Below are 50,384 nucleotides of genomic sequence, written 5' to 3' on the forward strand. Positions count from 1 at the left end.
TTACCCATGTGAGAGTAAGTCATCGCCAGCTCATTATTCGAAACACCCCCGGTCTAAAGGCCGGGGGTGTTTTTTTATGGGGGGAATTTAGTCGAAAGCTTAGACACTTTTTAGATGTATAAAAGGTACTGGAGCGGCTAGAGCTTCCTGAAAGGAATAATCTAAGGGAGAGAGCGTGTTTCAAAACCCGATAACATGGCTTTGGGCACATGATTACGGGGCTGGTCCTAAGTTGAAATGATCTGGCTTATAAGAGCCTACCAAGCCTGCAAAGTATAGATGCCGCTGTTGAAATGCAGGAAATAAAAAAACCAGCGATTCGCTGGTTTTTTACTGCTGGCTATTTTAGCCAAATACACGCATAACGGCTGCAATCAACACCCAGAGAATTGCAATGGCTACGATTGGTTCAACAATCTTTGCCCATGTTGGGGTTTCTACAAGAATAACATCTTCGACATCTTGATGCTGCTGATTCTGGCTTACCATTTGATTAAACTCCTTCATTGATGCTTCCAATGATAGCTCTTCTTGTACAATTGGTTTAGAGCCTTTTAGTTCTATTAGCTTATTTGTTGTCCAAATCCAGTCATCTGCTTGACCGGATAAATGTTCAATTTGTCCTTTAAGAAGTTCTTGAATACTATTCAGATTATGATTGCCGGTATCATTTAACTGTTTCAGCTCATTGAGCTGGAAATGAAAGATTTCTGAGGTGACCTGCTCAAGTTGCGGTCGTGGCAAGGCTGACTTGTTTTCAACTTGGGTCGTCAGGTGGCGGGCAATTTCCAGTATATATAATTCATCTGGATGCTTGATTTCATTATAAATTTTTTGCGGATTGTGACGCCACTCAGTAATAAGTTTACCTAAAGTTAAAGCATTGATTTCGCAGATATATTTTCGCCTTTCTTCTTTTGTATACTCTTTTAGAAGCTCAGGCTTTTGAGTTTCTATCTGTTCAACAAAATATTGTACTAAATCAAAAGCCATTCACTTACTCCATTATTTTTAATCTAATAGTCTTAAAGTTGTTTTTTTCTTTGGTGGTTCAGCTGGTTCTTCAGTGCTTGATTTTAAAGCATCTTCATCATTTTGTGTATGCTCATATTCACTTGGATCAAAGAATAAACCTTGTCCATTTTCACGTGCATAAATACCCAGTACTGCTTCTATAGGTACATAGATATCCCGAGATACACCGCCAAATCGGGCCGAGAAGCTAATCGCATCATTGCTTATATGCAGCGCATGGACGGCATGGGGTACGATATTCAGAACAATTTGTCCATCTTTAACAAACTGCTCCGGAACCATTGTATTTGGACGTGTAGCATCCACCAATAGATAAGGCGTCATATTGTTGTCGCAAACCCACTCATAGATTGCACGTGCCATATAGGGACGGGTAGGGCTAAGGTTGAATTCTTGTTCGGACATGAGGTTTCTCTACAGATGCTTGAGTTGCGCTGAATAACGGTTCTTTTCCTGCAATGTCATGGATTTTACAAAAGCAGGACGACTGAATATTCGCTGGCAATACAGGTGAAATGGACGGCATTGCTGCTGTGGTAATTCGATACCCATGTGTTTCAGACGGATAAAAATTGGTGCCAGCATGCAATCTAGGATACTAAATTGTTCAGACATAAAATAGGGAAAATGCTGGAATAAGGGCATTAGTGAAATCAGAATGTCCTGTAACTGTTTCTGTGCCTTAACTTTGGCTTTCTTATCCAGGGTATCAGGATGACATAGCATGATATCAGCCAGTTTCAACCAGTCATTTTCAAAGCGCCAGATATATTGGCGTTGTTCTGCACGTGGCATTGGAGCATCGGCATAGAGTTTATTCTGGCGATAACGATCATCTATATATTCAGAAATAATCGGCGTATTGAATAATTTGAGCTCATTTTCAATCAGCATCGGCAATTGATTATAAGGATTGAGACTGGCCAAATCCTCATCATCAGTATCTACCAAAATCAGGTTATATTTAATCTGTTTTTCGGCAAGTACGTAGCGAATCCAATGGGAACGAAAGTCATCGGCATGACTATAGAGAGTAATTCCTTGAAGAGGCGCGCTTTCGACTGACATAAATCCTGATAAGCTTCTAATGAATAGACTAGGATACTAAAATTCAACCCAAAAAGCACTAATCATCAAAAGTCACTCCCTTTGAGTCGGGGTAGATTATAAGAAAAACAACAGGAGGAAAATAAAATGCTGATCAAGCTTCCTATCATTTTGCTGTTTATCTGTATTGGGATTGCAAATTATTATTTGATGAAGTCATTCTGGTGCCATGAAGGGGTATGGGGTAAAGATGTGCATGAACAATAAAGAGAAAATCTTTCCATCTACTCGACTAATATACCCATAAAAAAACCCTGGAAAATCCAGGGTTTTTTGTCCGATTCGGTAAACGAATTAACGTTTAGAGAATTGAGGACGTTTACGAGCTTTACGTAAACCAAGTTTCTTACGTTCAACTTCACGAGCATCACGAGTAACGAAACCAGCTTGACGAAGAGCAGGTTTTAAAGTTTCGTCAGAAGCGATCAGTGCACGAGTAATACCGTGACGGATAGCGCCTGCTTGACCACCGATACCACCACCAGCAACAGTGATGTAAAGGTCATATTTGTTAGTCGCTTCAAGAAGCTCAAGTGGTTGGTTAACAACCATACGAGCAGTTTCACGACCGAAATACTGTTCAAGAGTGCGGTTGTTAATTACGAGTTTACCAGTACCAGCTGATAGGAAAACACGTGCAGTTGCGGTCTTACGGCGACCTGTACCATAATTAGTAGCCATGTGCTGTTATCCCTTAGATGTCCAAAACTTGTGGCTGTTGAGCAGCGTGTGGATGCTCAGTACCTGCATACACTTTCATTTTCTTGATCATTGCATAACCAAGAGGACCTTTAGGTAACATACCTTTAACAGCTTTTTCTAGAACTGCTTCTGGTTTGTGAGCGATTAACTTTTCAAAGTTAGTCTCACGGATACCACCAGGGAAACCAGTGTGGCGATAGTATTTCTTATCTTGTGACTTTTTACCAGTCACAGTGATTTCTTCAGCATTGATAACTACGATATAGTCGCCAGTGTCAACGTGAGGAGTATAAGAAGTTTTATGCTTACCGCGTAAACGACGAGCGATTTCAGTCGCAAGGCGACCTAAAGTTTTGCCAGAAGCATCAACAACGTACCAGTCGTGTTGAACTTCAGCTGGCTTAGCGCTGAGAGTTTTCATTAAACCACTACCTATTATAGTTGGTTTGGACTATGGAATCTGTCCAAACTAAAGGAGACGCGATTCTAAACGAATACGTGAAGAATCACAAATGAAAATTAAAATTTCAAGCGCTGTATTTTATCTAATCTCCTTGGTGAAAGAAAGGCCTAAGCCATTATATGCTGCAAAAACTGCAACTATATTTGTAACCATAGTTTCAATCGTATCAAAATATTGATTTATAAGTACTCTTTGCAATGATCACTACAGCGTAGGCGTGATCGGGTTATAATATTTCTCAGCTTTGCCAAATTGAGAAGATGATGCTGCCTTTATATGTCACCAGTGGGGAACCTGCTGGAATTGGTCCTGATATTTGCCTGAGTCTTGCAGAGCGTGTTGATGAGCGCCCAATTGTGGTATTAGCAGATATGGATATGCTCAAGCAACTTGCTCAGACACTTAAATTGCCGGTTGAGCTGATTCCGTATCACGGGCAGGATGCATCTTCAGGTATCGGTGAGCTTTTTGTAGAGCATGTACCTTTGCAGCAAGAGGTGGTATTGGGTGAATTGAATCCGAACAATGCTGCTTATGTACTGGAGCAACTGCGTCGATCCGCAGACTACGCCATGTCAGGAAAAAGTGTTGGCGTTGCGACTGCGCCTGTACAAAAATCTGTAATTAATGAAGCAGGTATTTCTTTTAGTGGCCATACCGAGTATTACCAGGAATTTGCTGGTGTTCCACGTGTGGTCATGATGCTGGCCACCAAAACCTTACGTGTGGCTTTGGCTACCACACATCTTCCTTTACGTGCCGTGGCAGATGCAATTACCCCTGAACGCTTGCATCAGGTAATTGATATTCTGATTCACGATCTGAAATCCAAATTCAAGATTGAACAGCCGAAGATACTGGTTTGCGGTTTAAATCCGCATGCGGGTGAGGGTGGTTACTTGGGGATGGAAGAAATTGAAGTGATCAATCCGGTACTCGAAAGTTATCGTGCTCAAGGTATCAACATGAGTTTAAGCCTACCTGCTGATACTTTGTTTACCCCGGAAAACCTAAAAGATGCTGATGCTGTTCTGGCGATGTATCACGATCAGGGTTTACCTGTGTTAAAATCACAGGGTTTTGGTGAAGCCATTAATATTACCCTCGGCTTACCGTTTATTCGAACTTCTGTTGATCATGGCACAGCACTCTCCCTTGCGGGGACGGGACTTGCGAAAAGTTCCAGCCTGCACGTTGCTGTCGATTTAGCCCTCGATCTGGCGCGCCACTGATTATTGTTCATCACTCACGTTGGAAATGTTTTTATGTATCAAATTAATGCCTTAAACCCAAAAGATGAAGGGCATCAGGCTCGAAAAAGATTTGGTCAAAACTTTTTACATGACCAGCGTGTCATTGCCAAAATTGTACGCTCAGTCAATCCGCGTCCAGGTCAGAACATTCTGGAAATTGGCCCGGGTCTGGCCGCTTTGACTTCACCTTTAATTGGTGAATGTGATGCCTTAACCGTACTTGAGCTGGATCGTGATCTGGCTGCTGGTCTGCCGGGTCGTGTACCGCATCCGGAACGTTTAACCATTATTGAAGCCGATGCCTTGAGATACGATTATTCTCAATTGTTTCAGGAAGGTCGTCCATTACGTGTCGTTGGTAACTTGCCCTATAATATTTCAACGCCACTGTTATTCCATCTCCTGGAATTTGGTGACAAAGTGCAAGACATGCATTTCATGCTGCAAAAAGAAGTCGTGGACCGCATTACCGCATCACCGAATACCAAAGAATATGGCCGTCTGTCGGTGATGATTCAATATTTCTGTAAACCGACTTTCCTGTTCGAAGTACCACCAGGCTCTTTTAATCCGCCTCCAAAAGTAACTTCAGCGGTATTCCGTTTAGAGCCTTATAAAGTTAAACCGATTGTGGCGAAGAATGAAAAAGCGCTGGCACGTCTGGTATCTCATGTCTTTACCCAGCGTCGTAAAACCTTGCGTAACAGCTTGAAGGGTATGCTGGTAGAAGATGGTTTTGAAAAAGCGGGTGTTGACCCGATGGCGCGTCCAGAAACCCTGACCCTTGAACAGTTTGTTGTACTTTCAGATCAAATGGTGGCTTAAATTACGATGAACCGTACTGCTCGATATAATTATGTGATTGGTGATGTTCAAGGCTGTTTTGAGGCTTTGAAAGCTTTGCTTAAACAAATCAAGTTTGATGCAGATCAGGATTTTATCTGGTTTGCTGGAGATTTGGTGGCACGGGGTGAAAACTCAATTGGCGCACTGCGGTTTATCAAGAAACTGGCTGAGCAGGGTGCGGCTGCAACTGTCTTGGGAAATCATGATTTAACGTTGCTGGCCTATGCCCGTGGCATCAAGCCAGTAAAAGCAAAAGACAATGTTCAGGATGTCATTGATGCGATCGACAGCGATGAACTGATTGACTGGCTACGTAAACAGCCACTTTGTTTATTTCCCAATGAGCAGACTATTCTGACCCATGCCGGGATTCCGAGTCTCTGGAGTGCAGAAAAAACTGCACAGCTGGCACAGGAAGTAGAAGCAATTATTGCTCATGATGACTTTGATGTGCTGGATAATTTTCTCAAAGAGATGTTTGGGAAAGAGCCGGCACTTTGGTCAGATCAACTGCAAGGTCAAGAACGTATTCGCTGTATCGTAAACTATCTCACCCGAATGCGTTTAACCGATGTAGAAGGACGTCTGGAATACAGTTTTAAAGATGGGCTGGATGATCCGATGCCGGAAGGCTTTAAACCCTGGTTTGATTTTGAGTCCCAGGCTGCGAAAAGTCATCAGATCCTGTTTGGTCACTGGGCAGCTTTAAATGGTAAAACCATTTCAGACAGGATTCAGAATGTCGATGGTGGCTGTGTTTGGGGCAATCAGCTGATGGCATTTCGTCTGGAAGACCAGCAGATGTTTGCAGTTAACAATCCGGTGATGTAAGTAAAGCTATTAAAAAAGCCACGTGATTACACGTGGCTTTTTTAATTTTAAATTTAGTCTGCCCGAATCCAGGTCTGGTTTCGGCCCAATACAGAAACACCAATACTGGCACGTAAAGTTAAGCGTTTCCCCGTGTTGTTCAGACGCATTTTTGCATCATAAATTTTACCTACCAAGGGATCAATAACTTTACCTTTTTCATAGTTATTGGTGCCTTCTACATGTTTTAGGCCCCTGATAATGGTCATTCCCAGAATAGGCTGATTGGTATAGGGCGCGGGGCAATTATTGCATTTTTCACGTGGCGTATAACCCGGGCGAGGAGTGATCTTTACAATTTTGCCTGAATAGGTGTTGTTGTCCTCTTTGAAAATGACAATGATGGCTTTTGCTGCACCACTTTTATCATCAATCTGTTGCCAGATCCCGGTAATATCTTTTGCCCAAAGGTTGGTCATGCATGCTGCTAGCAGTATGACAAGCAATATTTTTCTAAACATAGAGGCTTATTCCACAGAATTTTTATCAGCGCCGCTCATGTTAGAAATCTTACTAAAATAGTCAATAATTATTTGAAAAAATCTAGAATGAATGCACTAAAAAGCTGCCAATTCGGCAGCTTTTGTATACTCAGAATTTATTAGTCCTGACGGATCCAGGTCTGGCTACGGCCTAAAGCGGAAACCCCAACATAACCACGCAAGGTTAAACGTTTGCCATTCGCACTCAAGCGTACCTTGGCATCATAAATTTTACCTGATAGTGGATCAATCACTCTACCTTTCTCGTAGTTATTGGTGCCTTCCACATTTTTTAAACCAGTCAAAACGTCCATGCCTAAAATAGGTTGATTGGTATAAGGGGCCGGACATTTATTGCAGGTTTTCTGAGGCGTATAGCCTGGACGTGGAGTCACTTTGACAATTTTTCCAGCAAAAGTTCCATTGTCATTTTGACGAATTTCAATAATCGCTTTTGGTGAGCCGGTTTTGTCATCAATTTGCTGCCAGGTGCCAGTTAAATCCTGTGCATAAATCATCCCGCTCATCATTGTCACGAAGAACATTAATACTAATTTAAATTGTTTCATTATATTTATCTCTTTTTTTATGGATGAAATAAAAGATCCCCAACACCGAAGTGCTATTTTATTAATCCTGACGGATCCAAGTTTGTGTACGCCCGATAGCAGATATCCCAATATATCCACGTAAGGTCAGTCGTTTCCCATTGGCGGAAATCCGCCCCTTTAAATCATAAATTTTGCCGGTGAGTGGATCGAGTACCTGGCCATGTGCAAAGTTATTTTTGGTGGTGGGCTTCAATCCTTTAATGACATCTAAACCCAAAATCGGTTTATCTGTATAAGGTGCCGGACATTTGATGCATTTTTCCCGTGGTGTATAACCCTGGCGGGGTGTGACTTTAGTAATCGTTCCTGTATAGGAACCATCTGCTTCAGTTTTCATTTCAATCAATGCTTTAGGTGAGCCAGTTTTATCATCAATCTGTTGCCATAGGCCAGACAGTTCCTGAGCAAATGCCATAGAGCCAGTAAATAAAGAAGCTGAAATAATAGTTAAAGCTGCAATTTTATGCATGTTATATCCTTATTTTTTTAATTAACGTTCACCCAATTCCATGTGGTGAACGTTGCTGCACATTACCCGAATACATTTTCATAATCTTTATTGCATGAAAAAGTATGTGTCTAATATTCATACAACTTAATGTATAAAAATGCAAGCTTCTATCTACTAAAGCATAAATTAATCACATTTTATGTGATTAAACCTGACTTATTCATATTTGATCCAGGTCTGACTACGGCCCAGTGCTGAAACCCCTACATAGCCACGCAATGTCAGACGTTTTCCATTGGCACTCAATTTCGCTTTGGTATTATAAATATTGCCTGATAATGGGTCGAGAAGTTTACCCTGACTGAAACTGTTATTGCCTGTGTATTTCAGGCCTGTCAGTACATCCAGTCCTAGAATTGGCTTATTGGTATATGGAGCGGGACAGGAAACACAGGTTTCTTTTGCTGTATAACCAGGGCGCGGAGTGATTTTCGTAATTTTAGCTGTATAGACGCCTTCTGATGTCTCACGAATCTCCAGGAATGCTTTAGACGAGCCGGTCTTGTCATCAATGCTTCGCCATGTCCCTGAAAGGTCAGAGGCCAAAGCCAGATGGCTGAAAGAGGCTAAAAGTAAAGTTGAAAAAAATTGAACCTTTTTCATATATCTGTTCCTAGGTAAGATTAGTGTTCTTACTCTATAGTAAGAACGATTACCACATAAAACAAACAATTAATTTGATTCACTAGTCACATTTTTTGCAGATACAGTATAAAAGTTGGCAACCAGATTGCAGTAAAGACTGCATTTACCGCCATACCAAAAGCAGCATAACGACCTGCAACACTGCCGCGCTGCCAGGCCTGAGCTGTGCCGATGGCATGTGCTGCCAGTCCCAAGGCGAGTCCGGATGCACGTTCATCATTAATATGTCTCAGAATAAACGGAGAAAAAGCCGCACCAATCACACCGGAGAGAATCACAATCAGAATAACCATACTGATAGGTGCATCCAGCAGGGTGGCAATATTAATTGCAATTGGCGTAGTGACGGCACGAGTAGCAAAAGCCAAAATGTCGGCAGAAGCCATATGTAGCAGATAAGCCAGACCCATCGGTAAGGCAACCGCACTGATACTGGCAAAGACCAAAATGCCGATAATGGCTTTGAGCGGCAAATCATCATAGCGCATGGCAGCCAGAGGAATAGCCAATGCGACTGTTACATAGCCGAGTAAATGGTTGAAAAGTGGATTTACTTCATCCATGTAATTTTCATAGGGAATTCCGAGTGCAAATAAAAGTGCCAGCACAAAAAACATGCTAAACACGATGACGGGAATTTGCGGAATGATCCGGTTACAGGGTTTGGCAATCAGATAGGCGATGAGTGTGACCGCGAAGCCATACAAAATAGATAACATGCGGAACTCCTATAACCAGCGCTTGGCCATTTTGGCATACACCCATAAAGGAATTAGGGTGCTAAAAAACATGATGAACAGAAAAGCCGGAATTTTCTGGCCCATATGTACCAGCATCATTAGGGCACCTGCACTGACGGGAAGGAAAGCAAAGGCACTTTCCTTCATCAGTTTGTTATTGGTATCCACCAGGCGAGCGGGGAGTTTGCCGAAATAGCGCCAAGTAAAAAGTGCAATTAATAGGCTTAATAACCCGACCAGATTACCCAGTTCAGGATGATTCAGCTGGGTCATTAACCAGACCGAAGCTTCCCGAAAGATAACAATAAGTAACAGGGTGCCGATCCATGCTGGCCAGTCAATTTGTTTTATCCAGTTCATTACTCTGATCATTAATAAGTTTACTTATCAAGTTTTACTCGATCTTTGACTGGATTTCAAACGCTTCCAGTGGACGTTGAAACTGCTGCGCCTGTTTTCCCAAAATTTCGTCTAAAGGTAAATGCGCCTGTTTAATCAATTGTTCCAGTTTTTGTGGCGCAATTCGAATATGCAGATGCAGTTGGCCTTCATCATCATAATGTTCAGACTGAATCACATTCAAGCTATACAGCTGGTTGCGCAGCTTGCCGTAGGCAGGTTTGAGAATTAAATCGAAGGACTGCAGTTGCCCCATCAAGGATTCATGTACCGCTTTACGCAGCAGGTCGATACCTTCGCCAGTATGTGCCGAGACATAGACCCGTTCCGGTTCACCCGGGCGTCGATAAATAATTTTGGCTTCTTCACCGCTACAGTCAATTTTATTGTAAACCTGAAGGATGGGAACATCGGCCCCAATTTCTTTCAGCACTTTTTCAACGGCTTCAATCTGTTCCAGCATCTCTGGACTACTTGAATCAATCACATGCAGTAACAGTGTGGCTTCAACGGTTTCTTCCAGCGTTGCCTTAAAGGATTCCACCAGTGAATGGGAAAGATTACGGACAAAACCGACCGTATCGGCCAATACCAGATTGCCGATACCATCCCATTCCAGACGCCGTAAGGTAGGGTCCAAAGTGGCAAACAGCTGATCGGCTGCATAAACATCGCTATTGGCGAGTAAATTAAATAGGGTCGACTTACCGGCATTGGTATAGCCGACTAAAGATACTGTTGGAACAGCTGCTTTTTGACGGGCAACACGGCCTTGCATCCGGGTTTGGCGGACTTTATCAATACGTGCCTTGAGTTGCCCCATACGGATACGTAGCAAGCGCCGATCTGTTTCCAGGAGGGTTTCACCCGGACCACGCAAACCGATCCCGCCTTTCTGGCTGTCGAGATTGCCACGACTACGAATCAAGCGCGAAGATAAATGCTGTAATTGTGCCAGTTCAACTTGCAGCTTGCCTTCGTAGCTACGTGCACGCTGGGCAAAAATATCCAGAATCAGTTCGGTACGATCTACCACGCGGCATTTGATTACCTGTTCCAGATTCCGGGCTTGAGCAGGGGTTAAGGCATGATCAAAAATGACCAGATTGGCATCTAGTTCTTTTACACGTTCGGCAATTTCTTCTGCCTTGCCGGAGCCGATAAAAAATTTGGCATCAGGTTTAACCCGCTGAGCATGAATATGTTCCAGAATTTCGGCATCTGCAGACTGTGCCAGCAAACGAAACTCTTCAGCATCAAGGTCATCCAGCATTTGTACGCTGACACTCACCAGAATGACGCGCTCTTTCCCTCGATGTTGTTGTAAATATTCCACTCAGGCCGATCTCCACTTAAAAACTTAAGTGTAGTAGAAAACGGACTATACAGATACTGAATTAGTGCGGCTTAGGTTTAAAGTGCGCTAATAAATAGTTGTGCAAGTGTTACCAGTACTACGGCATAGATAAGGGTACCACCCAAAATATATTTGAGCACTTGTAGAGGCTGAAGAGTTTCTTTCGCGGGCTGTATTTGATCTGGCATGGCTGCGATCCTTTTCAATCTAATATTTCGATAGTTTTATTTTGAATGATTTTTTAATCCAATTAAAATTGGAGATATAGATGTTATTGGCCGATTTTTATTATCAATGCAAGTTGCGAATGAACAGTATAGAATGAGTTTAATTCGTAGATATTCCCTGTATCTAGCTTAGGATTTTAGTGACGTTTTTATGAACCCGACTGTACAAGATCAAACATCCGACATACGTGGCTTGACAAAATTCTTCCTCTACACAAGAAAAATTGGTGCCTTGCTGGCAGCCATTAGTAACGGATTTTATCTGGTTTTTCGTCATGGCTTATATAAAAATCCGAATAATCCCTCCAATACCCGTTATGTGCAATATTTTTGCCGCCAATTGTGTCAGGTTTTTAATATTAAAGTGCAGGTGCATGGGGAGATTCCACGGGAACCCGCTTTATGGGTAAGCAATCATATCTCTTGGCTAGACATTGCAGTGCTGGGATCAGGGGCACGCGTATTTTTCCTGGCCAAGGCCGAGATTGAAAACTGGCCCGTTTTTGGAAAATTGGCCAAAGGCGGCGGCACCTTATTTATTAAACGTGGTTCTGGAGATTCTGTCAGAATTCGTGAACAAATTACTGATTTTCTCAAGCAGGATATTCCGGTGCTGTTCTTTCCTGAAGCCACGACTTCAGATGGCCGTTTTATTAAAAAGGTTCATGGCCGGATTCTAGGGGCTGCGATTGAAGCTAATCGTCCAGTGCAAATCTGTTTGATCTGTTATGTGAATCAGCAGGGTGAACTGGATCTGGTCGCGCCGTATGTCAATGATCTGAGTTTTGCTGCCCATGTCAAAAAAGTACTGGAAATGCCAGAAGTTACTGCACATTTAATGGCTTTGCCTGCAATTTCTTCCGAGGGGCATACGGTAGACAGTCTGACTCGTGTGGTACAGGAAAAAATGCAGGAAGGCTTACATGAGTTGCAATCCCAAGTATTAAAAAAGCCTCGGTAAACGGGGTTTTTTAGAAATAAAATTTATGCGTCGGTCTTACATAAAGCCTTCAATTGGCAACCACGACAACAGTTTTAATCCGGTTTTCTGATACCATTTTATTCCTGGCTCTTTGCTAAAGGTTTTTATTTCGCCATTGGCTTTCCTGATTTTCCAGTTAATGTTCTGGTTCGCATCTAAGACCAGTTTATAGGCATATTTACTCAAATTCTGATCCATGGTTTCGTGTACGGCTTTTGCCAGAGCAGGGCTGTTTAGCAACACACCAATTTCAGTATTCAGATAAGCTGAACGCGGATCAAAGTTAAATGAACCGATGAAAACCTGTTTTTGGTCTAGTGCCATCAGTTTGGCATGCAGACTGGAGCGACTCAGGCCTTTCAGGCTAACTTTTGCTTTTTTGGCAATCTCTTCTGTATTGACGTTTAAGTTGTGTGAATCTGGGGCAGCCAGAAATTCATATAGCTGTACATCATTTTCCAGCAGGTCCTTTCGATATTTGGCATAAAAGGCATGTACTACAGAAACGTCATTGGCTTTAAATGAGTTGGTTAATACCCGAACCTTGATATTCTCATTCACCAGTTTTTTCAGACGGTCTGCACCGGTTTTTTCCGGCACGAAATAGGCAGAGACAATGTCTACACTCTGTTCAGGCTTTTCCAGATGCTGTAATAACTGGAAATTGAGATGTTCTTCAGTTTTGGCTTTGGCCTTGATTTTACTGGGTGGATCTTTGACGACTTCTGCTTCAACCCAGTCTAGCTGAATCTTCTGTTCTAACCATTGATCAAAGGCCAGAGAACGATTTGCCAGATCCAGATAATTCTTTGTGGCTGGATCCTGACTATGGGCTTCAAGCTGTTGCCTCAGGCTCGGGAAACGTAACCCGTGATGGTGCGGATTGACAATTTCTTGTACCGGATAAGCATAATCATCATTCCAGTATTCATCGAAGGAATGGATGATTTCATCCGAAGCCGCACCGACCAGCATGACATCGACATCCGAGAACTGATAGTTTTCACTGACATTATAATACTGGTTGCTCATATTACGCCCACCAATCAGTGCAATCTGGTTGTCAGCAATAAAGCTTTTATTATGCATGCGGCGATTGATTCGCTTTAAATCCAGCACCATGTCCATGGCGCGATATTTACGGAAACGATAAGGGTTGTACAGTTTCACATCGATATTCTGATGCTGGTTCAAGGCCAGATAAATCCCTTCCATTTTCTTGGCATTGTTATCATCCATCAACAGGCGTACTTTTACACCACGGTCCGCTGCCTGAATAATGGCATGCAGGGCGAGGGCGCCAATGCGGTCGTTATCCCAGATGTAATATTGCAGATCCAGACTGCGTTCTGCTTTATGGATCAGCTGCATACGTGCAGCCAGTGCTTCCAATGGATCATAAAGCACGCGATAACCGGTCAGACCGATATTCTGTTCACGTAAAGGTTCAATAATTTGAGCCAGACTGGTTTGCGAGGTATCAGTTTCAAATGCCATCTGGCTTGGCTGTTCAGTTTGCTTGGGTAAGGTGCTACATGCAGGAAGTCCCAGTACTAGACTACAGCTTAGTAAAATGCCGGCTTTATAACGATGGGTGCGGATAAAACCTGAGGATTGAAGATAGATTTGATCGCTGGAAGCATTGGCCATATAAGTCGCAGAATGAAAAATTAGAATTGAGTATAATTGCCAGCTATGAAAAGATAAATATAAAGCCAGTGATATACTGCTTGACTGAAACAAGGCGAATATATGTGGGATTCAAATTCCGTACTTTTTTATTGTTATCTCGGCATGGCCATTCTCGCCATCTGGGCTGTGTATCAGGCTTGGTCGAGTCAAACCCGCACCGAGACCATTCACCCATTTAAAGCATTCTGTCATTTACTGGCTTTTTATCTTTCCTATTTATTAATCCCATTGGTGTTCTTCAGTATTTTTGCTGGATGGACGGGTCATTATTCGCTACATGAAGCTGTTTTTGTATTTCTACTCAGTGCGGTTTTAAGTTATGCACGCTTTATTGAGCCGCATCTAATTCAAGTGAAAACGACACAATATCAGATCAATGCGGATAAACGTTTACAGAAACCGGTCAAAATCGCCCTGATTGCAGACTTGCATATCGGTCTGTTTTCAGGGCATGAACGGCAGTTACGACAAATTGTACATAAATTAAATCATATTCAGCCTGATTTGGTGGTGGTCGCCGGCGACTGGACCTACGAACCGGAAAATAAACTGGCTCAAGAGCTGGCAGTTTTAAAAGAGATTCACGCTCCGGTCTATTCAGTCAATGGTAACCATGACGAGCAATATCCTGGCCCCCCGATTCAGGAATTGTTGCATTATGCACTGCAAGTCAATCAGGTCATGGATATTGAAGGTCAAATTGTCGAATTTGATGAGTTCCGTCTCTTGGGCGTAGGCGACCTCTGGGCTGGAAAAGCTGATATGCGCAGTTTGCCTGATCTCCCTCAGGACAAGCCCTGGATCATTCTTTCGCATAACCCGGATACGGTCGATATGGTTCCAAAACTGCCAACGCGTCCTTTGATGCTGTCCGGGCATACCCATGGCGGGCAGGTGGAGCTGCCTTGGCTGACCGATTATGTGATGAAAAGAGTGTCCATTTTAGGACATAAGAAAGGCATGTACCGTCATGAACATGCAGATGTGTTCGTGACAGTTGGAACGGGGCTGGTTGGTGTACCTTTTCGCTTCCGGGTACCACCTACCATTGATATTATCGAACTGATTTAAAGTCAGTTCGCCTTCTGTGCAGGATTAACTGATCAGCCAGATCAGAATCAGCAAGATGACAGCGACTGTTGCTATTATCCAGATTTTCTTTTCGATTTTTCGGGGCGGTACATTTTCACGTAATTGTTGTGCAGTGATTTCAGCTTCTGTAGGTGCACTCAAACTAGGATGATTGGGAATTTCCAAGGGAGGCGTGACCAGGTCAATATCATCAGCATCATCACTAAAACGTGGGCCGGTACTTTCATGTTTCATGACGATGTCGTGTTCACGCACAATCTCTTCAATTACTTGCAGCGCCTGAACTTCATCTAAAGGGGTATTCCCGGTGATATAGCCAACAGCTTCTTTTTTCTTATCATCTTCCAGTAAAATAATGATATTGACCAGCTGTTCCTGTGATAAGGATTCGATGAAATCTTGCATACCCGTGCCTCATTTTTTGAATTGAGTCCATTTGATTGTTGAGCAAATTTAACGAGATAAGTAGCAGAGTTTTGTTGTGAAATCATAAAAAAGCCAGCATCGAATGCTGGCTTTTCATCCATCTAAAATCTTAGATCTGGTTATTTACATCATCATTCTTGGTTTCACGAATCATCAGAAACGCGACTAGGGACAGGATCGATGCTGCGGTCAGGTAGTAACCGACTGCAGACAAACCATAAGTAGTCGCCAGTTTGGTGGCGATTAACGGAGCAAATGATGCACCGAAGATACCTGCCAGGTTAAAAGTCAATGCAGAACCGGTATAGCGGACTGAAGTCGGGAAGATTTCAGATAATACGGTACCGATAGGCCCATAGGTTAAGCCCATGATTGACAGACCAATACACAAAAACAGGAACACCACCAGGGTACTGCCAGATTCAAGCATATCTGCAAAGAAAATACCGAAGATCGCAGAAACGACACATACCGCAATCGAAGTAGTCTTACGGCCAAATTTCTCTGCCAATACTGCTGAAAGCGGGATGAATGCAGCAAAACACAGGGTTGCAACTAACTGCAATTGCAGGAATGCTTCACGAGAATAACCAAGTTGTTTGGTTCCCCATTGCAGCGCAAATACCGTAGTCAGGTAGAACACGACAAAGGTACAGATTGCGGCAATCGTACCCAGAACCAGCATGCGGGAATGCTTTTTGAATACCTGAACAAAAGGAACATTCACTTCTTGTTGTTTATCCAGCACTTTCTGGAAAGCAGGCGTTTCATGCAGTTTTAAACGGATCCATAAACCCATAATTACCAACAAGGCACTTGAGATAAACGGAATACGCCAGCCCCACGCCATAAAGTCAGCTTCAGACATGAAAGCGCCAAGCGTCAGGAAGGAACCTGTCGCCAGAATAAAGCCGATTGGGGCACCCAGTTGCGGGAACATGCCATACCAGGCACGCTTACCTTCAGGTGCATTTTCGGTGGCAAGCAGTACTGCACCTGACCATTCACCACCCAGACCCAAGCCCTGACCTAAACGGCACAGTGCCAGCAGCAGTGGCGCAGCAATCCCGATTTGTGCATAAGTTGGCAGCAAGCCAATCGCAACGGTTGAAATCCCCATGGTCAGCAAAGCCGCGACCAATGTCGCTTTTCGTCCGATCCGGTCACCTAAATGACCAAATAATGCAGCACCAATAGGGCGGGCAATAAAGGCAATGGCAAAAGTCGCAAGAGACTGAATGGTTGCGGTCATCGGATCTGTACTTGCAGGGAAGAACAGATACGGGAAAATAATAACAGCAGCGGTGGCATAAATATAAAAATCGAAGAACTCGATTGTGGTACCTACCAAGCTCGCTGTTAAAACGCGAAATTTTGAATTTTGTGCTGGCTGAGCAGCAGAATTAGACGACGCCATGGAAAACCTTACACTTACTAAAAATAAAAAAACTTAGTTTTAAAAGCGTAATCTTTTTAAAAAAGGCGTAATTTTTTAAAAAAACAACTGCAATCTTCTCGCTTAAACTCGCTCAGGGTCACTGAAATGAAAAAGGAGATGATTAAATCACGTAAAGATAGATAGCCAGAAAATGTGATCCTGCGCCTATCAATACAAATATGTGCCAGATAGCGTGGGTATATCTTACTCTTTTTAAAGCGTAAAACAATGCACCCACGGTATAAGCCAATCCGCCAATGATGAGAAAGGTTAAAGATTGAGCACTTAGATATTGCTGCATATCATCCATGACCAGCAGTGCCAGCCAGCCCATGGCCAGATAAGCAGCCAAAGAAAGTTTCTGGAAACGATGAATGAAAACGAACTTGAAAAGTGTACCAAGGATGGCAATCACCCACAGCGCAATCAATAAATAATGGGCTTTAGGGGTGGGAATGGCGATTGACAGAAACGGGGTATAGGTTCCGGCAATCAAATAATAAATCGCGGTATGATCGACTTTTTTGTAAAAATAACGACGGTCTGCTGTGGTGGCCATATGGTAAAGCATGGAAGCAGAAAACAGCAAAATCATGCTGAGCGCATAGACCCAAAGCCCAATCCATTGTCCGGTACTTAGATAAGAACCTTTAATAATTAAAAGAATACCGGCAACAACGGAGAGTCCGGCACCTATACCATGACTGACATAGTTAATCCGTTCCTCATTCTGATCATAATCTGGAACCAGTGGAGCATTCTGCATCATTGTCATTCTTTCTTCAAATATACACTTGTATAGTAATTCAATTTTGCTTTTAGGTTAAGAAGATTTAAACTTAATATGCAATTCATTTCAGGTTTTATCTATGTCAACATTGGCAACTCTCTCGGACCAGGAACAGCAATTCCTGGATACATTTCAGCAAACTGTTGAAAGGAATCAGTTTGATCGTCTGATCTTAAGCCAGTATAAGGGTGAGCTGCAGGATTTAGAGAAAATGACCTGGCGAGTCATTACATTAAATGAACAACGGGTATTGAGCTGCCTGTATCGCTACAAGACGCAGGATGTCACTAAAAACTATCCTTTGGAAGAAGCGTTATCGCAGGTGACTACATTGCTAGCATGTTGCAAGCAGGCCAATCTGATGACAGTAGATGAAGAATTACAGCTGAAAAAAAACAAGAAAAAAGCCATGTTGACACGCAACAAACATACAGGATCTGCTACTCAGGCAAAGCCCGCTGAACAAATTCATGACCGGATGAAACAGCGTTTCGTGGATCAGGACAGTATTTTTCTCCAGCATCTTGGCATTACCGATCAAAAAGGGCAAATCATTCCGAGCATGGCGCGCAAATGGAAACAGATTAACAAATTTGTGGAAATTTTCTCAGGCGCGCTGACGCAGATCAAGCCACAGGCTGAAGGCCTGCGTGTAGTAGATTTTGGTTCGGGTAAAGGCTATCTGACCTGTGCTTTATATGACTATATGCAAAAATATGGTCAAACGCCGTATGTCACGGGGGTAGAGCTTAATCCAAAAATGGTCGAGTTCTGCCAGAGTGTCGCGCAACACTCCGGCTTTGAGCAGCTGGACTTTTTCCAGGGGGATGTACGTACTTATGCGCCAGAACGCCTGGATGTGATGATTGCCTTGCATGCCTGTGATGTAGCAACAGATTTCGCGATTCATAGCGGGATTCGCCTGAATGCACAGATGATCATGTGTGCGCCATGTTGTCATAAGGAATTACGTCCACAGTTACAAGCACCCAAAGTCCTGAGTCCGATGTTGCAATTCGGTATTCATGCGGGACAGCAGGCCGAAATGCTGACTGATACCATACGTGCTTTACTGCTCAAAGCTTATGGTTATGAAACCAAGGTATTTGAATTTGTGGCGCTGGAACATACCAGTAAAAATAAAATGATTCTGGCGACAAAACGCAAAGACTATCAACAACCTGATCAGGAGATTCTGGCACAAATTCAGGCCTTAAAAGAGATGTATGGAATCCAGAAACATTCACTGGAATTGTTGCTCAATGATCAGTGGGATCAGCAGGGAATTGGCTCTAAATGCTAAGTAGCCCAGAACTTAAAATAATTTCCGGGAGCTGGAAGGATTTGGCAGTGCATGCCAAAGTGATTCGTGAAGCTGTGTTTATTCAAGAACAGCATATTGCAGCTGAAGATGAGTGGGATGCTGAAGATGCGGTTGCTGTACATTTCATTGTTTTTCAGCAGGATCAGGCGATTGCTACAGCACGCTTATTGTCAAATAGCAGTATCGGTCGGGTTGCGGTCCTAACCACAGCACGCGGTTTAGGTGTTGGTCAGCGCCTGATGCAGGCCGTGATTGACTATGCGCGTGCAGAGCAGCGCGAGTTGGTCAAGCTGTCTTCGCAAGTGCATGCCATTGGCTTCTATCAAGCATTCGGGTTCGAAGTTCAAGGCGAGGAATATCTGGATTGTGGCATTCCACATATTAATATGTATTTAAAGCTTTAATTTTCAGCCATTCAAATATAAAAAAGCGAGGCATTGACCTCGCTTTTTTATGCATAGCCTGAATCTGGATCAGTGGCCATGTGCTGGATTTGAGCTGTGCTCGGCATTATCCATGTTGGCATGTTCTTCAGCTGACATATGATGCTCAGTGGCTGTCGTATCTGTAGGAGCCACATTGGCAGCTTCACGTGCTTCACGATCCGCTTGCGCTTTGGCAATGGCTTCTGGAGACATCGTCGGTGCATTTTTAAAAGCGTGTTGCTGAGTGTTCTGTTTATTTTGCTGGCTTGGCATGTAATCCGGTTCATTACTTACTGCAAGCCAAAAAATAAGCATGAATAATCCACCTAAAATACAGAAGATAATAAGTGCTTTCCAACCCCAAGGAGATTTTTCAGGTGAACTGTGATCAGTCATAGGTCTTACCCACGTGGATACCAAACTTATGTAACTTTATAACATAAATTAATCAAAAAGCAGATCAAAATCTGTCATCACATAACGCTGTTCCGTGCTTGAAGCAAATCTGAAAGATAAAAAAAGAGGAAACACGTTCCTCTTTTATTTAAGTGCTCAAATTATTGAATCGGCTGGGTGTGTGCTGCGCGATCTTTGAGGAGCTGTGGAGCTTTGAAGCGTTCGCCATATTTATTTTCAAGTACTTTGGCACGGGTCACAGCTCTGGCCAGACCATACTGATTCAAGAATTGTACTGCACCGCCCGTCCAGGCGGCAAAGCCAATACCAAAAATGGAACCCACATTGGCATCGACCACGGATTCCAGGACACCTTCTTCCAGACAGCGTACGGTATCTAGTGCCTGTACAAACAGGAAGCGGTCAATCATTTCCTGTTCAGAAATATCGTTGTCTTTTTTCCAGTGGCTGAGACCAGACCAGAGCTGCTTTTTGGCATCGGCCGGATAATCATAAAAACCTGCGCCTGCAACCTTACCTTTACGGTTAAATTCGTGAATCATGCTGTGAATCACGTCATCCGCAGGTGATTTAGTGATGGTCTGACCTTGTGCTTCTAAAGCTTTGTATCTTTCATTGGCTACATGTTCAGACAAGGTCAATGACACTTCATCCTGAATCGCCAACGGGCCCACTGGCATACCGGCTTTGAGTGCAGCCATTTCAATTCGCGCTGGATGTACACCTTCTGCCAGCAGGCGTAAACCTTCCTGTACAAAGGTACCAAACACGCGGCTGGTAAAGAAACCACGGCTGTCATTCACCACAATCGGTAATTTGCCAATTTGCTGCACGAAGTCGAAAGCTTTGGCCAGCGTTTCTGCCGAGGTATTTTTACCTTTGATAATTTCCACCAGCTGCATTTTATCGACCGGACTGAAGAAATGCAGGCCGATAAAGTTCTGATCATTTTTTGAAGCCTGGGCTAACTCTGTAATCGGCAGGGTCGAGGTATTCGAAGCCATTACGCCGTTGCTGGCAAGATATTGTTCTGCCTCTTGTGTAACTTGAGCCTTGAGTGCGGGATTTTCAAAAACTGCTTCAATGATCAGGTCACAACCGGCTAGATCTGTATTAGATGCAGTTGTTTGAATCAGGCTTAAAACCTGATCTCGTTTCTCGGCTGATAAACGCCCCTGAGCGACTTTTTTATCCAGCAGTTTCTGGCTATAGGCTTTGCCTTTTTCAGCCGCTTCGATTGAAATATCTTTTAATACCACAGGAATGCCTGTGCTGACAGTCGCATAGGCGATCCCAGCCCCCATCATACCAGCACCTAGAATACCGACTTTAGTGGCTTTCCACCTTTCAATACCTTGAGGGCGACTGGCGCCGGACTTGTTTGCATTCAGGCCATGCCAGAAGGTACCAATCATATTTTTAGAAATTTGACCGATGGCAAGATAAGTAAAGTAACGTGATTCAATGGTCAGGGCTGTATCGACATCGACCTGTGCACCTTCTACCGCAGCCGACATGATTGCTTCAGGTGCAGGGTAGCAGCCTTTGGTTTTATCGCGTAGCATCGCCGGAGCAATTGCCAGCATTTGGGCAACTGCTGGTGTCGAAGGGCTACCACCCGGAATTTTATAGCCTTTTGCATCGAATGGCTGCTGAGATTTTGGATTGGCTTTGATCCAGGCAATGGCCTTTTCCAGCAATTCATCGGTACTGTCTGCGACATCATGAATTAAGCCAAGAGATACGGCTTTATCGACTCCAAACTGTTTGCCTTCCATCAATAAAGGAAGGGCATTTTGCAGACCGAGCAGGCGGACGCTACGGACGATACCACCGCCACCTGGTAATAAACCCAATGTGACTTCAGGCAGGCCAAATTTGCTTTTAGGGTCATTCAGGGCAATACGATGATGGGCACACAAGGCAATTTCCCAACCACCGCCAAGCGCCGTACCATTCAGTGCAGCAACCACAGGAATACCGCGAGTTTCGATATAGCGTAGTTTGGCTTTCATCTCTTCAATCATATTGAAGAATTCAGTTGCATGTTCAGGAGTAGCTTGAATCAGTTCGTCCAGATCACCACCAGCAAAGAAAGTTTTTTTCGTTGAACGGAAAATAATCCCGGCAATATCTTCATCTGCTTGTAACTGGGCAACGACTTCATCCAGTGCCGTGCGAAAGTCGGCATTCATGGTATTGGCAGACTGGTTTGGAGAATCAAAGGTCAGAATGACAATATTATCTTTATTTTTTTGATATTGAATTGCGCTCATTATTTTTCTCCTTATACCAGTTCAATAATAGTTGCGATGCCCATACCGCCACCCACGCAAAGTGTGGCTAGTCCACGTTTTTTGCCCTGGCGTTCTAACTCGTCCAGTAATGTCCCTAAAATCATCGCACCAGTCGCACCGAGTGGATGTCCCATGGCAATTGCGCCCCCGTTAACATTCACCTTGGCAGGATCAACCTTCATCTCATTGATAAAGCGCATCACCACGGCAGCAAAGGCTTCATTGACTTCAAACAGGTCAATATCATCAATTGTTAAACCGGCTTTCGCCAAGGCCTTACGAGCAGCCGGGGCAGGGCCGGTCAGCATAATGGTCGGATCTGCACCGACCAGTGCCGTCGCCAGTACTTTGGCACGTGGCTTCAGACCTTGTTCTTTTACTGCTTGTTCCGAGGCCAATAAAACCACAGCCGCGCCATCGACAATGCCTGAAGAATTCCCGGCATGATGCACATGATTGACAGCACCGACTTCAGGATATTTTTGCAGGGCAATTGCATCAAAGCCCATTTGCCCCATAGTGGCGAAACTTGGATTGAGTTTGCCCAGGCCTTCTGCAGTCGTTGTCGGTTTGATAAATTCGTCTTTGTCCAGAATTACTACACCAGCTTTGTCTTTTACTGGAATAACAGAGGCGTTGAAATAACCATTGGCTTGAGCGGCAGCTGCTTTCTTTTGTGATTGTTCGGCAAACTGATCCACATCTGCACGGCTATAACCGTCAATGGTAGCAATCAAATCTGCACCAATACCTTGTGGAATAAAGTCACAGGCCATATTGGTCTCAGGATCCAGTGCCCAGGGCCCGCCGTCTGAACCCATCGGCACGCGGGACATGGATTCGACTCCACCTGCAACAACCAGATCTTCCCAGCCAGAACGGACTTTTTGTGCGGCCAGATTGACAGCTTCCAGACCGGACGCACAAAAACGGTTAATTTGCACACCCGCTACATCATTGTCCCAGCCGGCAGCGATGGCAGCCGTTTTGGCAATATCGGCACCCTGATCACCAATCGGGGTAACACAACCGAGCACGATATCATCCACTTTTGCGGTATCAAACTGATGACGCGCCTGAAGTTCGTTGAGTAAGCCAGTCAATAAGGAAATGGGTTTTACCTGATATAAAGATCCATCTTTTTTGCCTTTTCCACGTGGGGTACGAATGGCGTCAATAATATATGCCTCGCTCATAGCTTGTCCCTTTTATTGATTTGATGAAATTTATTCTAATGACTCGAGTGTAATACTTAATTTTTGAAGTGCAATGACGAGAACGGGCCAGATCATTTGAGCGATTTAGCCAATTTTAACCATAAAAAAAGCCTAAGCTAGGGAGCTTAGGCGGAGAGAAACGATTTTAATTTTTGACGGTTCGGTAGTATCAGCTTAATGATAACCGTGTAATTGACGATACAGACCCGGAGTCACACCTGTCCATTTTTTGAAAGCACGGTGGAAGGTACTGGTTTCACTGAAACCGACCTGTTGTGCGACATCTTCAAGGGTAAGATCAGGGTTAAGTAACAGGTGAATTGCGGCATCACGACGCAATGCATCTTTCACACCTTGATAGCTTTTGCCTTCGGCTGCCAGACGACGACGCAAGGTTTGCGGTGATAGATATAACATCGATGCCACATCATTCAAGGTTGGCATTTCTTCACCAATCTGGCTCTTCAGCACATCACGGATTCTGGAGGTCAGTGAATTGGTATTTTTGAATTTCACCAGCAGTTGGGCCGGTGCTGCTTTCAAAAACTCTTCCAGAGTTTCTTCATTCTGGCGAACGGGCAGATCCAGATAGTCCGCAGCAAAGGTAATTTCGGTGCGTGGCATGTCAAACTGCATCACTGGTGCAAAGAATAAAGCATCATATTCATCAGCATGGGCTGGACGCGGATAGCTAAAGTGTACGCGTTCCAGCGGTACACGACGCTCAATAAGCCAGGAAGCAAGGCCATGCCAGATCATTAGCATACTTTCGGTAATAAAGTGATCCGGATCCATTGCATTTGGAATCAATGGCACCAGACGTGCTTCATGCTTGTCACGTTCCAGGGTCACCGACCAGTCATCACCGAAGAGTTTGTAGAACTGGGAAGAAAGTTCCAGTGCATCACCGAGGGTTTTGGCATGAATAATCAGCTGGCACATGATCGCAAACGTACCCAGACGGCGTTGCTGTTTATCAAAACCGACATGCTCGTCCTGAGTCACCATCCACAACATTTTTATAAAGCGGGTATATTGTTCAGGTGAAATACGCGCTTTGGGCTGATGCAGCAGTTCTGCTTCAATCCCGACGTGAGACAATAAAGTATCGACATCCATGCCCAGACGTTTAACGCCAGATAGAGCTGCGTTGACGAAATGGATACTGATCGTATCACGACTCATGTTTAATCCTTCAGTCTCTTTAATGTTCACTAATAATTGACCTAAATGACAAAAAATAATAAAGCAATGGCAATTTACAAGAATACCTTTGCCATTTTCTTACATATTAGATTGCCGAAACTATCAAGGTAAATGGCTGAACATGACATTGTTTTTGTGCATTTATATTCTTATGATGCTAAAAAAAGCAATAGAAGTAGAGCAAATACTCCAATGTCATATGCATTAAAAGGATTGAAAATCCTAGACTTTTCTACACTTTTGCCCGGCCCGTTTGCCACTTTATATCTTGCTGATTTAGGTGCAGAAGTTGTGCATATTGAATCACCAACTCGACCGGACCTGCTCCGGTTAATGCCACCTTTTGCCAATGGGCAGGCCACCTCACAGAGTTATCTGAACCGTAACAAGCAATCGGTTGCTCTGGATCTGAAAGATCCTGCAAATATCGAATTGGTCAAATCCAGGATTGCAGATTATGACATTGTGATTGAGCAATTTCGCCCCGGTGTGATGCAACGTCTAGGGCTAGACTATCAAACCTTAAGTGAAATTAATCCGAAACTGATTTACTGTTCCATTACCGGTTATGGCCAAACTGGCACATATAAAGATAAGGCAGGCCACGATATTAACTATCTGGCTTTGTCCGGAATTGCCGGACACAGTGGCCGGACTGAAAATGGTCCACCCGCCCTGGGAATTCAGGTTGCCGATGTTGCAGGTGGTTCCATGCATGCTGTAATTGCAGTTTTGGCTGCCGTAATTGAACGTCAGCAAAGTGGCAAAGGGCAATATATTGATATATCCATGACCGATTGCGTGGTGACGATGAATAATCTGGCCGCATCTGCCAGTCTGGCTGGCAATCAGCATCAACGACCTGAGTCGGGCTATCTGAATGGCGGGACTTTTTACGACTATTATGAAACCCAGGATGGCCGTTATCTGTCAATTGGTAGTTTGGAGCCACAATTTATGCAGGGGCTGGCACAGGCCTTAGAGCTGCCAATTATTCTGGAAAAGGGCAACTCTTTTGCTGAAGAAGATCGTGCCGAGGTGAAGCAGGCGATTCAAAATAAAATCAAGACCAAGCCTTTATCTGAATGGCAAACACAGTTTGCCGCGCTGGATGTCTGCGTCGAACCAGTACTCAAACTTGAAGAAGCGTTACATTCTGATCTGGCCCAGCAGCGAGGCTGGGTGGTACAGGTGCCACTTAAAGCCCGCAGTCAGCAAACTGAAGCACAACTGGCTTGCCCGATTAAATTTTCACGTTCAACGATACGCTATGAATTTGTAGGACAGCAATTGGGAGAAAGTCAAAAGTGGTAATATTTTTAACGTGTTAATAAGATGATTAATGAAATGAGAGGAAATTTTTCCTATATGAAAATAAGTAATAATGATTGAAGATTTTCATCATTATTACTTTAAATTTAATCCAATGCTGTAAATACAGAGATCCGTGAAAGTTTGACAGGCTTATCAATAAAACCGCTATGAAATATGTATAAAAAGCATTTTATTGATAGGTTCAATCTCGCTATCCTTGCCGGCGATATAATAGAAACTACTAGCTGTACGCCATGTATTTATATACTGATTTTGATCAGCAACTGATTAATGAACGTGTTGCACAGTTCCGAGACCAGACGGAACGTTATTTAGCCGGTAAACTCACTGAAGATGAGTATCGTCCGCTTCGTCTGCAAAATGGTTTGTACGTACAGCGTTATGCGCCAATGTTACGTATTGCCGTGCCATATGGTTTGATGAATTCAAAACAACTTCGTAAAGTGGCTGATTTGGCAAAAGAATATGACCGTGGCTACGCGCATATTTCGACCCGCCAAAATATCCAGTTTAACTGGCCTGCACTGGAAAATGTGCCGGATATGCTGGCTGAACTGGCGACGGTGCAAATGCATGCGATCCAGACCTCAGGGAACTGTATCCGTAATACCACGACGGACCAGTATGCAGGTGTGGTTGCCGGTGAAATTGCCGATCCGCGTCCGACCTGTGAATTGATCCGTCAATGGTCAACTTTCCACCCGGAATTTGCTTTCTTGCCACGTAAATTCAAGATCGCAGTTTCTGCGCTGGAAGAGATTGACCGTGCAGCCACTGCATTCCACGATATTGGTGTATATATCGTGCGTAATGAAGCAGGCGAAATGGGCTATAAAATCAAAGTGGGTGGTGGTCTCGGCCGTACGCCAGTGATTGGTAGCTTTATCCGTGAGTTCTTGCCACGAGAAGACCTGATTGCTTATTTGGAAGCAGTACTTCGTGTGTATAACTTGCATGGCCGTCGCGACAACAAATATAAAGCGCGGATCAAGATTCTGGTAAAAGCCTTAACACCAGCAGTATTTGCCGAGAAAGTTGAAGCTGAATTTGCGCATACGGTTAAAACACTGAAAATTGATGCAGACACCTTGGCAAAAATGGATGAGAACTTCACGCCATTCGATTACCAAGATTATGCAGATGAAGATTTCACTGAATTGTTCGCGCAATATCCGAAATTCAAACAGTGGTTCAACATCAATACCAATGCCCATAAAGTGAAAGGGTATCGTATTGTGACGATTTCACTGAAACGTGCCGGAATTGCACCGGGTGATGTGAGCACTGAAGAAATGAACCTGATTGCAGACCTTGCAGACAAGTACACTTTCGGTGAGCTGCGTACCACGCATGAGCAAAACATTTCTCTAGTTGATGTACCGCAAAAAGATTTGTTCGCTGTATGGCAAACCCTTGACCAAAACAACTTGGCACGTGCGCATATCGGTTTCTTGACTGACATCATTTGCTGCCCGGGCGGTGACTTCTGTTCATTGGCCAATGCCAAATCTATTCCAATTTCGGAAGCGATTTCACGCCGTTTTGATGATCTGGATACAATTTACAATTTAGGCAAACTGGATCTGAATATTTCAGGTTGTATGAATGCCTGTGGTCATCACCACGTTGGTAATATTGGTATTCTAGGTGTAGATAAAAAAGGTGCAGAATTCTACCAGATTACGCTTGGTGGAAATGCCGATCATGATGCTTCAATTGGTGATATTCTTGGCCCATCATTTGCAGCCGAAGTCGTGCCGGATATTGTAGAAGAAATTCTGAATACTTATCTTGACCTGCGTCAGGATGGTGAAGAGTTTATTGATACTTATCGCCGTGTCGGCATTCAACCATTCAAGGAGCGTGCATATGCTTAATACCGCACTTCAAGTGCTCTCTAAAGATGGCACGATTGCAGACAATACCTATCAATTGATTGGTGAAGATGGTGTTTTGCCACAGGGTGATGTGGTTCTGACTGTGGACCAGTTAGACCAGATTGGCAATGTATCAGGTAAAAAAGCATTGTACTTAACTGTCGATGCTTCTCCTGAAAACCATGAATTTCCACTGGACCAGCTAGACGCAATCTTTATCGAGTTTGCCGGTTTTAATGATGGCCGTGGTTATTCATTTGCAGCACTTCTTCGTCGCCAGGGTTTTCAGGGCGAACTGCGTGCTACTGGGGATGTATTCAAAGATGTGTTGAACTACATGAAGCGTTCTGGTTTCGACACTTTCGTGATTAAAGAAGGTAAAGATATTCAGGAAGCTGCTGCCGGTTTGAATGATTTCAAAAATCCGTATCAGGCATCGACTGCGGTTGCACAGGCACATTATCAAACAGGTGCATAATTTAAATTATGCTGCTGTAAAAAGCCGGATTGAGTCCGGCTTTTTTATGTCTTGATTAAGATACTCAACTTTCTTCAAGTTGACAGTTGATCATCCAGTGAATTCCAAACTGATCGCTAAAGGCAGCATAAAGTGCGCCCCAAAAGGTCTTTTCTAGCGGCATCTCAATTTGACCATTCACCGATAAAGCATCAAAGAGTCGTTGTGCTTCAGCTTGTTCGCTGGCGTCTAAGTTAATGGAAATATAGTGGTTATTACCTTGCGTGAACACGGTATTGGTTTACGTACAAAATTGATCATTCGTATCAGATGCCATCAGTTCTGTAAATTCGTTAATGGGAAGTGAGATATGCAGGATTTTATTTTTATCCGCTTCCGGCAGTGTGATACCTTCTTCAGTTGGCATTTCACTATAACGACTCAGACTTGAAAATTCGCCTCCAAAAACTGATTTATAAAAGTTAAAGGCTGCTTCAGCCTGACCTTGGAAATTGAGGTAATGATTCAGTTGCATGGGAGAACTCCCTTTTATTTACTTGCTTTAATCTACGCCACTTTGCGGTATTTTGCGCGAGCAAGCCTTATCAAGATGTAAGCGAAAAAAATCCCCCAGATCAGGAGGATTTTTAACTCCCTATGGGAGAGGGATGGGATGAGGGAAGAGGTTACAGTAATTCAATCGCCACAGCAGTCGCTTCACCCCCACCAATACACAGAGCTGCAATCCCTTTTTTTCCACCGGTACGTTTTAGTGCATGAATCAAAGTCAGGATAATACGTGAACCGGTAGAACCCACAGGATGGCCGAGTGCACATGCACCACCATTGATGTTGACTTTTTCAGGGTCTAGCTTGAACTCATCCATTGGGCACATGGTCACCATGGCAAAGGCCTCATTGATTTCCCAAAGGTCGACATCAGAAGCGGCCCATCCAGTTTTATCGAGCACTTTCTGGATTGCACCGACTGGAGCAATCGTAAACTCAGATGGATGTTGAGAATTCGATGCATAGGCAACAATTTTAGCCAAAGGATTCAACCCTTTTGCTGCTGCATTGTCAGCCGAGGTAATTACTAAAGCTGATGCACCATCTGAAATCGAGCTGGCATTAGCCGCCGTAATCGTACCGTCTTTAGCGAAAGCAGGACGCAAAGTTGGAATTTTATCGATGTTAGCATTGAACGGCTGTTCGTCTTTATCAACGACCACATCACCTTTACGGGTTTTAACTGTTACAGGCACGATTTCATCAGCAAAGTAGCCTTCATTGACCGCAGTTTGCGCACGCTTTAATGAGCGAATCGCAAAATCATCCATCTGCTCGCGGGTATAACCTCTGGTATTTGCCATATCTTGGGCAAATGAACCCATCAAACGACCTGTTTCAGCATCTTCCAAGCCATCCAGGAACATATGATCCTTGATTTCACCATGGCCCATACGGAAACCACCCCGTGCTTTTGGCAATACATAAGGCGCATTGGTCATGGATTCCATACCGCCGGCAACCACGATATTTGCAGAACCAGCTTTAATCATGTCAGCCGCTTGCATGACGGCTTTCATGCCTGAACCACATAATTTATTAATGGTTACCGCACCAGTAGAATCTGGAAGACCAGCTTGACGCATCGCTTGACGTGCAGGACCCTGCTTTAAGCCTGCAGGGAGTACACAACCCATAATGACTTCTTCAATATCCGTTGGTTGCAGACCCGCACGGGCAATTGCTTCCTTAATAGTGACAGCACCCAGTTCCGGTGCAGTTACACTGGCCAGACTGCCCTGAAAGCCACCCATGGCTGTACGTGCACCATTTACAATTACGATGTCAGTCATTGTTGTATCTCCCTATCAGTTTTGATCGTTTTATCTTGAACTTAAGCAGTATATTGAAAAAAACTGACGATTGAAGCTTTAATCGTACCGAAGCATAAACTGGATAGTTCTATTAACATGAGGGAAGACTTTCCCTCCGGATATGCCCCATTTTGCTAAGTACAATACGCTGTTGGCTAGAAAACTGGGCAGAACAGTAGTAGAAACTGCCATTTGAACCAATAGGCAGACCTGTTTGTGCCTGATAAGTGACACTTGGTAAGCTCAAAGCTCCTCGCCAACTCAGGTTACCGTATTTGAGATTAACTACATCAATATGTAAAATGGTCTCACCTGTATCCACTTGCCTGTTTTTATTTTTATCAATGAAAACCAGCATAGTCTTGTTCCATTGATTGGCTTGGCAAGTGAGAGAATCTTGGCTTGGGCAGATCACTACATTCTGTCGCAAAATTGCAGCCTGGCTGCGTGCATAACGATTAATTGTAGATAACTTGATCGGTATGTTTTGAGCTTCCTGTCTGGCTCGGTACTCGTGATAGTAAGGAAGCGCGATACTGGCGAGAATTGCAATCATTGCAATACAGATAATTAACTCAACAATAGTAAACGCTCTTGTTATTTTTTTATACATAGAGTTACCTGATTTATATATTATTTTTCTTATAAGGGTGCTATTAATTATATGTTTTTTATGCTTTATTGAGCGTGTAATTCATTGCTTACTTAAGTTTAAAGAAAGCTGTTAAAAATAATTGGCAATCACAATAGGTCATTCAGAATAAAAAATTGAGTAAAAAGTTACCGAATTACAACGGAAATTGTAAGTAATTTTGTCAATAATTTACTTGATTAGATTAATCAAGCACTTGGAAAAATAATAAAGTGTTTGTATGATGCCATGTGAATAGCTTAAGAATAATACTGGGGTAATAAAAAGCCTATCTCAGGATGGCCTATTTATAAGGCTTGAGCTTGAACAACAATTGTTATCTCTGGAGGATAAATCCATGAAAATGAGTCGTATTGCTTTAGCTATGCTTGTAGTTGCACCTTTTGCTGCTGCAAACGCAGGCGTAACTGTTACTCCATTAATGCTGGGTTATACTTGGCAAGACACCAAGCATAACAATGGTCAGTCCCACTTGTTATCTGCACAACTAGGTCAAGGCGAAATGCAAAACGACTTGTTCGTTGGTGCAGCACTTGGTGTAGAACTAACTCCATGGTTAGGTTTCGAGGCTGAATATAACCAGGTAAAAGGTGATGTTAACCAATCACTTCGTTACATTACTGATGGTCGTCCATCACAAGTTGAACCAGGCGCTGAGTATAAGCAAACTCAAATCAACGGTAACTTCTATGTTACTTCTGATTTAATCACTGGTAACTATGACAGCAAAGTTAAGCCTTACCTATTGGCGGGTGCGGGTCACTACAAATATAAATTTGATGGTTTAACTCGTCTTAACAGCCCAACAGCTCCAGTACGTCGTGACCGTGGTAATACTTCAGAAGGTACTTTAGCAAATACAGGTATCGGTGCTTTCTGGCAGTTAAATGACGCGTTATCACTACGTACTGAAGCTCGTGCTACGTATAACTTTGATCACGAGTTCTGGAACTATACAGCACTTGCTGGTCTTAACGTAGTTCTAGGTGGTCACCTGAAGCCAGCTGCTCCAGTAGTTGAAGTTGCTCCAGTTGAGCCAGTTGCTCCAGCTCCACAAGAGTTGACTGAAGACCTGAACATGGAACTTCGTGTATTCTTTGATACTAACAAGTCAAACATCAAAGATCAGTACAAACCAGAAATCGCGAAAGTTGCTGAGAAGCTAGTTGAATATCCAAACGCTACTGCTCGCATCGAAGGTCATACTGATAACACTGGTCCACGTGCATTGAACGAACGTTTGTCTCTAGCTCGTGCTAACTCTGTTAAGTCTTCACTTGTGAACGAATACAACGTAGATGCATCTCGTTTGTCTACTCAAGGTTTCGCTTGGGATCAACCGATTGCTGATAACACTACTAAAGAAGGTCGTGCTATGAACCGTCGTGTATTCGCGACAATTACTGGTAGCCGTACTGTTCTAGCTGAACCAGTTATGCAACAACAAGCTCCTGCTGCTCAATAATTCGTTATTGAACACAGACTGAAAAAGCGACTCTAAGGAGTCGCTTTTTTTATGGCTGTTTTTTGCATACACTTGCTGCTCTAAAATGATTTTGAGTAAAGGCATGAGCATAGAACTTCCTCAAGACTTGCTGAGTCTGGAAGCCAATAGTGGTATTTATGCAATTTGGATGATCTTTCATCATTATGGTATCGATCTACATATTCCTGATCTGGTGCAATTGACACGGCACGATGATGAGATGGGAACTTCAACTATTGCGCTCGCAGTTGCGCTCAAAACCTTGGGGCTGGATGCTGAATTTTTTACACAAGTTGATCCGGATAAACAGCCTGTTGAAGTAGAATTTTATCAAAAGGCCCAAGAACTCAAATTACCTGTTTATGAATCTCCTCTTTCATATGCCGAAATTCAAAAAAAGGCAGGTGAAGGTCGTTTTGTGATTGTGTTCTATGACAGTTTAGACGGGATAGGGAATCACTCGTTAATTTATTCTATCGATGAGCAGGAAATCAGTTTCTTTGATAGCTTTGAGGCCATGCCGGCGCATGTGTTTGAGCAGCAACGTCGGGTAGATGGAATCTGTCAGCAAGCGATTGTGGTTGATGACCGTAACTTTGTAATGCGAAATAGCTAAAATAGAGAGATTAAAAAAGCAGTCCTGAGACTGCTTTTTCATTATTGACTGGGTTATTCCTGATCGAGCTTCATGGGCTGAACGTCCATTTCCTGATAAGACACCAGTTTGGTTTTTTTCTTCCATTTGTAGCCAAACCAGATGGCCAGGAATAGCGGAATACTGATATAGGTCGATAATACGCCCATCCAGTGACCGGCCAAAACATCCTGATAGTTCTGACCCAGAACGACAATCGTACACAGGATAAATGCAAACCAGGGAGCAAAAGGAAAGAATTTGGCACGATAAGCCAGATCTTCGAGTTTATATCCTTGTGCCAGATAACCTTTACGGAAGCGGTAATGGGAAATGGCAATACCGAGCCAGACGATAAAGCCGCACATTCCTGACATGTTCAGCAGCCAGTTAAAGACTTCCTGCTCACCAAAGAAAGTGGTCAGAAAGCATAGAGCTGCGATTGCAGTCGTGGCATAGAGTGCATTCATCGGCACACCACGCGGGTCCAGACGCGCAAACATTTTAGGTGCACTACCTTTACGTGCCATATCAAAAAGCATACGTGTAGATGAATACATGCCCGAGTTACCTGCAGATAGAATGGCGGTCAAGATCACCGCATTCATGATACTGGCAGCAAAGGCAAAACCAGCTTTTTCATACAATAAGGTAAATGGAGAAAGCGCAATATCGTCGGTTGCAGCTGCCTGTAATAAACGTGGGTCATTATAGGCAATCAATGTGCCGATAATAAAAATACACACGATATAAAACAACAGGATACGCCAGAATATCTGTTTAATGGCTACCGGAATGGTTTTCTTTGGATCTTTCGATTCACCTGCCGCGACACCGACCATTTCGGTACCCTGAAAGGAGAATCCGGCAATCATCGCCACACCAATTAATGCCTGAAAACCACCGACAAAAGGTGCATCGCCAATGCTCCAGTTGGCAAATGCTTCTACACCCGGAGTCAGCATGATCTTCACGATCATCCAGATTCCGATGATAATAAAGGCAATGATCGCAAGGACTTTAATCAGCGAAAAGAAAAATTCAGATTCGCCAAAGCCTTTTACTGTCAGGGCATTAATCCCAAAAATAATGGCAAGGAAAATTGCGCTCCAGTACACGCCCGGTATATCGGGAAACCAGAATTTCATAATGAACTGAACGGCAACCAGCTCAAAAGCCACGGTAATGGCCCAGTTGTACCAGTAATTCCAGCCTAAAGCGAAACCAAAACCACCTTCGACATATTTGGTGCCGTAAGTGAAAAATGCACCTGAAGTCGGATTGTGCGTGGCAAGCTCCCCCAAGCTGGTCATCAGGAAATAAATCATGATCCCAATCAGTACATATGCAAGCAATGCACCACCTGGTCCAGCATTGGCAATGGTCGCACCTGAGGCCAAAAATAAACCTGTACCAATGGATCCGCCAATGGCGATCATATTCAGATGACGAGCACCCAGCTTACGCTGCAGCTGCATCGTATTTTGCGTTTCGCTCATCATGATTCCTTAACATTTTTTTGAGTGCTGGCGAAGAGCACTTTAAAGCCTTGTTGATCCGCTTTCACTGTGCAGCTACCAAAGTTTTGTTCAATCAGGGTAGGATAGTTCAAGAAACGGTTGGCCACGATCCAAAGCTCGCCGCCTGATTTTAAATGACGACGCGAGGTTTTACATAAGGTTTCACTTGCTGTGTAATCGGTCTCGATTCCCATATGAAAAGGCGGATTACTGACAATGGCATGGAGGAACAAGGGTGCATCCTCAATGCCTGTAACCGCTTTGATTTCAATCTGTTCAGGAGTAAGCTGGTTTTCTTCAAATGTCATTTGTGTAGAAACCAGTGCAAAGGCATCAACATCCATGGCAAAAATCCGGTTTTTCGGATTCAACTTTGCCAGATACGCGCTAATCACCCCCGCACCACAACCAAAGTCAGCAATTTTACCTGAAGTGACTTGTGACAAATAAGGCAATAGCGTAGCAGTTCCTACATCCAAACGGTTTTGACTAAAGACGCCTGGAAGTGCACAAATAATTAAGTCACCATTTGGTGTAGATACGGTATAACGCTGTGCCCAGTCTGCAAGTGCTTTTTTCTCGACCGTATGGTCTAAAACCAATTGCCAAAGCTGGCAATGACGTGCGCTGTCAAGTTTGAGAGTTTTACCAAAAGGCTGCAACTGTTTGGCTGCGCGTTCTATCCCGCCTTTCTTTTCACCGACCAGAAAAATACTGCTGCCCGGTTTAAGCTGCGCTGCCACAGTGTGCAGTAAATAATTCAACAGTTCTTTAGACTTGGGTACAAAAATAACTGCCTGATCAAATTCAGCTTCAGGCATTTCTGCACCAAAATGCACATCTGCTTGTTGTGACTGGAAATATTGAAAATCGTTAAAATTCCATGTCCAGACAGCCGGATTGATAGAGGCATCGAATTCAGCGAGCAGATTATCTGTCGGTGCATTAATCAGTAAGATGCGACCCGACAAAAAATCATATTGTCTTAATAAAACTTCGCTTTTAGGATCCATAGGTATCTCTCCAATATAAAGAACACTGCCTAAGCCTGACCTAGACAGTGTTCTTTGGACATGAAATTACTTCTTTGTTTCAGGAAGTACCACATTCAGAATAAGGGCAGCGATACCACCAGTGGCAACGCCTGAGCTAAAGATATTACGGAATAACTCAGGAAGATGCTCAAGAATTTGTGGAACTTGTGCAACACCTAAACCCAGTGCCAGTGAAATCGCAATAATCAGCAGGGCGCGACGGTCCAGATTTACACCAGACAGAATGTTAATACCAGAGGCTGCGACTGCGCCAAACATGACCATGACTGCGCCGCCCAGTACCGCTTGTGGAACGGCCTGAATAATACCAGCAACTGCAGGCAACAAACCAAGAATAACCAGCAAAGCAGCAATCCAGATGCCGACATAACGACTTGCTACGCCCGTCAACTGGATTACGCCATTATTTTGTGCAAATACTGAACTAGGGAAGGTATTAAAAATACCGGCAAGGAATGAATTCGCGCCATTGACCAGTACACCGCCTTTAATGCGCTGCATCCATTTTGGACCATCAACTGGTTGATTGGAAAGCTTTGAAGTCGCAGTGATATCACCAATCGCTTCTAAAGAGGTCACCAGGTAAATAAATGCCATCGGAATAAACAGGCTCCAGGAGAAGCTTAAACCGAAATGCATGGGAGTCGGAATTTGTACCAGAGGTGCATCTTTTAAGCCGGAAAAATCCAGATGGCCCATAAAGCCCGCCAGGATATAACCACAAACCAGAGCGATCAAAATGGCAGAACTTTTTACCCAGGTAATCCGGATACGGTTCAGAATAATAATCAGCGCCAGAACGGTACAAGACATGATCAGGTTATCGGCATTGGCAAAAGTTTTATCGCTCATGGCCTGATAACCACCGCCCATGCTGATTAAACCTTCTTTAATCAGGGTTAAGCCAATCAGGAGTACGACAATTCCAGTGACCAAAGGGGTAATCAGTTTTTTGATCCAAGGCAGAATTTGTGACACGCCCATTTCAATGAATGCACCTGCAATCACTACACCAAAGATAGACGCCATTACTGCTTCTACAGGTGTACCCGCAGCCACCATGGCTGACCCAATACCAATAATTGGACCGATGAAGTTGAAACTGGTTCCCTGAACGATCAGCAGACCGGCACCAAATGGCCCTACTTTTTTAGACTGTAAAAAAGTCGCGATACCCGAGATCACCAGAGACATGGATAAAATCATGTTGGTGTCTTCTTTGGAAACACCAAGCGCCAGACAAATCAGCAGGCCAGGGGTCACAATCGGGACAATAATCGCTAATAAATGCTGGAAAGCAGCTAGAAAAGCAATCAGGGGTTTTGGACGATCATCCAGACCGTATACCAGGTCGAGTTGATCTTTAGAAGGAGGAGATTGATTAAAATCAGACATGTGTCAATGCAAAATAAGGCTGGATGGCGCTATTCTAATCGAGTTACACGTCTTTACAAAATCAAAAAAGCCTCGACCAGACAAAAAAAGTTGAGGAGTAGGGCTACAGTGACTATAAAAGTTTTGTATTTTTCTGTATAATTTGCCCTCAAATTACACACGCATTGAATTTACATGTCAGATATTAAAACTCTCCGTAACATCGCCATTATTGCGCACGTCGATCATGGTAAAACCACTCTTGTAGACAAACTTTTGCAACAATCAGGTGCTCTCGGTGATCGCGCGGGTGAGATCGAGCGTGTCATGGATTCCGGTGCTATTGAAAGTGAACGTGGTATTACCATTCTTGCAAAAAATACTGCAATCAAATGGTTAGATGAACGTACCAATACTGAATACCGCATTAACATCGTGGACACCCCGGGACACGCCGACTTCGGTGGTGAAGTTGAACGTGTAATGTCGATGGTTGACTGCGTACTTCTTCTTGTAGATTCACAAGAAGGCCCGATGCCACAAACACGTTTCGTAACGCAAAAAGCATTCGCACGTGGTTTAAAACCAATCGTAATTATTAACAAAGTAGACAAGCCAAGCGCGCGTCCAGACTGGGTAATTGACCAAGTATTTGATTTGTTTGATAATTTGGGTGCTTCTGACGAACAGTTAGACTTCCCGGTTGTTTATGCTTCAGGCCTTCGTGGTGTTGCTGGTCCTTCTCCAGAAGAACTTGCTGAAGACATGACTCCGTTGTTCCAAACGATTGTAGATATCGTTGAACCACCAAAAGTTGACGTTGATGGTCCATTCCAAATGCAAGTGTCTTCACTTGACTATAACAGCTTCGTTGGTGTTATCGGTATTGGTCGTATTCAACGTGGTTCAGTAAAATTGAATACGCAAGTCACTGTAATCGATAAAGAGGGCAAAACACGTAACGGCCGTATCTTAAAAATCATGGGTTATCATGGTCTAGATCGCGTTGACGTTGAAGAAGCTTCTGCAGGCGATATCGTTTGTGTAACAGGTATCGATGCACTCAACATTTCTGACACCATTTGTGATCCGAAAAATGTTGAAGCTTTACCTCCATTATCTGTAGATGAGCCTACAGTATCGATGACCTTCCAGGTAAACAACTCACCGTTTGCTGGTAAAGAAGGTAAATTCGTGACTTCACGTAATATCCGTGAACGTCTAGACCGCGAATTGATTCACAACGTAGCACTTCGCGTTGAAGATACTGACAGTCCGGACCGTTTTAAAGTGTCTGGTCGTGGTGAACTTCACCTTTCAGTTCTGATTGAAAACATGCGCCGTGAAGGCTTCGAGATGGGTGTATCCCGTCCGCAAGTAATCATCAAAGAAATTGATGGTGAAAAACAAGAGCCATACGAGAACGTAACGTTTGACGTTGAAGAACAGCATCAAGGTGCTGTAATGGAACAAATGGGTTTCCGTAAAGGTGAAATGACCAATATGGAAGTTGACGGTAAAGGCCGTATCCGTATTGAAGCAACTGTTCCTTCACGTGGCTTGATTGGTTTCCGTTCTGAATTCCTGACCATGACTTCTGGTACAGGGATCATGACATCAAGCTTCTCGCATTACGGTCCAATGAAACAAGGTACTGTTGCGAAACGTCAAAACGGTGTATTGATTTCTATGGTTCAAGGTACTTGCTTGGGCTATGCATTGTTTACGCTTCAAGACCGCGGTCGTCTATTCGCTAAACCTCAGTTAGAAGTTTACGAAGGTATGATCATCGGTATTAACTCTCGTTCAGACGACATGACAGTTAACCCGACTAAAGCGAAACAGTTAACGAACGTACGTGCATCTGGTACAGATGAAGCGTTAACACTTGTTCCTGCAATTGAATATACGCTTGAACAAGCGCTTGAATTCATTGAAGATGATGAGTTAGTAGAAGTAACACCGAAGTCAATCCGTATCCGTAAGCGTTTCTTGACTGAAAACGAACGTAAACGTAACCGTTCTGGTAAATAATCTGTAGATTATTGGCCCGCTTACTAAAAACCGTAATCTTTTCGAAGATTACGGTTTTTTTATATTTACGCTATGCTCACATCGTAATTTATTAAATCGTATTAAACTAAGTCAAAATTAGAAGTTTCTAGTCAGGTATAATTTAGCCCAAAACTTGAAAATAAAATATGGGAGCAGACATGAGTATTATTCAAGAATTTAAAGAGTTCGCCATCAAAGGCAACGTGATGGATCTGGCGATTGGTGTCATCATTGGCGGTGCATTCAATAAAATCATCGACTCGATGGTCAAAGACATTGTTATGCCGGTAATCAGCTGGATTTTAGGCGGAGATGTTGACTATTCCAACTGGTTCCTGGTACTGGGGGATAATCCGAATAATGTCACGACTCTCGCTCAGGCCCAAGCGGCTGGCCTAAACGTTTTTGCTTATGGTAACTTTTTGACTATTCTGATCAATTTCTTGTTATTGGCTTGGGTGGTATTCCTGTTAGTTAAAGCGATGAACAAGTTGCGCCGTAAGCAGGAAGCAGAACCTACTACGGAAGAGACTCCGGAAGATGTCGCATTGTTACGTGAAATTCGTGACGAGTTAAAAAAACGTCCTGATCCTGAAGCTTAAGTTCCAGGGATTAAAAAACGGCGCCTATTGCGCCGTTTTTTAATTTTCCTCTGCGGCTGCGGCCAAGAGATGAGACACATTGTTTTGCAAGAGGAGAGCTTAAATATAATCTAATTTATTTAAATATCTCGTTAGCCTTGCTGCTGACTATATTCCTCACCTCCAAAAGGAAGAAAGGAAAAATATTTAGAAATCTGCCCGAAACTTAATTTCGACTAAATGGAAACCAAACTGGCTTTTGACCGGGCCATGCAATACCCGTTCTGCTGCAGTAAAAACCAGTTTATCAATCACTGGAACCAGCTGACCTTTTTTGATTTCACCCAGCTCACCACCACGTTTGGCAGAATTACAGGTCGAATACTGTTTGGCAATTTTATTAAAATCTGCACCACTTAAAATCTTCTTTTTAAGCTGTTCTGCAGTTTCTTTGTCTTTGACCAGAATATGACGCACAATGGCTGTTTTCATGACTTTTTCCCTCGTACAGTTGCCATTTTTTTGACAGGGAGCTGGAGCTTTTTCAAAGGTTGGCATTCAGGACAAAAAACAGAAGCCCGTTGCCCCAATTTAATATTTTCAAGCGTAGTTTCACAGTTCACGCACATTTCACCAGCGCGGCCATAAGCCAGCAAGGTTTGCTGGAAATAGCCATTTTCGCCCATGGCATTGGTGTAGTCTCTTAAGGTTGAACCACCCAGATCAATCGCCTGCTTCAAGATACGTTTAATTTCCAGCACCAACTTTTCAACCTGCATTAAACTTAAAGTCGAGGCTGGTTGTGCAGGGTGAATACCCAGATTAAACAGACTCTCAGTCGCATAAATATTGCCTACGCCCACCACCACATGGTTATCCATAATTGCAACTTTGGTGCCAACATTTTTATTCTTCAGTTTTTCAAACAAATACTCGGCATTAAAGCTCTCACTTAAGGGTTCTGGTCCCAAGGTATCAATCAGTTTGCTTTGGGATTGGGCATCTAGCCAAAGAATACAGCCAAAACGGCGCGGGTCGTGATAACGCAGTTCGATATCTTCAAACTGGATAATCAGATGGTCATGTTTGCGTAATTCTTCCGTGCTCTCGCATAGACGGAAACTCCCAGACATGCCCAAATGCCAGAGCATCGTCTCATGTTCAAACTCTGCCAGAATATATTTGGAACGGCGACTAAGCTTGAGCAATTTCTGTCCCACCAGCCTGTCTATATTTTCCGGAATAGGCCAACGTAAACTTGACTGGCGCACTTCAACACGTTTCACGCGTTGTTCCAATAAGGGTAATAAACTGATTTTAGTGGTTTCAACTTCTGGTAATTCAGGCATAACACATCGCTGGCGAGGGAGATGCAGCTAATATTGGGTGAATCGGCCAGGATTGCAAGCATTAATCTAAAGGAAATAATTGGAAAATAACTGGATACCCCATATTTATTTAAGCTGTATTTTATTTGAAAAATGAACTTTATTTTTAGGTCTCTCTAGCAGAATTTTAGTTGAATAAACCTAACGAGAAAATTGGTTAAATTATAAGAATTTGAAAAATATATAAATAATTTAAAATATCAAAATAAAAATTATATTTTTATATTTAAATTATAACTAAAAGTTTAATCAATAATAAAAAAAATGCTGAGAATTTATATGAAAATTTATGTAACTTCATGTGCCTGAAAGCAATTTTTAAAACCTTGCTTGTTTTTCTCCTTATGTTCGGGTTTTACATGAAATATTTAGGTCTAGCACTATTGCCTTTGTTGGCTGCCATGACAACCGCACAAGCGGAAACTGCATTTGACCCACAAGGTCAGTATTTACTGGGGGACTGGAATGGTCAACGTACAAAAATGGCCCAACAGGGGATCAAATTTGAAGCCAATCTGTTAACCGATACTGCATATCTTGCTGATGGTGGCCGTAATGAAGGTGCAGATCCATTAACTTCTGCCCAATTATGGCTGGGTACTCAACTGGACATGGAAAAACTGGCAGGATGGGAAGGGGTCACTATACGTGCCGCGATGACTGCACGTCAGGGGCAAAGTACCTCTATTCGTGATTTGCAGGATCCTAATGCCCCACAGTTGGCAAATGTACAAGGCACTTTTGGACGCGGTAATCAGGATAGCCGCCTGAGCGAGCTGTCCATTGAGAAGAATTTTAAAGACCAGGGGCTCAGTATTAAGGCAGGCCGTCTTGGTCTGGGCATGGATTTTAATGTCATGGCCTGTGATTTTGCCAGTACGGCATTCTGTGCAGCGCAAATGGGCAAATGGCAGGGCAATATCTGGATGAATACGCCAGTTGCACAATGGGGTGCACGGGTGAAGCAGCAAGTGGCCCCTGAACTCGCGATACAAGTTGGTGTCTACGAGTTTAATCCAGACAATGGTAATGGTGCCAAAGAAGGTCAAGGCTGGAGTCTGGATACCGACCATGCCGATGGCGTAACCATTCCTGCAGAAATCGTATGGACACCGAAATCATTGGTGAATGGCTTGCCAGGCAGTTACCGTATCGGCGGGATGTACAATACTGCTGATGAGGTTGCCAACCAGAAAGATATTGCCAATCCTGCAGATGCCAAAAACCGTACCTTTGCAGGCTGGTTAGCAGTGGAACAACAGATAACGTCTACAGGTCAGGGCCGCCAGGGTCTGCATTCATTTGCCAACTTTACCTGGCATGACCGCGATACTAACAAAGTGGATAATTCACAACAAATTGGTGTGAAATATATCGGTTTGGTTGACACTCAGCCAAATGATATTCTGGGCTTGGCGGTTAACCGTCTGCATGTCAATCATCGCTTCGCAGATTCGCGTCCAGCTTTGAATGCAGATGCAGAATACAATATTGAACTGAACTATAGCTATAATGCAACAAAGTGGCTGATGCTACGTCCAAACCTGCAATATGTGGTGAATCCAGGATCAAGCAATAACGTAGATAATGCGCTGGTGCTCGGTTTAAGCAGTCGGCTGATCTTCTAAAAAGTGATGCTTCACGTTATAACTAAACAGGCTTATTAAAGCCTGTTTTTTATTGCCCGATCATACTTGACATGAAGAAAGAGGGAATGCCACGTGACATTATTATTTCAACCGCTACAGTTTGGTTCATTATCACTCAGCAATAAGATTATTATTGCACCGATGTGTCAATATTCAGCCACAGATCAGGGTGAAATCACCTATTGGCATGAGCAGCAATGGGCAAGTTATGCGCTCTCTGGTGCGGGTCTGTGTATTGTGGAAGCGACTGCGGTACAGCCAGAAGGCCGGATCAGTTATGTCGACTTAGGCTTATGGAATGATCAGCAAGCTGCCCAAATAAAAGCATTACTGGCCAAGGTCAAATCTATATCGCCAATGCCATTTGCGATTCAGCTCGCACATGCCGGACGTAAGGCTTCTACAGATAAACCCTGGTCAGGAAAAGGGCAGATCGCGCCAGATCAGCTCCATGGCTGGCAAACCGTTTCTGCAAGCAATCTGCCGTTTCAGGCAGACGAACATCCACCCAAAGCCCTAAGCCATTCAGAAATTGAGCAAGTCATTGCTGACTTTGCAAAAAGTGCCGAACGTGCAGTGGATGCCGGCTTTGACATGATTGAGTTGCATGCAGCACATGGTTATTTATTGCATCAGTTTATGTCACCGCTTTCAAATAAACGCGATGATCAGTATGGTGGTTCACTGGAAAACCGGATTCGTCTGACACTGGAAGTATTGCAAGCCATGATGGCCGCAGTTCCGGAAGGCTATCCGATCGGGGTACGTATTTCGGCCAGCGACTGGATGGATCAGCCAGACAGCTGGACCATTGATTCTTCAATTGAATTGTCTAAAGCACTGGAAGCTGCTGGGGCTGCCTATATTCATATTTCCAGTGCCGGTCTGCATGTCAAACAGCACATTGATGTGAAACCGAATTATCAGGTGCCTTTTGCAGATGCGATCAAGAAAGTGGTGAGTATTCCTGTGATTGCTGTGGGATTGATCACTGAAGCAGAGCAGGCAGAAGATATTCTGCAAAAAGGCCAGGCCGATGCCATCGCCATTGCCCGTGCCATTCTGTACGATCCACATTGGCCTTGGCATGCAGCCGCAGCGCTTGAAGAGAAAATCAAGATTTCACCGCAATATCTGCGCAGTGCCCCGCATGGGTTGAATCATTTATTTGAGCCTTTTTAACACTGCTTTAGTGTCAGAAATTCTTATAATAGGAAATCGCTGGCAAGAGGATAGTGCATTATGATTTTTGCGGTCATTGTGCCCATATTTTTATTATTGGCACTGGGTTATCTGACTGTAAAGAGTCAAGTATTAAGCAAGGAACAGGTAGGTACGGTCGGTGCTTTTGTCATTAAAGTGGCCTTACCCTTGCTGTTCTTTCAATCCCTTGCCTCCAAAGACCTGCATGAAATCTGGTATTTTGAATACTTTGCGGTGTATAGCAGCGTGACCTTAGTGCTCTATGGCAGTGGCTTCTGGATCATGCGCCAGTATTTTCAGAATACGCATTCGCAAAGTGCTGTCCTGTCTCTAGGTGCCGCAATGTCAAATACCGGTCTGATTGGTACGGCTGTGCTGAGTTTATTGATGGGACAGCAGGCAATGACCTATACCTCTCTGGTGGTGATCATTGAAAGTGTATTGCTGATTCCGCTGGTGCTGGTACTCGCGGCAATGGGGACACAACATCAGGCGAATCTAGGTTCCATTTTAAAAAGTGCATTGCTCACCTTGCTAAAAAATCCCCTGTTTATGGGGGTGATGCTCGGGATGGCCTGTGCTGTATTCCAGATTAGAATTCCGGTCTATCTCGATCAGATGTTTGCCTTGATTGGTCAGACTGCCTCACCGCTGGCCCTGTTCGCAATTGGCGGTGGTATCGTGGGAATGAGCCTGAGATATGTCAACCTGCAAAGTTTTTATCTGGTATTTTCCAGCAATATTATCATGCCACTCTTGATGTATCTGGGGCTAAGCCAGTTGACGGACTTAAATCAGGAAATGGTTCGTGCCGGTACATTGATTGCAGCTTTGCCAATGCCCACGATTTTTGGCATGTTGGGGCAGGCGTATGGGCTGAATGATCGAGCCTTAACCCCATTGTTGATGAGTACTATTGCCGGTTTTATGGTGACCAGTGGTTTAATTGCTTTATGGTGGGGATAATCTTTTAGAAGATGAATGCTCTGTCATTAAAAAAAGCCCCCGATGTGTGGGGCTTTTTTATTTAAATTTATTGATTCAACTTAACTTTTTTTCGCAGGTGCTTTTTTCTGCTCAGCCAGCATTTTATCTACTGCTGCCAAAGATTCTTTGGCCTGCGGAATATTTTGCTGCGCCAGTGCGGCAAAGATTTTTTTCGCTTCTGGCAGGTTTTGCGGCACGATACTGCCATTCGCAAACATATTACCTACTGCCATCAGCGCCGGAATATAGCCTTTTTTTGCCAGTTCCTGAATGCTGCTTAGGCCTTGCTGAATCGGTTTTTCATCTTTGTTTTTGAAACCGCTGCTGATGTCATATAAGGCCTTTGCATGAATGGCCTGCATATTGCCTTTGCTGATTAGCGGTTGCAGTTTTTGCAGACCGGCTTTATTGGAGGCTGGCGTATTTTCAGAAAATAGCAGTACCGCCAGATCTACGCTGGCATCTTCAAAATTGGCTGCCGAGGCACGTTCCAGATGCTGTTTGGCTTTGGTCAAATCCTGTTTGAGACCGAGCGTGCCAGCTGCGTAGTTTTTACCCAATACATAATTGGCCACCGGATAGCCTTTGCTGGCAGACTGCTCATAGAGTTGAATGGCTTTTTTCTCGTCTTTGACGGTACCTTGGCCAGTCTGGGTTAAATAGCCTAAGTTATATAAAGCCTGGGCATTGCCTTGGCTGGCTAGCTTGTTTAAAGCTTCATAGGCGCCTTTAAAATTATTGGCTTTCACCATAGCTTCAATTTTTTCAAATTGCGGATCGATTTGATCTTGTGCAGTATTTGCCAGAGCGAATGATGCAGAAGCGGCGAGAGCTACCGCGAGGATTAACTTTTTCATGGTTCCTATAACCTTATTATTGCTGGCACCTTATTCCTTGGTGCGGTTTTAATCATTTTTACTTACATCATCATAAAAGGATTTTATGCTTTGTAAATATGTAATTTGTCACTAAATACAAATCATCAGGACATAATTCACTGGTTTAATCGATGCATGATAGGGACAGGTTTTCGCTCAATTCCAAAGATATTGAAAGGATTACTTTAATTCAGCTATTTTCTCTGATTAAATCTCGCTTTGCATCAGACTCCCAGGATTTCAGCATGTTTGTCAAAACTATTAGACGTCACTATGACAGAATCAACGCAGATGACTCGATTGCCGATGAGGACAAGATTGATGCGTTATTGATGAAACTTGGGGCAGAGTTTTTGATTAGCCAGGAAGACCGGGTATATATCTTTCAAAAAGGTGAACTCACGGCAAAGTTTGATGCCAAACATGCGCGAGCCTATCATTTTAAAGACTATGTCGTGAAAGACATGAACAAACTGTTCCACGGTTTCTAAAATTCCAAAATAAAAAAAGCCAAGAATCTCATCTTGGCTTTTTTTATGGGCGGAACCTGAATTATTGCGGACGCGCGACATCCCCACTCAATGCTTCCGGAAGCTCCAGCACTTCTAGGCCCAATTCGGTTAATGCCTCAGGCTTTGCGACCACCAGCGCTTTATAACCGGCATCAGTCGTGATGCTATTGATGACTTCTACATCATTATTCAGTTTTGTTGCCACAGCAGGTGTGGCACCTGTACCTTGAACCAGATGTAACCAGTGTTTTGGCTTGGCTTTAAACCATAAGCGCGCAATCACTTCCTGACCCAGATAGCAGCCTTTGTCATAGTGAATGCCTTCGCGTTGATGCAAACGCAATTCCTGAGGTTGAAACAGATTGGCGGTAGCTGCCTGAATCCAGGCCTGACCTGATTCAATGGCTTGCTGCTCCCACAGGGTGACATTGGTTTCAGTCGCAACGAAGTCAGTATAAATACCATTGATGACCGGATATACCGGACCGACCAGTTCCAGTTTCATTTTTGAAAAAGCACCAAACTTCTTAATGTGATTCGCCAGTTCTGTTGCCTGATCTTCAGTGCTTACGATTTCAAAGCTTTCCGGACTGATCTTTTTAAGCCATAAGCCAAATTGAATCCGTCCTTTCAGGCTACAGATCGCAGTATAGCGGGTCTGGTTTTCTGCCAAAGTTTCAGTATTCAAAGTCACCTGACCTTGAAGGAATTTTTGTGCATCGACACCATTTAGACTAAACAATGTGAAAGCAGGAGACGTTGCCATAATAAGCCCCAGTTTGAATACTATAAATCAATGCAGTTATTGTGCAGCATGCATCAGACAGAGGCAAACAAAAAAGCCCACAATCTAAATCAAGAGGTTTTTGGGGTAATTGGGAGGTAGAGATGATATGTTTCTAATGCAGATCAATGACAATGAGCTTACCTTCAAAAATACTTACTGTTTTTCTCAAGCGCTAATTTTTGGGGGCGGGGATAGAACAAAGATTCTGCCTGAAATTTGATGGTTTTTTATGCTTTCATTAATTTCTCATACTAAAGAATGAGAAAAATTCAGGTCAATTTTTAAGAAAAATCACAATTTAGAGTCAAAATTCTAAAGTGTGAAGCGTAAATTACTGTAAAAAGGCTATATTTCATATTTAAAGCTTTGAAAATTATAAGATTTGGGAAATGGACTTTCGACAGCGTACAATGCCTTGATTAAAAAACAAGTCATCAAGAAAATTTGATGAATAAAAAGAGTAATGAATGAGGGCAGGTAAGCTATGAATAACAACTACCGTAAACCACTACAAGGCACCCAGTTAGAATACTATGACGTGCGTCAGGCCGTTGAAGATATCCAGCCAGGCGCATATGCCAAACTCCCCTATACCTCCAAAGTGCTGGCTGAACAGCTGGTCCGTCGTTGTGATCCTGCCATTTTAGAACAGTCTTTACGTCAGCTCATCGAACGTAAACAGGACCATGATTTTCCTTGGTATCCGGCACGTGTGGTCTGTCATGACATCTTGGGTCAAACTGCACTGGTTGACCTTGCAGGCCTGCGTGATGCCATTGCCGACCAGGGTGGTGATCCTTCTAAAGTCAATCCGGTGGTGCCGACCCAGCTCATTGTCGATCACTCTTTAGCTGTAGAGTATGGCGGTTTTGATCCGGATGCTTTTGAGAAAAACCGTGCCATTGAAGACCGCCGTAATGAAGACCGTTTCCATTTTATTGAATGGACCAAAACGGCATTTGAAAATGTCGATGTGATTCCGGCAGGTAACGGCATCATGCACCAGATCAATCTGGAAAAAATGTCACCGGTGATTCAGAATCGTGATGGTGTGGCATTTCCTGATACCTGTATCGGTACAGATTCGCATACACCACATACCGATGCCTTGGGCGTAATCTCGATTGGTGTCGGTGGTTTGGAAGCTGAAAATGTGATGCTGGGCCGTGCCTCGTGGATGCGTCTGCCAGATATCATTGGGGTAGAGCTGGTCGGGCAACGTCAGCCGGGCATTACTGCAACGGATATCGTTCTCGCTTTAACCGAATTCCTGCGTAAGGAACGTGTGGTTGGCGCATATTTAGAATTCTTCGGTGAAGGGGCAGACAGCATGTCAGTCGGTGATCGTGCCACGATTTCCAATATGACCCCGGAATATGGTGCAACGGCAGCCATGTTCTATATCGACCAGAACACCATTGATTATCTGACTTTGACCGGCCGTGAGCCTGAGCAGGTGAAACTGGTTGAAACTTATGCCAAAGAGATCGGACTTTGGGCATCGGAGATGACTCAGGCTGAATATCCGCGTGTGCTGCGTTTCGATTTATCCACCGTAACACGTAACATTGCCGGCCCATCCAATCCGCATGCGCGTGTATCTACGGCAGACCTAAAAGAAAAAGGCATTGCCGGTAATCTGGAAGCTGCTCGCGCACAGGAAGCAGAAGGTCTGATGCCGGATGGTGCGGTGATTATCGCGGCGATTACCTCATGTACCAATACCTCCAACCCGCGTAATACCGTAGCAGCCGGTTTGCTGGCACGTAAAGCCAATGAACTTGGTCTGACCCGTAAACCTTGGGTAAAATCATCTTTCGCGCCAGGTTCTAAAGCGGCTGCCCTGTACCTGGAAGAAGCCGGGGTGTTAAAAGATTTAGAAAAGCTGGGTTTTGGTATCGTGGCTTATGCATGCACCACCTGTAACGGTATGTCTGGTGCATTAGATCCAAAAATCCAGCAAGAAATTATTGACCGTGATCTATACACGACCGCAGTATTGTCAGGTAACCGTAATTTCGATGGCCGTATCCATCCGTATGCGAAACAGGCTTTCCTGGCATCTCCACCGCTAGTAGTCGCTTATGCGATTGCCGGAACCATCCGTTTTGACATCGAAAAAGATGCCCTAGGCACAGACAAAGACGGTAATCCGATTTACTTAAAAGATATCTGGCCTTCGGATGAGGAAATTGATGCCTTGGTAAAAGAGTCAGTTAAACCGGAACAGTTCAAGAAAGTGTATATTCCGATGTTTGATCTGGGTGAGCGTAAAAAGGCAGCAAGTCCGCTATATGACTGGCGTCCGCAAAGCACCTATATTCGCCGTCCGCCGTATTGGGAAGGTGCACTGGCTGCACCGCGTACCCTCACCAACATGCGTCCATTGGCTATTCTTGGCGATAACATCACTACCGATCATTTATCCCCATCAAATGCGATTGTGCGTGACTCGGCAGCAGGTGAATATCTGGGGAAAATGGGTGTACCTGAGGAAGACTTTAACTCTTATGCAACGCATCGGGGTGATCACCTGACTGCACAGCGTGCAACCTTGGCGAATCCGAAGCTGTATAACGAAATGGTGGTACGTTCTGACGGTACCATCAAGCAGGGTTCAAAAGCGCGTGTGGAGCCTGAAGGCGAAGTGATGCGCATGTGGGAGGCGATTGAAACCTACATGAACCGCAAGCAGCCGTTGATCATTATTGCCGGTAAGGATTATGGTCAGGGTTCAAGCCGTGACTGGGCAGCGAAAGGTGTGCGTCTGGCAGGTGTAGAAGCGATTGTGGCTGAAGGTTTTGAACGTATTCACCGTACCAATCTGGTCGGTATGGGCGTGTTGCCGCTTGAGTTTAAGCCGGGTACAGACCGTAAAACATTAAAACTGGATGGTACTGAACTGTATAGCGTGATTGGGAATATTGCACCACGTTCGACTTTAACTCTGGTGATTGAACGTGCCACGGAAGATGGTAAGGAACAGACCATTGAAGTGCCTGTGACCTGTCGTCTGGATACCGAAGAAGAAGTATCTGTGTATGAAGCGGGTGGGGTATTGCAGCGCTTTGCACAGGATTTCTTGGAAGGGAATGTGGCTTAATCTTTTTTAAAATCACCCCTAGCCCCTCTTTGAAAAAGAGGGGAACTTCCTCCTTTTTTAAAGGTGAGAAGCATTGCTTCGCAAGAGTAGATTAAAGTTGTTGATATTGTTTAAAAAAGACCCTACTGTGAAGTGGGGTTTTTTATTAGGAAATTGATGATGCATCGTATAACAGAAATAAAAATTAGTAACTTTAAATCGTGTCGAGAAACTTTTTTAAAATTAGAATCTTTTACAGCTTTAGTTGGATATAACAACGCGGGGAAATCAAATTTATTAAAGTGTATTGATGCTCTAGTAAGGGGCAAAGCACAAGATGAAAATAGTTTTTATGATCCTAGGGTGTGTCCTCATTTGGCTTTGCACCAAATAAATATACAGGCTATACGAATCATAGATTTATAATTGCGTGCC

50 protein-coding genes and 1 pseudogene are annotated in these 50,384 nt (G+C 43.7%); 20 read left to right on the top strand and 31 right to left on the bottom strand.

Translation table 11 applies throughout. The features are described 5' to 3' along the window. Positions 1-345: 345 nt before the first annotated feature. The 5 genes from H9629_RS13195 to rplM all read right to left on the bottom strand — a co-directional run bounded on the left by H9629_RS13195 (position 346) and on the right by rplM (position 3,265). Positions 346-993, bottom strand: coding sequence for a hypothetical protein (locus tag H9629_RS13195; protein ID WP_064102544.1), 648 nt, complete (start codon positions 991-993; stop codon positions 346-348). A gap of 18 nt (positions 994-1,011) precedes the next feature. Further along, a complete protein-coding gene (locus tag H9629_RS13200) occupies positions 1,012-1,440 on the bottom strand; it encodes a ClpXP protease specificity-enhancing factor (RefSeq protein ID WP_064097056.1) in 429 nt (142 codons plus the stop codon). 9 nt (positions 1,441-1,449) lie between these two features. Beyond that, a complete protein-coding gene (locus H9629_RS13205) occupies positions 1,450-2,103 on the bottom strand; it encodes a glutathione S-transferase N-terminal domain-containing protein (protein ID WP_144725317.1) in 654 nt (217 codons plus the stop codon). A 333-nt stretch (positions 2,104-2,436) separates the two neighbouring features. Next, positions 2,437-2,823, bottom strand: a complete 387-nt coding sequence (rpsI, locus tag H9629_RS13210) for a 30S ribosomal protein S9 (protein ID WP_064097058.1) — start codon at positions 2,821-2,823, stop codon at positions 2,437-2,439. A gap of 13 nt (positions 2,824-2,836) precedes the next feature. Next, positions 2,837-3,265, bottom strand: coding sequence for a 50S ribosomal protein L13 (gene rplM, locus H9629_RS13215; RefSeq protein WP_004281682.1), 429 nt, complete (start codon positions 3,263-3,265; stop codon positions 2,837-2,839). A gap of 302 nt (positions 3,266-3,567) precedes the next feature. On the opposite strand from rplM, the gene pdxA reads away from it, so the two are divergent. The 3 genes from pdxA to H9629_RS13230 are packed head-to-tail and all read left to right on the top strand — an operon-like array spanning position 3,568 to position 6,237. Then, positions 3,568-4,539 (top strand): 4-hydroxythreonine-4-phosphate dehydrogenase PdxA, encoded by a 972-nt coding sequence (gene pdxA, locus H9629_RS13220; protein ID WP_171255303.1) that lies wholly within the window; start codon positions 3,568-3,570, stop codon positions 4,537-4,539. A gap of 33 nt (positions 4,540-4,572) precedes the next feature. Further along, positions 4,573-5,385 (top strand): 16S rRNA (adenine(1518)-N(6)/adenine(1519)-N(6))-dimethyltransferase RsmA, encoded by an 813-nt coding sequence (gene rsmA / locus H9629_RS13225; RefSeq protein WP_064102540.1) that lies wholly within the window; start codon positions 4,573-4,575, stop codon positions 5,383-5,385. A 6-nt stretch (positions 5,386-5,391) separates the two neighbouring features. Further along, complete coding sequence (locus H9629_RS13230) at positions 5,392-6,237, top strand: symmetrical bis(5'-nucleosyl)-tetraphosphatase (protein ID WP_064102539.1); 846 nt, start codon at positions 5,392-5,394, stop codon at positions 6,235-6,237. Positions 6,238-6,290: 53 nt separating this feature from the next. Here H9629_RS13230 and H9629_RS13235 read toward each other — a convergent pair whose 3' ends face one another. The 8 genes from H9629_RS13235 to H9629_RS15505 all read right to left on the bottom strand — a co-directional run bounded on the left by H9629_RS13235 (position 6,291) and on the right by H9629_RS15505 (position 11,209). After that, complete coding sequence (locus tag H9629_RS13235) at positions 6,291-6,737, bottom strand: DUF2147 domain-containing protein (protein WP_064102538.1); 447 nt, start codon at positions 6,735-6,737, stop codon at positions 6,291-6,293. 140 nt (positions 6,738-6,877) lie between these two features. Next, the gene (locus tag H9629_RS13240; protein ID WP_064102537.1) at positions 6,878-7,327 is read right to left on the bottom strand and encodes a DUF2147 domain-containing protein; all 450 of its coding nucleotides are present in this window, start codon (positions 7,325-7,327) and stop codon (positions 6,878-6,880) included. 61 nt (positions 7,328-7,388) lie between these two features. Next, complete coding sequence (locus H9629_RS13245) at positions 7,389-7,838, bottom strand: DUF2147 domain-containing protein (protein ID WP_064097064.1); 450 nt, start codon at positions 7,836-7,838, stop codon at positions 7,389-7,391. A gap of 198 nt (positions 7,839-8,036) precedes the next feature. Next, complete coding sequence (locus H9629_RS13250; RefSeq protein WP_064097065.1) at positions 8,037-8,483, bottom strand: DUF2147 domain-containing protein; 447 nt, start codon at positions 8,481-8,483, stop codon at positions 8,037-8,039. 86 nt (positions 8,484-8,569) lie between these two features. Continuing rightward, positions 8,570-9,244 (bottom strand): LrgB family protein, encoded by a 675-nt coding sequence (locus H9629_RS13255; RefSeq protein ID WP_064097066.1) that lies wholly within the window; start codon positions 9,242-9,244, stop codon positions 8,570-8,572. Positions 9,245-9,253: 9 nt separating this feature from the next. Next, on the bottom strand, positions 9,254-9,625 hold the full coding sequence (locus H9629_RS13260) for a hypothetical protein (protein WP_064097123.1): 372 nt from the start codon (positions 9,623-9,625) through the stop codon (positions 9,254-9,256). 34 nt (positions 9,626-9,659) lie between these two features. Continuing rightward, on the bottom strand, positions 9,660-11,000 hold the full coding sequence (hflX, locus tag H9629_RS13265) for a ribosome rescue GTPase HflX (RefSeq protein WP_064102536.1): 1,341 nt from the start codon (positions 10,998-11,000) through the stop codon (positions 9,660-9,662). 77 nt (positions 11,001-11,077) lie between these two features. Next, positions 11,078-11,209, bottom strand: a complete 132-nt coding sequence (locus H9629_RS15505) for a hypothetical protein (RefSeq protein ID WP_263600648.1) — start codon at positions 11,207-11,209, stop codon at positions 11,078-11,080. A gap of 190 nt (positions 11,210-11,399) precedes the next feature. Between H9629_RS15505 and H9629_RS13270 the strand changes: the two genes are divergently transcribed. Then, positions 11,400-12,209 (top strand): lysophospholipid acyltransferase family protein, encoded by an 810-nt coding sequence (locus H9629_RS13270; protein WP_191731265.1) that lies wholly within the window; start codon positions 11,400-11,402, stop codon positions 12,207-12,209. Positions 12,210-12,245: 36 nt separating this feature from the next. On the opposite strand, the gene H9629_RS13275 is transcribed toward H9629_RS13270, so the two are convergent. Continuing rightward, positions 12,246-13,880: a phospholipase D family protein gene (locus H9629_RS13275; protein ID WP_081406388.1), complete on the bottom strand. Its 1,635-nt coding sequence runs from the start codon at positions 13,878-13,880 to the stop codon at positions 12,246-12,248. Between the two features lie 102 nt (positions 13,881-13,982). Here H9629_RS13275 and H9629_RS13280 point away from each other — a divergent pair, with 102 nt between their 5' ends. Continuing rightward, positions 13,983-14,993, top strand: coding sequence for a metallophosphoesterase (locus H9629_RS13280; RefSeq protein ID WP_064097069.1), 1,011 nt, complete (start codon positions 13,983-13,985; stop codon positions 14,991-14,993). 24 nt (positions 14,994-15,017) lie between these two features. On the opposite strand, the gene H9629_RS13285 is transcribed toward H9629_RS13280, so the two are convergent. The 3 genes from H9629_RS13285 to trhA form a co-directional block, all read right to left on the bottom strand. Beyond that, complete coding sequence (locus H9629_RS13285; RefSeq protein ID WP_064097070.1) at positions 15,018-15,419, bottom strand: hypothetical protein; 402 nt, start codon at positions 15,417-15,419, stop codon at positions 15,018-15,020. 130 nt (positions 15,420-15,549) lie between these two features. Next, the gene (locus H9629_RS13290; RefSeq protein WP_191731266.1) at positions 15,550-16,857 is read right to left on the bottom strand and encodes an MFS transporter; all 1,308 of its coding nucleotides are present in this window, start codon (positions 16,855-16,857) and stop codon (positions 15,550-15,552) included. A gap of 142 nt (positions 16,858-16,999) precedes the next feature. Beyond that, positions 17,000-17,644 carry a PAQR family membrane homeostasis protein TrhA gene (trhA, locus tag H9629_RS13295; protein WP_081406389.1) on the bottom strand — a complete coding sequence of 215 codons (645 nt, stop codon included), beginning with the start codon at positions 17,642-17,644 and terminating at the stop codon, positions 17,000-17,002. A 103-nt stretch (positions 17,645-17,747) separates the two neighbouring features. Here trhA and H9629_RS13300 point away from each other — a divergent pair, with 103 nt between their 5' ends. Next, entirely contained in the window at positions 17,748-18,971 is a 1,224-nt protein-coding gene (locus tag H9629_RS13300) for a class I SAM-dependent methyltransferase (protein ID WP_064102534.1), read from the top strand. Next, entirely contained in the window at positions 18,965-19,396 is a 432-nt protein-coding gene (locus H9629_RS13305; RefSeq protein WP_064102533.1) for a GNAT family N-acetyltransferase, read from the top strand. Before H9629_RS13300 ends, H9629_RS13305 begins: the two co-directional genes overlap by 7 nt. Positions 19,397-19,465: 69 nt before the next feature. Here H9629_RS13305 and H9629_RS13310 read toward each other — a convergent pair whose 3' ends face one another. From H9629_RS13310 to H9629_RS13325, 4 genes are all read right to left on the bottom strand, one after another. After that, positions 19,466-19,813 (bottom strand): hypothetical protein, encoded by a 348-nt coding sequence (locus tag H9629_RS13310; protein ID WP_064102532.1) that lies wholly within the window; start codon positions 19,811-19,813, stop codon positions 19,466-19,468. 161 nt (positions 19,814-19,974) lie between these two features. Further along, a complete protein-coding gene (locus tag H9629_RS13315; RefSeq protein WP_191731267.1) occupies positions 19,975-22,110 on the bottom strand; it encodes a 3-hydroxyacyl-CoA dehydrogenase NAD-binding domain-containing protein in 2,136 nt (711 codons plus the stop codon). A gap of 11 nt (positions 22,111-22,121) precedes the next feature. Then, positions 22,122-23,327, bottom strand: coding sequence for an acetyl-CoA C-acetyltransferase (locus H9629_RS13320; protein WP_191731268.1), 1,206 nt, complete (start codon positions 23,325-23,327; stop codon positions 22,122-22,124). 195 nt (positions 23,328-23,522) lie between these two features. Next, positions 23,523-24,533, bottom strand: coding sequence for an AraC family transcriptional regulator (locus tag H9629_RS13325; protein ID WP_064097078.1), 1,011 nt, complete (start codon positions 24,531-24,533; stop codon positions 23,523-23,525). Between the two features lie 213 nt (positions 24,534-24,746). On the opposite strand from H9629_RS13325, the gene H9629_RS13330 reads away from it, so the two are divergent. The 3 genes from H9629_RS13330 to H9629_RS13340 all read left to right on the top strand — a co-directional run bounded on the left by H9629_RS13330 (position 24,747) and on the right by H9629_RS13340 (position 28,244). Further along, a complete protein-coding gene (locus tag H9629_RS13330; protein ID WP_191731269.1) occupies positions 24,747-25,868 on the top strand; it encodes a CaiB/BaiF CoA transferase family protein in 1,122 nt (373 codons plus the stop codon). Between the two features lie 254 nt (positions 25,869-26,122). After that, positions 26,123-27,766, top strand: coding sequence for a nitrite/sulfite reductase (locus H9629_RS13335; protein WP_064102529.1), 1,644 nt, complete (start codon positions 26,123-26,125; stop codon positions 27,764-27,766). Continuing rightward, positions 27,759-28,244: a DUF934 domain-containing protein gene (locus H9629_RS13340; protein WP_004645942.1), complete on the top strand. Its 486-nt coding sequence runs from the start codon at positions 27,759-27,761 to the stop codon at positions 28,242-28,244. Before H9629_RS13335 ends, H9629_RS13340 begins: the two co-directional genes overlap by 8 nt. Positions 28,245-28,308: 64 nt before the next feature. Here the strand turns inward: H9629_RS13340 and H9629_RS13345 are convergent. From H9629_RS13345 to H9629_RS13355, 3 genes and pseudogenes are all read right to left on the bottom strand, one after another. Further along, a pseudogene (locus tag H9629_RS13345) lies at positions 28,309-28,758 on the bottom strand (VOC family protein). 151 nt (positions 28,759-28,909) lie between these two features. Continuing rightward, positions 28,910-30,085, bottom strand: a complete 1,176-nt coding sequence (locus H9629_RS13350) for a thiolase family protein (RefSeq protein ID WP_191731270.1) — start codon at positions 30,083-30,085, stop codon at positions 28,910-28,912. Between the two features lie 112 nt (positions 30,086-30,197). Continuing rightward, positions 30,198-30,719 carry a GspH/FimT family pseudopilin gene (locus tag H9629_RS13355; RefSeq protein ID WP_064097082.1) on the bottom strand — a complete coding sequence of 174 codons (522 nt, stop codon included), beginning with the start codon at positions 30,717-30,719 and terminating at the stop codon, positions 30,198-30,200. Between the two features lie 376 nt (positions 30,720-31,095). On the opposite strand from H9629_RS13355, the gene omp38 reads away from it, so the two are divergent. After that, a complete protein-coding gene (gene omp38 / locus H9629_RS13360) occupies positions 31,096-32,223 on the top strand; it encodes an outer membrane protein Omp38 (protein WP_064097083.1) in 1,128 nt (375 codons plus the stop codon). Between the two features lie 103 nt (positions 32,224-32,326). Next, positions 32,327-32,860, top strand: coding sequence for a peptidase C39 (locus H9629_RS13365; protein WP_191731271.1), 534 nt, complete (start codon positions 32,327-32,329; stop codon positions 32,858-32,860). A gap of 53 nt (positions 32,861-32,913) precedes the next feature. On the opposite strand, the gene H9629_RS13370 is transcribed toward H9629_RS13365, so the two are convergent. From H9629_RS13370 to H9629_RS13380, 3 genes are all read right to left on the bottom strand, one after another. Further along, a complete protein-coding gene (locus H9629_RS13370; protein ID WP_064097084.1) occupies positions 32,914-34,377 on the bottom strand; it encodes an amino acid permease in 1,464 nt (487 codons plus the stop codon). After that, positions 34,377-35,411: a methyltransferase gene (locus tag H9629_RS13375; RefSeq protein WP_064102523.1), complete on the bottom strand. Its 1,035-nt coding sequence runs from the start codon at positions 35,409-35,411 to the stop codon at positions 34,377-34,379. The genes H9629_RS13370 and H9629_RS13375 overlap by 1 nt, the downstream gene beginning before the upstream one ends. A gap of 66 nt (positions 35,412-35,477) precedes the next feature. Then, positions 35,478-36,848 carry a uracil-xanthine permease family protein gene (locus H9629_RS13380; protein WP_191731272.1) on the bottom strand — a complete coding sequence of 457 codons (1,371 nt, stop codon included), beginning with the start codon at positions 36,846-36,848 and terminating at the stop codon, positions 35,478-35,480. 174 nt (positions 36,849-37,022) lie between these two features. Here H9629_RS13380 and typA point away from each other — a divergent pair, with 174 nt between their 5' ends. After that, the gene (gene typA, locus H9629_RS13385; RefSeq protein WP_191731273.1) at positions 37,023-38,861 is read left to right on the top strand and encodes a translational GTPase TypA; all 1,839 of its coding nucleotides are present in this window, start codon (positions 37,023-37,025) and stop codon (positions 38,859-38,861) included. Positions 38,862-39,040: 179 nt separating this feature from the next. Next, positions 39,041-39,484, top strand: a complete 444-nt coding sequence (mscL, locus tag H9629_RS13390) for a large conductance mechanosensitive channel protein MscL (RefSeq protein ID WP_064097088.1) — start codon at positions 39,041-39,043, stop codon at positions 39,482-39,484. Between the two features lie 186 nt (positions 39,485-39,670). On the opposite strand, the gene H9629_RS13395 is transcribed toward mscL, so the two are convergent. Both H9629_RS13395 and mutM read right to left on the bottom strand, forming a co-directional pair. Then, positions 39,671-39,955 (bottom strand): peptidylprolyl isomerase, encoded by a 285-nt coding sequence (locus H9629_RS13395; protein WP_064097089.1) that lies wholly within the window; start codon positions 39,953-39,955, stop codon positions 39,671-39,673. Next, a complete protein-coding gene (gene mutM / locus H9629_RS13400) occupies positions 39,952-40,812 on the bottom strand; it encodes a bifunctional DNA-formamidopyrimidine glycosylase/DNA-(apurinic or apyrimidinic site) lyase (RefSeq protein WP_064097090.1) in 861 nt (286 codons plus the stop codon). Before mutM ends, H9629_RS13395 begins: the two co-directional genes overlap by 4 nt. Positions 40,813-41,210: 398 nt before the next feature. On the opposite strand from mutM, the gene H9629_RS13405 reads away from it, so the two are divergent. The 3 genes from H9629_RS13405 to H9629_RS13415 all read left to right on the top strand — a co-directional run bounded on the left by H9629_RS13405 (position 41,211) and on the right by H9629_RS13415 (position 44,669). Beyond that, positions 41,211-42,479: a carbohydrate porin gene (locus H9629_RS13405; protein WP_191731274.1), complete on the top strand. Its 1,269-nt coding sequence runs from the start codon at positions 41,211-41,213 to the stop codon at positions 42,477-42,479. A gap of 93 nt (positions 42,480-42,572) precedes the next feature. After that, the gene (locus H9629_RS13410) at positions 42,573-43,682 is read left to right on the top strand and encodes an NADH:flavin oxidoreductase/NADH oxidase (RefSeq protein ID WP_191731275.1); all 1,110 of its coding nucleotides are present in this window, start codon (positions 42,573-42,575) and stop codon (positions 43,680-43,682) included. A 60-nt stretch (positions 43,683-43,742) separates the two neighbouring features. After that, positions 43,743-44,669, top strand: coding sequence for an AEC family transporter (locus H9629_RS13415; protein ID WP_144725341.1), 927 nt, complete (start codon positions 43,743-43,745; stop codon positions 44,667-44,669). 80 nt (positions 44,670-44,749) lie between these two features. On the opposite strand, the gene H9629_RS13420 is transcribed toward H9629_RS13415, so the two are convergent. Next, entirely contained in the window at positions 44,750-45,547 is a 798-nt protein-coding gene (locus H9629_RS13420) for a tetratricopeptide repeat protein (RefSeq protein ID WP_191731276.1), read from the bottom strand. 266 nt (positions 45,548-45,813) lie between these two features. Between H9629_RS13420 and H9629_RS13425 the strand changes: the two genes are divergently transcribed. Beyond that, a complete protein-coding gene (locus tag H9629_RS13425) occupies positions 45,814-46,059 on the top strand; it encodes a hypothetical protein (RefSeq protein WP_064097127.1) in 246 nt (81 codons plus the stop codon). Between the two features lie 61 nt (positions 46,060-46,120). On the opposite strand, the gene ygfZ is transcribed toward H9629_RS13425, so the two are convergent. Beyond that, the gene (gene ygfZ / locus H9629_RS13430) at positions 46,121-46,846 is read right to left on the bottom strand and encodes a CAF17-like 4Fe-4S cluster assembly/insertion protein YgfZ (protein WP_064097095.1); all 726 of its coding nucleotides are present in this window, start codon (positions 46,844-46,846) and stop codon (positions 46,121-46,123) included. A gap of 505 nt (positions 46,847-47,351) precedes the next feature. On the opposite strand from ygfZ, the gene acnD reads away from it, so the two are divergent. Together acnD and H9629_RS13440 are read left to right on the top strand one after the other, a co-directional pair. Further along, positions 47,352-49,970 (top strand): Fe/S-dependent 2-methylisocitrate dehydratase AcnD, encoded by a 2,619-nt coding sequence (acnD, locus tag H9629_RS13435; protein WP_191731277.1) that lies wholly within the window; start codon positions 47,352-47,354, stop codon positions 49,968-49,970. 156 nt (positions 49,971-50,126) lie between these two features. After that, the gene (locus tag H9629_RS13440; protein WP_225215810.1) at positions 50,127-50,375 is read left to right on the top strand and encodes an AAA family ATPase; all 249 of its coding nucleotides are present in this window, start codon (positions 50,127-50,129) and stop codon (positions 50,373-50,375) included. Positions 50,376-50,384: the final 9 nt, after the last annotated feature.

Source organism: Acinetobacter pecorum, assembly GCF_014837015.1.
In the GTDB taxonomy this organism is placed as follows: domain Bacteria; phylum Pseudomonadota; class Gammaproteobacteria; order Pseudomonadales; family Moraxellaceae; genus Acinetobacter; species Acinetobacter pecorum.

Bases quoted from the DNA above. Each gene is read 5' to 3' on its own strand.
- H9629_RS13195 (WP_064102544.1), bottom strand. From the start codon at position 993: ATGGCTTTTGATTTAGTACAATATTTTGTTGAACAGATAGAAACTCAA.
- H9629_RS13200 (WP_064097056.1), bottom strand. From the start codon at position 1,440: ATGTCCGAACAAGAATTCAACCTTAGCCCTACCCGTCCCTATATGGCA.
- H9629_RS13205 (WP_144725317.1), bottom strand. From the start codon at position 2,103: ATGTCAGTCGAAAGCGCGCCTCTTCAAGGAATTACTCTCTATAGTCAT.
- rpsI (WP_064097058.1), bottom strand. From the start codon at position 2,823: ATGGCTACTAATTATGGTACAGGTCGCCGTAAGACCGCAACTGCACGT.
- rplM (WP_004281682.1), bottom strand. From the start codon at position 3,265: ATGAAAACTCTCAGCGCTAAGCCAGCTGAAGTTCAACACGACTGGTAC.
- pdxA (WP_171255303.1), top strand. From the start codon at position 3,568: ATGATGCTGCCTTTATATGTCACCAGTGGGGAACCTGCTGGAATTGGT.
- rsmA (WP_064102540.1), top strand. From the start codon at position 4,573: ATGTATCAAATTAATGCCTTAAACCCAAAAGATGAAGGGCATCAGGCT.
- H9629_RS13230 (WP_064102539.1), top strand. From the start codon at position 5,392: ATGAACCGTACTGCTCGATATAATTATGTGATTGGTGATGTTCAAGGC.
- H9629_RS13235 (WP_064102538.1), bottom strand. From the start codon at position 6,737: ATGTTTAGAAAAATATTGCTTGTCATACTGCTAGCAGCATGCATGACC.
- H9629_RS13240 (WP_064102537.1), bottom strand. From the start codon at position 7,327: ATGAAACAATTTAAATTAGTATTAATGTTCTTCGTGACAATGATGAGC.
- H9629_RS13245 (WP_064097064.1), bottom strand. From the start codon at position 7,838: ATGCATAAAATTGCAGCTTTAACTATTATTTCAGCTTCTTTATTTACT.
- H9629_RS13250 (WP_064097065.1), bottom strand. From the start codon at position 8,483: ATGAAAAAGGTTCAATTTTTTTCAACTTTACTTTTAGCCTCTTTCAGC.
- H9629_RS13255 (WP_064097066.1), bottom strand. From the start codon at position 9,244: ATGTTATCTATTTTGTATGGCTTCGCGGTCACACTCATCGCCTATCTG.
- H9629_RS13260 (WP_064097123.1), bottom strand. From the start codon at position 9,625: ATGAACTGGATAAAACAAATTGACTGGCCAGCATGGATCGGCACCCTG.
- H9629_RS15505 (WP_263600648.1), bottom strand. From the start codon at position 11,209: ATGCCAGATCAAATACAGCCCGCGAAAGAAACTCTTCAGCCTCTACAA.
- H9629_RS13270 (WP_191731265.1), top strand. From the start codon at position 11,400: ATGAACCCGACTGTACAAGATCAAACATCCGACATACGTGGCTTGACA.
- H9629_RS13275 (WP_081406388.1), bottom strand. From the start codon at position 13,880: ATGGCCAATGCTTCCAGCGATCAAATCTATCTTCAATCCTCAGGTTTT.
- H9629_RS13280 (WP_064097069.1), top strand. From the start codon at position 13,983: ATGTGGGATTCAAATTCCGTACTTTTTTATTGTTATCTCGGCATGGCC.
- H9629_RS13285 (WP_064097070.1), bottom strand. From the start codon at position 15,419: ATGCAAGATTTCATCGAATCCTTATCACAGGAACAGCTGGTCAATATC.
- H9629_RS13290 (WP_191731266.1), bottom strand. From the start codon at position 16,857: ATGGCGTCGTCTAATTCTGCTGCTCAGCCAGCACAAAATTCAAAATTT.
- trhA (WP_081406389.1), bottom strand. From the start codon at position 17,644: ATGCAGAATGCTCCACTGGTTCCAGATTATGATCAGAATGAGGAACGG.
- H9629_RS13300 (WP_064102534.1), top strand. From the start codon at position 17,748: ATGTCAACATTGGCAACTCTCTCGGACCAGGAACAGCAATTCCTGGAT.
- H9629_RS13305 (WP_064102533.1), top strand. From the start codon at position 18,965: ATGCTAAGTAGCCCAGAACTTAAAATAATTTCCGGGAGCTGGAAGGAT.
- H9629_RS13310 (WP_064102532.1), bottom strand. From the start codon at position 19,813: ATGACTGATCACAGTTCACCTGAAAAATCTCCTTGGGGTTGGAAAGCA.
- H9629_RS13315 (WP_191731267.1), bottom strand. From the start codon at position 22,110: ATGAGCGCAATTCAATATCAAAAAAATAAAGATAATATTGTCATTCTG.
- H9629_RS13320 (WP_191731268.1), bottom strand. From the start codon at position 23,327: ATGAGCGAGGCATATATTATTGACGCCATTCGTACCCCACGTGGAAAA.
- H9629_RS13325 (WP_064097078.1), bottom strand. From the start codon at position 24,533: ATGAGTCGTGATACGATCAGTATCCATTTCGTCAACGCAGCTCTATCT.
- H9629_RS13330 (WP_191731269.1), top strand. From the start codon at position 24,747: ATGTCATATGCATTAAAAGGATTGAAAATCCTAGACTTTTCTACACTT.
- H9629_RS13335 (WP_064102529.1), top strand. From the start codon at position 26,123: ATGTATTTATATACTGATTTTGATCAGCAACTGATTAATGAACGTGTT.
- H9629_RS13340 (WP_004645942.1), top strand. From the start codon at position 27,759: ATGCTTAATACCGCACTTCAAGTGCTCTCTAAAGATGGCACGATTGCA.
- H9629_RS13350 (WP_191731270.1), bottom strand. From the start codon at position 30,085: ATGACTGACATCGTAATTGTAAATGGTGCACGTACAGCCATGGGTGGC.
- H9629_RS13355 (WP_064097082.1), bottom strand. From the start codon at position 30,719: ATGTATAAAAAAATAACAAGAGCGTTTACTATTGTTGAGTTAATTATC.
- omp38 (WP_064097083.1), top strand. From the start codon at position 31,096: ATGAAAATGAGTCGTATTGCTTTAGCTATGCTTGTAGTTGCACCTTTT.
- H9629_RS13365 (WP_191731271.1), top strand. From the start codon at position 32,327: ATGAGCATAGAACTTCCTCAAGACTTGCTGAGTCTGGAAGCCAATAGT.
- H9629_RS13370 (WP_064097084.1), bottom strand. From the start codon at position 34,377: ATGAGCGAAACGCAAAATACGATGCAGCTGCAGCGTAAGCTGGGTGCT.
- H9629_RS13375 (WP_064102523.1), bottom strand. From the start codon at position 35,411: ATGGATCCTAAAAGCGAAGTTTTATTAAGACAATATGATTTTTTGTCG.
- H9629_RS13380 (WP_191731272.1), bottom strand. From the start codon at position 36,848: ATGTCTGATTTTAATCAATCTCCTCCTTCTAAAGATCAACTCGACCTG.
- typA (WP_191731273.1), top strand. From the start codon at position 37,023: ATGTCAGATATTAAAACTCTCCGTAACATCGCCATTATTGCGCACGTC.
- mscL (WP_064097088.1), top strand. From the start codon at position 39,041: ATGAGTATTATTCAAGAATTTAAAGAGTTCGCCATCAAAGGCAACGTG.
- H9629_RS13395 (WP_064097089.1), bottom strand. From the start codon at position 39,955: ATGAAAACAGCCATTGTGCGTCATATTCTGGTCAAAGACAAAGAAACT.
- mutM (WP_064097090.1), bottom strand. From the start codon at position 40,812: ATGCCTGAATTACCAGAAGTTGAAACCACTAAAATCAGTTTATTACCC.
- H9629_RS13405 (WP_191731274.1), top strand. From the start codon at position 41,211: ATGAAATATTTAGGTCTAGCACTATTGCCTTTGTTGGCTGCCATGACA.
- H9629_RS13415 (WP_144725341.1), top strand. From the start codon at position 43,743: ATGATTTTTGCGGTCATTGTGCCCATATTTTTATTATTGGCACTGGGT.
- H9629_RS13420 (WP_191731276.1), bottom strand. From the start codon at position 45,547: ATGAAAAAGTTAATCCTCGCGGTAGCTCTCGCCGCTTCTGCATCATTC.
- H9629_RS13425 (WP_064097127.1), top strand. From the start codon at position 45,814: ATGTTTGTCAAAACTATTAGACGTCACTATGACAGAATCAACGCAGAT.
- ygfZ (WP_064097095.1), bottom strand. From the start codon at position 46,846: ATGGCAACGTCTCCTGCTTTCACATTGTTTAGTCTAAATGGTGTCGAT.
- acnD (WP_191731277.1), top strand. From the start codon at position 47,352: ATGAATAACAACTACCGTAAACCACTACAAGGCACCCAGTTAGAATAC.
- H9629_RS13440 (WP_225215810.1), top strand. From the start codon at position 50,127: ATGATGCATCGTATAACAGAAATAAAAATTAGTAACTTTAAATCGTGT.